53 protein-coding genes, 1 tRNA gene and 2 pseudogenes (1 of these 56 cut by a window edge) are annotated in these 56,533 nt (G+C 67.7%); 25 read left to right on the plus strand and 31 right to left on the minus strand.

Annotated features, from left to right (window positions below):
• Positions 1-158: 158 nt before the first annotated feature.
• Positions 159-299, plus strand: a pseudogene (locus QH270_RS23555) (sulfurtransferase); the annotation flags it as partial.
• A 20-nt stretch (positions 300-319) separates the two neighbouring features.
• On the opposite strand, the gene gndA reads toward QH270_RS23555, so the two are convergent.
• Entirely contained in the window at positions 320-1,765 is a 1,446-nt protein-coding gene (gene gndA / locus QH270_RS23560; protein ID WP_280346241.1) for an NADP-dependent phosphogluconate dehydrogenase, read from the minus strand.
• Positions 1,765-3,231, minus strand: a complete 1,467-nt coding sequence (locus QH270_RS23565) for an MFS transporter (RefSeq protein ID WP_280346242.1) — start codon at positions 3,229-3,231, stop codon at positions 1,765-1,767. The genes gndA and QH270_RS23565 overlap by 1 nt, the downstream gene beginning before the upstream one ends.
• A gap of 165 nt (positions 3,232-3,396) precedes the next feature.
• On the opposite strand from QH270_RS23565, the gene QH270_RS23570 reads away from it, so the two are divergent.
• A complete protein-coding gene (locus tag QH270_RS23570; protein ID WP_280346243.1) occupies positions 3,397-4,167 on the plus strand; it encodes a helix-turn-helix transcriptional regulator in 771 nt (256 codons plus the stop codon).
• A gap of 269 nt (positions 4,168-4,436) precedes the next feature.
• Here the strand turns inward: QH270_RS23570 and QH270_RS23575 are convergent, their stop codons facing one another.
• On the minus strand, positions 4,437-5,108 hold the full coding sequence (locus QH270_RS23575) for a TetR/AcrR family transcriptional regulator (protein ID WP_280346245.1): 672 nt from the start codon (positions 5,106-5,108) through the stop codon (positions 4,437-4,439).
• Between the two features lie 104 nt (positions 5,109-5,212).
• On the opposite strand from QH270_RS23575, the gene QH270_RS23580 reads away from it, so the two are divergent.
• Both QH270_RS23580 and QH270_RS23585 read left to right on the plus strand, forming a co-directional pair.
• The gene (locus QH270_RS23580; RefSeq protein ID WP_280346247.1) at positions 5,213-6,499 is read left to right on the plus strand and encodes a flavin monoamine oxidase family protein; all 1,287 of its coding nucleotides are present in this window, start codon (positions 5,213-5,215) and stop codon (positions 6,497-6,499) included.
• A gap of 75 nt (positions 6,500-6,574) precedes the next feature.
• On the plus strand, positions 6,575-7,498 hold the full coding sequence (locus tag QH270_RS23585) for an oxygenase MpaB family protein (protein ID WP_280346249.1): 924 nt from the start codon (positions 6,575-6,577) through the stop codon (positions 7,496-7,498).
• Positions 7,499-7,620: 122 nt separating this feature from the next.
• Here QH270_RS23585 and QH270_RS23590 read toward each other — a convergent pair whose 3' ends face one another.
• A complete protein-coding gene (locus QH270_RS23590) occupies positions 7,621-8,307 on the minus strand; it encodes an HAD family hydrolase (RefSeq protein WP_280346251.1) in 687 nt (228 codons plus the stop codon).
• Positions 8,304-9,029: a 3,4-dihydroxy-2-butanone-4-phosphate synthase gene (ribB, locus tag QH270_RS23595; protein WP_280346253.1), complete on the minus strand. Its 726-nt coding sequence runs from the start codon at positions 9,027-9,029 to the stop codon at positions 8,304-8,306. Before ribB ends, QH270_RS23590 begins: the two co-directional genes overlap by 4 nt.
• A gap of 413 nt (positions 9,030-9,442) precedes the next feature.
• Between ribB and QH270_RS23600 the strand changes: the two genes are divergently transcribed.
• Positions 9,443-9,823, plus strand: a complete 381-nt coding sequence (locus QH270_RS23600) for an HIT family protein (RefSeq protein WP_280346255.1) — start codon at positions 9,443-9,445, stop codon at positions 9,821-9,823.
• A 108-nt stretch (positions 9,824-9,931) separates the two neighbouring features.
• Here the strand turns inward: QH270_RS23600 and QH270_RS23605 are convergent, their stop codons facing one another.
• The 3 genes from QH270_RS23605 to QH270_RS23615 all read right to left on the minus strand — a co-directional run bounded on the left by QH270_RS23605 (position 9,932) and on the right by QH270_RS23615 (position 12,981).
• Positions 9,932-11,248, minus strand: coding sequence for an alpha/beta fold hydrolase (locus QH270_RS23605; protein ID WP_280346256.1), 1,317 nt, complete (start codon positions 11,246-11,248; stop codon positions 9,932-9,934).
• Positions 11,249-11,354: 106 nt separating this feature from the next.
• Positions 11,355-12,575 carry an RNA polymerase sigma factor gene (locus tag QH270_RS23610; RefSeq protein ID WP_280346257.1) on the minus strand — a complete coding sequence of 407 codons (1,221 nt, stop codon included), beginning with the start codon at positions 12,573-12,575 and terminating at the stop codon, positions 11,355-11,357.
• A 37-nt stretch (positions 12,576-12,612) separates the two neighbouring features.
• Entirely contained in the window at positions 12,613-12,981 is a 369-nt protein-coding gene (locus QH270_RS23615) for a YciI family protein (protein WP_280346259.1), read from the minus strand.
• A gap of 298 nt (positions 12,982-13,279) precedes the next feature.
• On the opposite strand from QH270_RS23615, the gene QH270_RS23620 reads away from it, so the two are divergent.
• Complete coding sequence (locus QH270_RS23620) at positions 13,280-13,699, plus strand: hypothetical protein (RefSeq protein WP_280346261.1); 420 nt, start codon at positions 13,280-13,282, stop codon at positions 13,697-13,699.
• A gap of 370 nt (positions 13,700-14,069) precedes the next feature.
• On the opposite strand, the gene QH270_RS23625 is transcribed toward QH270_RS23620, so the two are convergent.
• Positions 14,070-15,062, minus strand: coding sequence for a helix-turn-helix transcriptional regulator (locus QH270_RS23625; protein WP_280346262.1), 993 nt, complete (start codon positions 15,060-15,062; stop codon positions 14,070-14,072).
• Between the two features lie 155 nt (positions 15,063-15,217).
• On the opposite strand from QH270_RS23625, the gene QH270_RS23630 reads away from it, so the two are divergent.
• Complete coding sequence (locus tag QH270_RS23630) at positions 15,218-16,642, plus strand: amidase (RefSeq protein WP_280346263.1); 1,425 nt, start codon at positions 15,218-15,220, stop codon at positions 16,640-16,642.
• Between the two features lie 157 nt (positions 16,643-16,799).
• Here the strand turns inward: QH270_RS23630 and QH270_RS23635 are convergent, their stop codons facing one another.
• Positions 16,800-17,618, minus strand: a complete 819-nt coding sequence (locus QH270_RS23635; RefSeq protein WP_280346264.1) for an alpha/beta fold hydrolase — start codon at positions 17,616-17,618, stop codon at positions 16,800-16,802.
• Between the two features lie 156 nt (positions 17,619-17,774).
• Between QH270_RS23635 and QH270_RS23640 the strand changes: the two genes are divergently transcribed.
• A complete protein-coding gene (locus QH270_RS23640) occupies positions 17,775-18,524 on the plus strand; it encodes an AraC family transcriptional regulator (protein ID WP_280346265.1) in 750 nt (249 codons plus the stop codon).
• Between the two features lie 40 nt (positions 18,525-18,564).
• On the opposite strand, the gene QH270_RS23645 is transcribed toward QH270_RS23640, so the two are convergent.
• From QH270_RS23645 to QH270_RS23670, 6 genes are all read right to left on the minus strand, one after another.
• Positions 18,565-18,768 carry a hypothetical protein gene (locus tag QH270_RS23645; RefSeq protein WP_280346266.1) on the minus strand — a complete coding sequence of 68 codons (204 nt, stop codon included), beginning with the start codon at positions 18,766-18,768 and terminating at the stop codon, positions 18,565-18,567.
• Positions 18,769-19,734: 966 nt separating this feature from the next.
• Positions 19,735-20,523 (minus strand): MerR family transcriptional regulator, encoded by a 789-nt coding sequence (locus tag QH270_RS23650; protein ID WP_280346267.1) that lies wholly within the window; start codon positions 20,521-20,523, stop codon positions 19,735-19,737.
• Between the two features lie 103 nt (positions 20,524-20,626).
• Complete coding sequence (locus tag QH270_RS23655; RefSeq protein WP_280346269.1) at positions 20,627-22,144, minus strand: flavin-containing monooxygenase; 1,518 nt, start codon at positions 22,142-22,144, stop codon at positions 20,627-20,629.
• Entirely contained in the window at positions 22,141-23,061 is a 921-nt protein-coding gene (locus QH270_RS23660; RefSeq protein ID WP_280346270.1) for a ferritin-like domain-containing protein, read from the minus strand. The genes QH270_RS23655 and QH270_RS23660 overlap by 4 nt, the downstream gene beginning before the upstream one ends.
• Before the next feature lies 1 nt (position 23,062).
• Positions 23,063-23,962, minus strand: a complete 900-nt coding sequence (locus tag QH270_RS23665; RefSeq protein WP_280346273.1) for an SDR family NAD(P)-dependent oxidoreductase — start codon at positions 23,960-23,962, stop codon at positions 23,063-23,065.
• A 2-nt stretch (positions 23,963-23,964) separates the two neighbouring features.
• Positions 23,965-24,984: an alpha/beta hydrolase gene (locus QH270_RS23670; protein WP_348537684.1), complete on the minus strand. Its 1,020-nt coding sequence runs from the start codon at positions 24,982-24,984 to the stop codon at positions 23,965-23,967.
• A 95-nt stretch (positions 24,985-25,079) separates the two neighbouring features.
• On the opposite strand from QH270_RS23670, the gene QH270_RS23675 reads away from it, so the two are divergent.
• Entirely contained in the window at positions 25,080-26,123 is a 1,044-nt protein-coding gene (locus QH270_RS23675) for a ferredoxin--NADP reductase (RefSeq protein ID WP_280346276.1), read from the plus strand.
• A gap of 182 nt (positions 26,124-26,305) precedes the next feature.
• A complete protein-coding gene (locus QH270_RS23680; RefSeq protein WP_280346277.1) occupies positions 26,306-27,112 on the plus strand; it encodes an LLM class flavin-dependent oxidoreductase in 807 nt (268 codons plus the stop codon).
• Positions 27,113-27,301: 189 nt separating this feature from the next.
• On the opposite strand, the gene QH270_RS23685 is transcribed toward QH270_RS23680, so the two are convergent.
• Both QH270_RS23685 and QH270_RS23690 read right to left on the minus strand, forming a co-directional pair.
• Positions 27,302-28,216: an AraC family transcriptional regulator gene (locus tag QH270_RS23685; RefSeq protein WP_280346279.1), complete on the minus strand. Its 915-nt coding sequence runs from the start codon at positions 28,214-28,216 to the stop codon at positions 27,302-27,304.
• 585 nt (positions 28,217-28,801) lie between these two features.
• Complete coding sequence (locus QH270_RS23690) at positions 28,802-30,214, minus strand: aldehyde dehydrogenase family protein (protein WP_280346281.1); 1,413 nt, start codon at positions 30,212-30,214, stop codon at positions 28,802-28,804.
• Positions 30,215-30,271: 57 nt separating this feature from the next.
• On the opposite strand from QH270_RS23690, the gene QH270_RS23695 reads away from it, so the two are divergent.
• The 5 genes and pseudogenes from QH270_RS23695 to QH270_RS23710 form a co-directional block, all read left to right on the plus strand.
• Positions 30,272-30,922 carry a TetR-like C-terminal domain-containing protein gene (locus QH270_RS23695; RefSeq protein ID WP_280346282.1) on the plus strand — a complete coding sequence of 217 codons (651 nt, stop codon included), beginning with the start codon at positions 30,272-30,274 and terminating at the stop codon, positions 30,920-30,922.
• Between the two features lie 436 nt (positions 30,923-31,358).
• Positions 31,359-31,658: a hypothetical protein gene (locus QH270_RS23700; RefSeq protein WP_280346283.1), complete on the plus strand. Its 300-nt coding sequence runs from the start codon at positions 31,359-31,361 to the stop codon at positions 31,656-31,658.
• Positions 31,659-32,081: 423 nt separating this feature from the next.
• Positions 32,082-32,411: a helix-turn-helix domain-containing protein gene (locus tag QH270_RS34715; RefSeq protein WP_432420417.1), complete on the plus strand. Its 330-nt coding sequence runs from the start codon at positions 32,082-32,084 to the stop codon at positions 32,409-32,411.
• Positions 32,412-32,692: 281 nt separating this feature from the next.
• Complete coding sequence (locus QH270_RS23705) at positions 32,693-33,352, plus strand: integrase core domain-containing protein (RefSeq protein ID WP_280346284.1); 660 nt, start codon at positions 32,693-32,695, stop codon at positions 33,350-33,352.
• 485 nt (positions 33,353-33,837) lie between these two features.
• Positions 33,838-34,074, plus strand: a pseudogene (locus QH270_RS23710) (integrase core domain-containing protein); the annotation flags it as partial.
• Between the two features lie 84 nt (positions 34,075-34,158).
• Here QH270_RS23710 and QH270_RS23715 read toward each other — a convergent pair.
• The 3 genes from QH270_RS23715 to QH270_RS23725 form a co-directional block, all read right to left on the minus strand.
• Positions 34,159-35,265 carry a DUF6670 family protein gene (locus QH270_RS23715; protein ID WP_280346286.1) on the minus strand — a complete coding sequence of 369 codons (1,107 nt, stop codon included), beginning with the start codon at positions 35,263-35,265 and terminating at the stop codon, positions 34,159-34,161.
• Positions 35,262-35,756 carry an SRPBCC family protein gene (locus QH270_RS23720; RefSeq protein ID WP_280346288.1) on the minus strand — a complete coding sequence of 165 codons (495 nt, stop codon included), beginning with the start codon at positions 35,754-35,756 and terminating at the stop codon, positions 35,262-35,264. Before QH270_RS23720 ends, QH270_RS23715 begins: the two co-directional genes overlap by 4 nt.
• A gap of 164 nt (positions 35,757-35,920) precedes the next feature.
• Positions 35,921-36,307: a winged helix-turn-helix transcriptional regulator gene (locus QH270_RS23725; RefSeq protein WP_348537685.1), complete on the minus strand. Its 387-nt coding sequence runs from the start codon at positions 36,305-36,307 to the stop codon at positions 35,921-35,923.
• Positions 36,308-36,423: 116 nt separating this feature from the next.
• On the opposite strand from QH270_RS23725, the gene QH270_RS23730 reads away from it, so the two are divergent.
• The 4 genes from QH270_RS23730 to QH270_RS23745 all read left to right on the plus strand — a co-directional run bounded on the left by QH270_RS23730 (position 36,424) and on the right by QH270_RS23745 (position 39,645).
• Positions 36,424-36,705: a hypothetical protein gene (locus QH270_RS23730; protein ID WP_280346290.1), complete on the plus strand. Its 282-nt coding sequence runs from the start codon at positions 36,424-36,426 to the stop codon at positions 36,703-36,705.
• A gap of 92 nt (positions 36,706-36,797) precedes the next feature.
• Complete coding sequence (locus QH270_RS23735; protein WP_280346292.1) at positions 36,798-38,066, plus strand: DNA cytosine methyltransferase; 1,269 nt, start codon at positions 36,798-36,800, stop codon at positions 38,064-38,066.
• Positions 38,067-38,080: 14 nt separating this feature from the next.
• Entirely contained in the window at positions 38,081-38,347 is a 267-nt protein-coding gene (locus QH270_RS23740; protein ID WP_280346294.1) for a helix-turn-helix domain-containing protein, read from the plus strand.
• Entirely contained in the window at positions 38,347-39,645 is a 1,299-nt protein-coding gene (locus tag QH270_RS23745) for a site-specific integrase (RefSeq protein WP_280346327.1), read from the plus strand. The genes QH270_RS23740 and QH270_RS23745 overlap by 1 nt, the downstream gene beginning before the upstream one ends.
• Here the strand turns inward: QH270_RS23745 and QH270_RS23750 are convergent.
• Positions 39,608-39,684, minus strand: a tRNA-Pro gene (locus QH270_RS23750). The genes QH270_RS23745 and QH270_RS23750 overlap by 38 nt on opposite strands.
• 87 nt (positions 39,685-39,771) lie before the next feature.
• Complete coding sequence (locus tag QH270_RS23755) at positions 39,772-40,416, minus strand: dihydrofolate reductase family protein (RefSeq protein WP_280346295.1); 645 nt, start codon at positions 40,414-40,416, stop codon at positions 39,772-39,774.
• A 58-nt stretch (positions 40,417-40,474) separates the two neighbouring features.
• On the opposite strand from QH270_RS23755, the gene QH270_RS23760 reads away from it, so the two are divergent.
• Positions 40,475-40,990 carry a winged helix-turn-helix transcriptional regulator gene (locus tag QH270_RS23760; RefSeq protein ID WP_280346296.1) on the plus strand — a complete coding sequence of 172 codons (516 nt, stop codon included), beginning with the start codon at positions 40,475-40,477 and terminating at the stop codon, positions 40,988-40,990.
• Positions 40,991-40,996: 6 nt separating this feature from the next.
• Here QH270_RS23760 and QH270_RS23765 read toward each other — a convergent pair whose 3' ends face one another.
• The gene (locus tag QH270_RS23765; RefSeq protein WP_280346297.1) at positions 40,997-42,610 is read right to left on the minus strand and encodes a sigma-54-dependent Fis family transcriptional regulator; all 1,614 of its coding nucleotides are present in this window, start codon (positions 42,608-42,610) and stop codon (positions 40,997-40,999) included.
• A gap of 156 nt (positions 42,611-42,766) precedes the next feature.
• Between QH270_RS23765 and QH270_RS23770 the strand changes: the two genes are divergently transcribed.
• The gene (locus QH270_RS23770) at positions 42,767-43,882 is read left to right on the plus strand and encodes a Zn-dependent alcohol dehydrogenase (RefSeq protein WP_280346298.1); all 1,116 of its coding nucleotides are present in this window, start codon (positions 42,767-42,769) and stop codon (positions 43,880-43,882) included.
• 18 nt (positions 43,883-43,900) lie between these two features.
• Positions 43,901-45,409, plus strand: a complete 1,509-nt coding sequence (locus QH270_RS23775; protein WP_280346299.1) for an aldehyde dehydrogenase family protein — start codon at positions 43,901-43,903, stop codon at positions 45,407-45,409.
• Between the two features lie 85 nt (positions 45,410-45,494).
• On the opposite strand, the gene QH270_RS23780 is transcribed toward QH270_RS23775, so the two are convergent.
• Positions 45,495-46,622: an NADH:flavin oxidoreductase gene (locus QH270_RS23780; protein ID WP_280346300.1), complete on the minus strand. Its 1,128-nt coding sequence runs from the start codon at positions 46,620-46,622 to the stop codon at positions 45,495-45,497.
• Positions 46,623-46,732: 110 nt separating this feature from the next.
• On the opposite strand from QH270_RS23780, the gene QH270_RS23785 reads away from it, so the two are divergent.
• The gene (locus QH270_RS23785) at positions 46,733-47,176 is read left to right on the plus strand and encodes a MarR family winged helix-turn-helix transcriptional regulator (RefSeq protein ID WP_280346301.1); all 444 of its coding nucleotides are present in this window, start codon (positions 46,733-46,735) and stop codon (positions 47,174-47,176) included.
• 3 nt (positions 47,177-47,179) lie between these two features.
• Here QH270_RS23785 and car read toward each other — a convergent pair whose 3' ends face one another.
• The 6 genes from car to QH270_RS23815 form a co-directional block, all read right to left on the minus strand.
• The gene (gene car, locus QH270_RS23790; protein ID WP_280346302.1) at positions 47,180-50,665 is read right to left on the minus strand and encodes a carboxylic acid reductase; all 3,486 of its coding nucleotides are present in this window, start codon (positions 50,663-50,665) and stop codon (positions 47,180-47,182) included.
• A 195-nt stretch (positions 50,666-50,860) separates the two neighbouring features.
• Positions 50,861-51,454: a TetR/AcrR family transcriptional regulator gene (locus QH270_RS23795; protein ID WP_280346303.1), complete on the minus strand. Its 594-nt coding sequence runs from the start codon at positions 51,452-51,454 to the stop codon at positions 50,861-50,863.
• A 64-nt stretch (positions 51,455-51,518) separates the two neighbouring features.
• The gene (locus QH270_RS23800) at positions 51,519-51,899 is read right to left on the minus strand and encodes a carboxymuconolactone decarboxylase family protein (RefSeq protein WP_280346304.1); all 381 of its coding nucleotides are present in this window, start codon (positions 51,897-51,899) and stop codon (positions 51,519-51,521) included.
• Positions 51,896-52,774, minus strand: a complete 879-nt coding sequence (locus QH270_RS23805; protein WP_280346305.1) for an NAD(P)-dependent oxidoreductase — start codon at positions 52,772-52,774, stop codon at positions 51,896-51,898. Before QH270_RS23805 ends, QH270_RS23800 begins: the two co-directional genes overlap by 4 nt.
• On the minus strand, positions 52,771-53,520 hold the full coding sequence (locus QH270_RS23810; RefSeq protein ID WP_280346306.1) for an SDR family oxidoreductase: 750 nt from the start codon (positions 53,518-53,520) through the stop codon (positions 52,771-52,773). The genes QH270_RS23805 and QH270_RS23810 overlap by 4 nt, the downstream gene beginning before the upstream one ends.
• A 27-nt stretch (positions 53,521-53,547) precedes the next feature.
• Positions 53,548-55,017, minus strand: coding sequence for an aldehyde dehydrogenase (locus QH270_RS23815; RefSeq protein ID WP_280346307.1), 1,470 nt, complete (start codon positions 55,015-55,017; stop codon positions 53,548-53,550).
• A gap of 117 nt (positions 55,018-55,134) precedes the next feature.
• On the opposite strand from QH270_RS23815, the gene QH270_RS23820 reads away from it, so the two are divergent.
• Positions 55,135-55,728 carry a TetR/AcrR family transcriptional regulator gene (locus tag QH270_RS23820; RefSeq protein ID WP_280346308.1) on the plus strand — a complete coding sequence of 198 codons (594 nt, stop codon included), beginning with the start codon at positions 55,135-55,137 and terminating at the stop codon, positions 55,726-55,728.
• 103 nt (positions 55,729-55,831) lie between these two features.
• On the plus strand, positions 55,832-56,533 hold the 5' portion of the coding sequence (locus tag QH270_RS23825; protein ID WP_280346309.1) for a cytochrome P450. It continues 651 nt past the right edge of the window; the window shows 702 of its 1,353 coding nt (coding positions 1-702); the start codon lies at positions 55,832-55,834; its stop codon lies off the right edge, out of view.

Consider the following 56,533-nt stretch of genomic DNA (forward strand, 5'->3'; position numbering starts at 1 on the left):
GATCTGGTCGACCCCGCGGTGGACCCTGCCGGTCGGCGGGAACAAGTTGGACAGCGTGAGCCCGACCCAGAAATACACGACCCACGTTAACACCTACTCGGACACCTCCGCGAAACGGTAACCCAACCCCCCCCACCCCCCCGCGGCCCCCCACCGGGGGGGGCGGTGCCCCCGCGACCGCCCTCGCGCATGCCATGGCGGTGGTCGGCCGCGACGACGTCGCGGTCTACGACGGCTCCCTCACCGCCTGGGCTGCCGATCCCGCCCTCCCCCTCGCACTCGGCGACCACACGCGCTGACCGGCCCGACCCCCTCCGTGTCAGCCCGCCGGGATCTCGCTGCGGTCCCCGCTCCACAGGGTGTGGAACTTCCCCTCCGCATCGACCCGCTCGTAGGTGTGCGCGCCGAAGAAGTCGCGCTGGGCCTGGGTGAGAGCGGCAGGCAGGCGCTCCGAACGCAACGCGTCGTAATACGACAGCGAGGAACCGAACGCCGGCACCGGAATACCGAGCAGGGTCGCCGTGGCGACCACACGCCGCCAGCTGTCGATGCCCGCCTCGATCGCCTCCCGGAAATACGGGTCGAGGATCAGGCTCGGCAGCCGCGGATCGGTGTCGTAGGCCTCTTTGATGCGGTTGAGGAACCGGGCGCGAATGATGCAGCCGCCACGCCAGATCGTGGCCAACTCCCCCGGGCGCAGATTCCAGCCGTATTCCGCACTGCCCGCGGCGATCTGGTCGAAACCCTGCGCGTAGGCCACCACCTTCGACGCGTAGAGCGCGCGCCGGATGTCCTCGCTGAACTGCTCGACATCGTCCGGCTTGTCGGCCAGCTTGCCCGCGGCCAGCCCGACCGCCGCCCGACGTTGCGCACGCGAGCCCGACAGCGCCCGGGCGAACACCGCCTCGGCGATCCCGGTGACCGGCACTCCCAGATCGAGCGCCGATTTCACCGTCCAGCGACCGGTGCCCTTCTGCTCGGCGGCATCGACGATGACATCGACCAGCGGACGACCGGTTTTCGCGTCGACCTGCTTCAACACCTCCGCGGTGATCTCGACCAGGTAGCTCTCCAGATCGCCGCTGTTCCACTCGGTGAACACCTCGGCGATCTGCTCGGCGCCGAAGCCGAGGGCATCACGGAACAGGTGATACGCCTCCCCGATCAGCTGCATATCGGCGTACTCGATGCCGTTGTGCACCATCTTCACGAAATGCCCGGAGCCGTCGGGACCGATATGCGTGCAGCAGGGAACACCGTCGACCTTCGCGGCGACCGATTCCAGCAACGGGCCCAGAGATTCGTAGGACTCGGCCGGTCCACCGGGCATGATCGCGGGACCGTTGAGAGCACCCTCCTCCCCACCGGAGATACCGGCGCCGACGAAGTTCAGGCCCCGTGCACGCATCGCCGCCTCACGGCGGATGGTGTCGGTGTAGAGCGCGTTGCCCCCGTCGATGATGATGTCGCCGGGCTCCATCACCGCGGCCAGCTCCTCGATCACCGCGTCGGTCGGTTCACCGGCTTTGACCATGATCAACACCCGCCGCGGCCGCTCCAGCGCCGCCACGAATTCCTCGACCGTCTCGGTCCGGATGAACTCACCGTCCGCGCCGTGCTCGCGCAGCAGCGCATCGGTCTTGGCGACGGAACGATTGTGCAACGCGACGGTGTACCCGTGCCTGGCGAAGTTGCGGGCGATGTTGCTGCCCATGACAGCCAGCCCGGTCACCCCGATCTGCGCACGCGCGGTAGGCAGTGTCATCAGCTGTTCTCCTTCTCGTTCGGGTTCGACGTGCACTCTCGCAGTCTCGACGCGACATCGCCGGCAGACTGCGCGGGAACGCCTCTGATCATGCCCCGCGATCCCGAGTCCGGGACACCGACCTCCGCGCGCTCGGTGTCCCGGAGCATCGTGGCGACCAGCATTGCGCTGAGCCCGACCAGAGCCGCGGCGATCGTGAGCGCGTAGGCGAAGCCTTCGGTCGCGGCCTGCTCCGCGGGGACCGAGTCGGCGGCGTCACGGCGAAGTTCCGCGAACGTCACGAGAACGGCCAAACCTACTGCGCCACCGAGCTGTTGGACCGAACTGAGGACGGCAGAGCCGAGGCCGGCGTCCTCCTCGGTGGTGCCGGTGAGTGCGACGACCGTCAGCGCGGGCAGGGTCATTCCGCAGCCGAGGCTGGTGATGAGCAGTGCGGGCAATATTCCCGCACTGTAGCTGTCGAACTGGTCGATGCCCGACATCAGGACCAGCCCGGTAGCACTGATCAGCAAGGACATCACCAGCGCCCAGCGTTCACCGAGCCGGCGCACAGCTCGCGCCGAGACCGCCATTCCCACCAGAATTCCCGCGCCGAACGGCAGATAGCTGAGACCGGCGACGAAGGGGCTGTAACCGAGGACGGTTTGAATGTGCAGCATCAGCAGGAAGGCCATGGCGTAGAAGCCGGCAGAGAACAACAGGATGGCCGTGTTGGCCACGGCCCGCGGGCGGACGGCGAGGAACGACAGCGGGACCAATGGTTCGGCGGCACGGAGCTCGACCGCGACGAAAACCATCGCCAACAGCGCCGCGGCAGCGAGCGGAAGCACGGAACCTGTTCGTCGCCAACCTATTTCGGATGCCTGCAGGAGACCGTAGACCAGGAGTCCGGGAACGGTGACAGCCAGTACGGCACCCGGCATGTCCACGCGACCAGAGGCTTCATCGCGGCTTTCGGTGACCAGACGGGGCAGGATCAGAAGAGTTGCCACGGCCACCGGCAGGTTGATGAAGAAGACCCAGCGCCAGGAGGCGAAATCGGTCAGCATGCCGGAGATGACCAGTCCCAGCGTCGCCCCCAGCGCGGCGACTCCGCCCCAGATGCCGATCGCCTTGGCACGCTCCTTGCCACTGGGATACAGCAGGGCGAGCATGGCCAGGGCCGCAGGACTCGCCAGCGCTGCCCCACTCCCTTGAACGAACCGCCCGACGATCAACTGCCACGGCTCCTGAGCCGCTCCGCAGAACAAGCTCGCTGTGCCGAAAAGAGCTACGCCGCAGGGGAATACCCGGCGTCGCCCGAAGATGTCGGCCATCCGGCCGGAGAGCAACAGGAACCCACCGAAGGCCAGAATGTACCCGTTGACCACCCAGGCCAGCCCTGCGAAGCCGAAACCGAGTTCCGCGCGGACGGTGGGGAGCGCGACGCTGACCACGTTGTCGTCCAGGTTGAGCATGAACTGCACAGAGCACAGCACGACCAGCGCCGTGGTTCGGCGCCTGGCCGCCGGTGCCGTGTCGGGTGCCCGGGTGGAGATCGGAGTCATGAGAAGACGCTAGGCAACGATGGGCGATGGCCGATACACATCACCGGGCCAGATCATGTCGCGTTCGGGACATAGAGTGGTGGCGTGCCCGCACCTGCCTTCGAACCCGCACCAGCCGGGATCGGCGCCATCGTCGTCGGGAGCTTTCCCCTCCTGGCTGGTCAGTGGACCCACACGCACTATCACCCACAGCACCAACTCGCCTGGACCAGGTCCGGAGTGCTCGGTGTCGCTGCCGGAGGAGCGAATTGGGTGTTACCGCCGACCTTGGCGCTGTGGCTCCCGGCAGGGGTCGTGCATCGCACCGGCGCGACCCGCAACGCGGTCCTGCACAGCCTGTACTTCGAGCCGGACCGATGTGATGTGACGTGGACCGAGCCCACAGCCGTGCGTGTCGACGGGTTGCTGGCGCACCTGATCGCCCATCTGGGACGGGACGACCTGGCCGACGCTCCGCGCCGACACGCCGAAGCGGTGGTACTGGATCTCTTGCAACCACTGCCCGTGACCCCGATCGACGTGCCCCGACCCACCGATGAGCGAGTGCGGGCAGTCGCCGACGCACTCCTGGCGGACCCCGCCGACCCGCGCGGGCTGGAAGCGCACGCACGCGCGATCGGCGTGAGCCGACGCACGCTGACCCGCCTCTTCGTCCAGGACACGGGCATGAGCTTCGACCGCTGGCGCACCCACGCCCGGCTGCAGGCGGCACTGGCGATGCTCGCCGAGGGTCAACCGGTATCGCGGGTGGCACACACTGTCGGATACGCCACGGCCAGTGCCTTTCTCGCGGCTTTCCGGCGAACGGTCGGCACGACACCCGGTCGATATCTCAGCGGCGACGCCACGCACTGACCGCATGGATTGCGGCCCAGCGCCCAGACTCGGAGGAGCCCACCATGACGAGCGCGGGCCCGCGCCGCCGCGCACTCGCGGTCCTCACCATCCGTTTCAGGTGTCATCGCGGCGAGACTGACTCACATGCTCAGTGATGCGGATCTTGACGCGATCGAAGCCCGCTGCGCCGCAGCCTCACCCGGGCCGTGGACGTCGCCGGACATGCATGTCTCCCGCGCCGAGGCTTGAATGACACGACCCGCCACGGCTGCCGACGGGCCACCGCCTCAATGCCCCGCGTCTGCGGGTTCGGCGAGTTCGCGTTCGAGAATGCCGGTGATCTCGCTGCTGGTGAGGATCATGGCGGTGACGAACTCGGCAAGTTCGTCACGGTCGGTGTCGAGCTTCCCGGCGAGCCAGGTCGAGGTGAGATCGATGACACCGGCGGTGACGGTGTGTGCGGCGAACTGCACCTTTCGATCCTCGGCGAGGTCGGCACCCAGGACGTCGCGGGTCTGCCCGATGAGCATGTGCGACAACAGCTGGATCAGTTCGGCGCGTTTGTCGCGAAGCGGTTGAGTGGCTTGTGATTCGACGAGGAATCGGCCCCGTCGTGGATCGCCGAGGATGTGATCCAGACACGCGTTGACGATCCACGCGACTCGCGGACGCGCCGCGACGGGCGCATGCAGGATCGCGTCCAGGACCGCGGTGACCGCGGCGGCGGCCTGGTCTTCGAACACGACGACCAACAACTCGTCGACAGTGCGGAAGTGCTCGTAGAAATAGCGATCGTTGAGCCCGGCGTGTTCACACAGTGCGCGGACTTTCACCGCTGCGACACCCTCACGGCCTGCGATGTCGAATGCGGCGTCGATCAAGCGTCGACGCCGGTCCGCGCGGCGTTGTTCGACCGTTCGTCCGGCGTACGCGCCGTGCGTTTCCATCCGCCTGCCCATCTGCTTGCCATCTCACCTTGTTTGGTGAAGACTATCACCACTTGGTTTGGTGAAGGTGTTCACCAATTGACTTCGGATTGAGAGACGCAATGTCGCGTACTGCTGTGAACAGACACCAGGTGGTGGTCGTCGGGGCGGGCCTCGCCGGCCTGATCGCCGCCCGCGACCTCACGCGGGCCGGGATCGACTGTGTCGTGCTCGAGACAGCGGGCCGATGTGGTGGCCGCATCGAGACCGCGACCTGGGAGGGCGCGAGGATCGAACTCGGCGCGCACTTCCTCGGCGGCAGGTTCCGGCGCGTGGCCGCCGTTGTCGATGACCTCGGACTGTCCGACGAACTGTGCCCGTATCCGTGGCGACCGGCGATGACGTACCGAACGCACGACGGCCGAACCGCCGTGGATCCGCGAAAGCCGTTCGGCGCGTTCACCGGTGGCCTGGTCCGAGGGCGTGACCTGGCCGGCGCCGCGCCCTACCTACCCCACCTCGTCGCGGGCATGCTGCGCGCCGACGGCGGCGATCTCACGACCCTGCGACACCTGGATTCGCCCGCCACAGCGCGGCTGCTCGGCAACCGCCTGGTCAGCGCGCTGTCGGGTCCGATGTTCGACGTCTTCTTCGGATACCCACATCGAACGGCGTCGTTCCCGGCGCTGATGGCCAACGCGGTTCAGCTGACCCACCTCGACACCCTGGCGGGGGGCATGGAACAGATCGTCACCAAGATCGCGACATCGCTGCCGGACGTACGCACCGAGCACACCGCAACCAGTGTCGCCCGCGAGGGTGCCACGATCCGGATCGTCGCCGAATCGGCAGGCGGGCCGGTCGAATTCCTCGCCGACGCGGCCGTTCTCGCGACTCCCGCCGACGTCACCGCGGAGATCTGGCCCGGCGGCGATCCGGCCGTCCGCGCACACCTCGAGTCGATCCGATACAGCCGCCTGAACCTCGCCTACCTGCGCACCGACACCAGAACCGACCCGGGCGCGGAGATGATGCCGGTCGAGTTCGCGCCGGGGTCCGCCTCGCTGCGCGGTTTCCTCGTCCTCGACGACTGGTGCGAAGACGGTGGCCTACTCGTCGCCGGCGCGGGCGCCGATTCCCCCGCGGCGGCGGCGGACGACACCGAACTCGCCGAAATCCTCACCCGTGAGGTCGAGCGAGCACGCCCTGAGTTGGCCGGACACATCGTCGCCGCCCGAACCGTGCGCGGGCCGCGGTTCATGCCGGTCTTCGATCCCGGCTCCGCCCGGCGGCTGCACCGGTTCCGCCTGAGCATCTCCGATGGCGCGATCGCCATCGCGGGCGACCACGCGGCCGCACCGGGCCTCGAGGGCGCCGTCGCGTCCGGACACCGTGCAGCACAACAGATTCAGACCTTTTTCTGAGAACGGCTCGATGAAGCCAGGGCGCGATGGCACTGGTCGCCGCCGCGCAAACTCGATATGAGAAGGAGGGCAACGATGCCCGGGTACTTTTCGGATGATTCGATCGCCGTGCAGGTCATGAGCAAGCGGGCGGTCGGGCTGACCTACGGGCAGCGCGCGCTGGTGATCGGAGCCACGAATCCGCCGCTCTACGTCGGCACCGCCACCCACACCACCCACCGCGAAACGCCGTGGAACCGGCTCGCCCTGACCGCCCGGCTGTTCGAAACGGTCTTCTTGGGAACCAAGGAAGAAGCCGACCGCGCGCTCGCGTTCACCCAGAAGAAGCACGCGACCGTCCACGGCACACTCCCCCAGGACGCGGGGCCGCACGCTCCCGCGGGAACCCGCTACGACGCCCACGATCCGCACCTGATGTTCATGACCATGGCTTTCACCTTCGATTCCGCGGAGGCGATGCACGACCTTCTCGTCCGGCCACTGACCGCCGACGAACGCGAAGGCCTGTGGCAGGACTACGTCAGGTGGGCAGAGCTGTTCGGAATGCCGCGCGATGCGGCACCGGCGACGTACTCGGAGTTCCGCTCGTTCTTCGATGCCTACCTGAACTCCGATGAACTGTTCCTCACCGCCGAGGCCGCACTCGTGGGAACCTTCATCGCCGGATTGGGACCCGGCTATCCGTTCCCGTTCATGCTCGAGCCCGCCGCGGCGGGGCTCGGACTGATCGTGCGGGGCAGCCTTCCCCCGCATATCCGAGACCTCTACGGCATCACCTGGAACCGGAAACAGCAGGCAGCCTTCGACATCGCGGTGAAGGCGATCCGCGGTGCCCACTACCGGCCTCACCGCGCTGTCCCGCGACCACTACGCCCCGTACTGCGCGGTTCGAGCGTCCCGGGCTTCAAACTGGTGCAAGACACAGAACGCCGAAACTTCCGGCGCGGCAAGTTGAGCATGCCAGGGGTGGAAACATCGCCGCAGAACCCATCGAACTGAGTACCCACCACCGCGGCTCGGCGAGGTGGCTTCCCCGCTGCGCGACCGCCGCACTGCGAGGACTGCCAGTCAAGCCTTCGCTCGGGACCGTCAGCGGCAAGCTGTTCCGTTCTCGCCGCTGTCTATATCCTTGCCACAGCCGAGGGCCGCGTCGTTTCGGTGATGACCCCGTGTAGCCAGGAGTGTGCGTGGTCGGCATCGATTGCGAGGTGCTCGGCGAGGTCGGCTTCGGGTGGACGCTGGGTGGGCATCCAGCTGGGAATGGCCAGCACGCGCATGCCCGCAGCGTGGGCAGAGCGAATTCCGGCGGCCGAATCTTCCACCGCTACACACGATCCCGTGTCGATGCCGAGAAGGTCGGCGGCGTGCAACCATGGACCGGGCTGCGGTTTCGTTGTCGGGTGATCCTCCCGGGCGACAATCACTCGCATCGATCGCCGCAGATCGAAATGGTCGATGGCGGCGTCCACGAACCGGCGTGGCGACGCCGACACCACCCCGGTCACGACGGCATCGGCGGTGGCGAGCAGTCGCGGGATCCCAGGCAGCAACTCGATGCGACCGGATCGGATCTGGGCCACCATCAGCTCCAGACAGTCGTCCACGACCCGCTCGACCACATCGACGCCACACACTGCGGCCACATGTTCTGCCCAGTCGCCGTGACCGTGAGTGCTGCGCCGATCGGCCTCACTCCAGGTGTGCCCGTGGCGGGCGGCGTAGTCGGACCAACAGCAGTCCCAGTGCCGCATGGTCGCGGCGAGGGTGCCGTCCAGATCGAACAGCACCGCCTCGATGCTCCCGCTCATACCGGGACCGACGCCGCCGGCGCGCCGGCGGCCATGAGCTGATTGATCGAAATGAGTTTCAGCCCATGGATATCGGCGAAGGCGCGCAATGCGGGCAGCCGCATGACCGATCCGTCGTCGTGGCATACCTCGCTGATCACCGCGACCGGAGCGAGCCCGGCCAGCCGCATCAATTCCACGCTCGCCTCGGTATGACCTTGCCGCGCGTCCAGACCCTGCGGGTGCGCACGCAGCGGGAAGATGTGGCCCGGGCGCTGCAGGTCGGCGGCAATGGTAGCTGGATCCGCTAGAGCGCGCAGCGTCGCGGCGCGGTCCGCGGCGCTGATGCCGGAGACCACCCCTGCCAGCGCGTCGACGGTCACAGTGAACGCGGTCTGCTTGTCATCTTCGTTCGCGCTGGTCATCAAGGGCAAACCGAGCTGATCAGCACGCTCGCCGGGCATCGGCGCGCACACCACGCCGCCGGTGTAGCGGATGAAGAATCCGAGCATCTCCGCGTTCGCGAGCTCCGCGGCCATGATGAGGTCGCCCTCGTTCTCGCGGTGTTCGTCGTCGACCACGATCACCGCCCGGCCCTCGGCGATATCGCGCACCGCCTCGCCCAGGTCATCGAAGATATTCGCTTGGTTCCGCGCATCGGTTGGAACAGTCATCGGTGGCCTCCGCCCTATCGGGGATGGGATCACACGCAGCTCGACACAGCAGACGGCAAACAAGATCATTTTGCCCGTAGACACATTACAGCCGGGCCCGGCCGCCGATGGACCGGACACCGACGAGCCGCGAGGTCGGCGTGTCACGCATCGAACACCAGCGGCCAGAGGAGACCCAAGTCAGCGACCGCGATCACCACCCCCAGAGCCCGCCGCCGTGTGGTCTCGACGGCGGCGCGCAGGCCGCAGGGCTACGTGCCGGCCTCGAGGCCCATCTACAACGCCGACCGGGTCCGATGTGTAGCCCGGCGCCTCAGAAGCGGTTTGGCCGTGAGGCCGCTACAACTGACACGGAGTCGGCAGAATCTGTTGACATGCAACGTATTCCATTCGACGTAGAAGCCTACTCACAACGAGTTCGGTCGAGTGCTTGCTTCATCTGCGAGGTGGTGGCAGGCCCGCGCAGTGATGGATGGCACGAAGTGGTCGCCGAGACCGAGGACGACATCGCCTTCCTCTGCAAGTACCCGACCATGCTCGGACATGTGCTGGTGGCACCGAAGGTCCATCACGAGCACGTGGTGAAGGACCTCACCGAGGACGTCTACCTCCAGCTGCTGGCACTGGTGTACCGGGTGGCGAGGGCGGTGGAGGCAACAGTCGAGGTCGAACGCACCTATCTGCTGAGTTTGGGCAGTCAGCAAGGCAATTCCCATGTGCACTGGCATATCTCCCCGCTGCCGCCAGGAGTCCCGTATCACGAACAACAGTTCCATGCGCTGATGGCCGAGAACGGGGTATTGCCGTGGACCCCGGAGCAGGCGAGTGCGCTAGCCCGGCAGCTGCGCGCTGCCCTGGACTGATTCCATGGTGGGCGACGACCCGCTTCTGTTCGGTGTCGCACGGGGTATCGCCAGCGAGGCTGGGTGGCGGGGCCCCCGAGGCGCGGTCCCCGTCGCCCACCACGCGGATCAGCGACGCGTCATCGTCGAGGCGTAGCCCCCGCCGCCGGGGTATACCCAGGCTCCGTCGAGCACGTGGTCACCGTCGGTGAACTCCCCGCGGAAGTACGCGGGGCTCCCCTTGGGCCCGCCCCAGATGGTGAGCACGTCGCCCTCCAGCTCGTAGGTGTAGTCGAGGGTGTTGCCCAGCGAGTCGTAGAAGCGCGACGCGAGGTCCGTGCCCGCAGGCCGCCCGAAGGGCCGGAGATGGCCGATCACCTCGAGCCCGGTGATCTGTTCGCCGAACTGCTCGAGCTCGACGTGCTGGAGCAGGAAGTGCCGGCCCGGCATCCACTCGTACCGGACGACGCCCTCGGCGCCGCCTGTCACCGTCCACTCGCCGACGAGCCGGTCGAGCGCGGCGACAGCGGCACTGGGCTCGGGGCTCTCCGCTGCGGCGGTGCTGTTCGCATCCGCCGCCGCCGGGAGCGTGCGGACGAAGTCGCGCAGTTGCTCGGCCACCGGTTCCGGTGCGATCCAGAACGCGGAGTGGTCCTGCCCCTCCAGCGTGAGGACGGTGACGTTCGGCAGAAGCGCGGCGAGGGCAGCGGCGCCCCGCCGGATGAACTCCTCGCCCTCGCTGCCGACCGCGACCGCGATCGGGACGTCGATCCGCCACCGATCCGCGGGGAGGGGCGTGCCGTCCTGCAGGTCGGCGAGGATGCGGCCGTCGTAGGCGTAGGTATGGGCGTAGCGCACCATCTCCTGCCACGACGGGTCCTCCTTCATTATCGGAAGGTACTCGGCGGGCACGCGGATCATCTCGCTCATGAAGAACTCGACCGCCTCGTCGCGACGACCTGCCGCGACCAGGCCTTCCTGGTGCGCCACGTAGTCGGCCGGCGCGGGGGAACGGGAATCGTCGACGATGAAAGGGGGCTCGTACAGGTACAGGCCCGCGACACGGTCGCCGAGCGCACTCGCGGCGTCGAGGGCAAGCCCGCAGCCGCCGGATCCGCTGGCGAGGAAGACGGGATCGCCCACGGAATCGACGAGGGCGGCGAGGTCGTCGATCTCGCGGGCGGGGTCGTAGGGCTGCGGGTCGCCGCTGGCGCCGCGTCCCCGGCGGTCGTAGGTGATCACCGTGAAGTCCTCGGCGAGCGCGGCGGCGATCCCGGCCACGCCGGTACGGTCCTCGGCGACGTTGCTGATCACGATGATCGCGGGGCCGGCACCGGCGCGCTGGTAGGCGATCGTGGTGCCGTCGGCGGATGTCACGGTGCCGACGATCGTGTGGGTCGCGGAGTACGCGGCCTGCTGCGTGGCGGGGTTCGAGGTGGTGTTCATGACGTACTCCTTGGGGTGTCGTCGGCCGCCCCGGTGGCAGCCTTCACCGATACCTCGGAGCCGCTTCCGCGTTCTTGACATCACTGCCGAAAAGAATCTTCGGCGGTCAGTCCGTGGGGTCCTCGGCCTTGCCCTGCAGGTAGCGAGCCTCGACATCGTTCGCGGTGAGCTCCGCTGCGGCGAGGAACTCGGTGCGCGCCGTCGCGCTCGATCCCGACCGCGCCAGCAGGTGCGCCCTGACGGCGTGCGCCCGGTGCGCCGTGAGCGGATGCTGCGACAGCCCGTGCTCGCGGTCCAGAGTCTCGAGGAGGTCCAGGGCGGGCTGCGCGCCGTAGGCATGGGCGACGGCGACCACCCGGGCCAGCATCACCGGCCCGCCGGGCTCGAGATGCTCGAGCGCGAGGTACAGGGCCGCGATCTGGGGCCAGTCCGTCTCCGCGTCCGAGGGTGCCTCCGCGTGGATCGCGGCGATCGCGGCCTGCAGCTGGTACGCGCCGACGGCGCCCCTCGGCCACGCCTCTTCGACGAGGGCGGTGCCCTCGGCGATCATCGCCCGGTCCCACCGGCTCCGGTCCTGCTCGGCGAGGGGGACGAGCGCGCCGTCGGCCCCGGCACGTGCGGCGCGGCGAGCGTGGGTGAGCAGCATGAGGGCCAGCAGGCCGGCGGACTCCGCGTCGTCGGGGAACTGGCCGTGCAGCAGCCGCGCGAGGCGGATGGCCTCCGCCGCCAGGTCCGCGCGCACCAGTTCCGCCCCGGCGGAGGCGGTGTAGCCCTCGTTGAAAACGAGGTAGAGGACCTTGCGCACGGTGAGCACGCGGGCCGTCAGGTCGTCGGCCGCGGCGAACTCGAATCGGGCCCCCGCCTTGCGGAGCTGCTGTTTGGCGCGGCTGATCCGCACGGCCATCGTCTGTTCGGAGACCCCGTACGCACGGGCGATCTCGGCGGTCGTGAGCCCGCCGACGGCGCGCAGCGTCAGCGCGACCCGGGAGGCAGGCGAGAGCACCGGGTGGCAGCACAGGAGCAGGACGTGCAGGCTGTCGTCGACGGCGAGGGCCTGCCCTGCGGACGCCCGGGAGGCCTCGTACTCCTCCTGGCGCCGACGGTCCGCCTCCTGGGCGCGGATGAGGTCGACCATGCGGCGGTAGCCGACGCGGATGAGCCAGGAGCGCGGGTCGTCCGGGATCCCTTCGTCGGGCCACTGCCTGGCCGCGGCGAGCATCGCGTCCTGGGCCGCGTCTTCCGCGGCGTCGAACCTGCCGAACCTGCGGGCCAGCGCGCCGACGACATGCGGTGCCTCCGCTCGCAGGGCACTCTCCAGCGCACTCATGCGGCGTGCGGGCGCGGGGTAGGCGAACATCCCGACATCAGGCGAAGTCGTCGCCCATGATCGGGCGGATCTCCATCGGCTCGCCGAGGACGTCGACCATCCGCGCGACGATGTCCTTGGCCCGGTCGAGCCCGGAGACGTCGATGATCGCGAAGGAGGCGAGCACCTCCTTCAGCTCCGCGTACGGACCGTCCGTGACGACGACCTTCCCGTCGTTCTTCTGGACGGTCGTCGACATCACCGGGTGGCCCAGTCCTTCGGCGCTGACGAACTCCCCGGTCGCGCGAAGCTCGGCCTCGAACTTCTGGTACTCCGCGAACGCGGCGAGCGCGTCCTCCGACGGGACGTCCGCCGTCGCTCCGTCCCACGCCTCCGCTGGGGTGTACCCCAGGAGCAGAAACTTCACCTCTGGCCTCCGAATCCCGACGAATCCGCGCGCTGTCGACGACACCCATGATAAGGCCGGGATGATCTTGGTGGTCTACATCCATCGTGCACAGCACTTCGAAAACGTGGTCAGTCAACCGCCGTGGCGATGTTCGGAACACAACCGTTTCCCCGAACACAGTGGGCAGCCGGGCCGCCCGGCCTCATCAAGGGAATGGGCCGACGAGGTCGCGGCCTCTGGTCGACTGTGATAGCTCTGCCGCGCCCAAGTGCCTACTCCGTCGCGAGCGTTCGCTGGGTTGGCTACCTTCAGCAGCGTGATCTATCCGGGCAGGGAATCGGCGACTCGAGTGGCGCAGCTGGCCGGCATCCCGCGAGAAAACTGGATGCAGGACTGGCCAACCGAGGTATCTGATCCGGCCCGGCTCGATGAATTCGTTCATCTGCTGTTCGCGAACAAGACCGACTGGGAACTGAGTTTCTGGTTGCTGGATCTGGTCCTCGAGTCGGCTCGAGATCATCTGGCCATCGCGCCGACACAGGATCACTTGCCAGAACGAACTGAGCAATTGATCGACACCCTGGTCGCAGTCTTCGAGGCCACGCGCGCACCCGCGCTCGCACAGAGCCTGCAGTACTGGGCGTGCCTGGATGCCTCTGGCCCCGACGAGATGTTCGGTGTGAGCCCGCTGGTACGTGAAGCCCGTCGCCGGATCGGCGACAGCGCAAGGACGTAGAGCCACTGGTATCGCGGTTCGCTTCGCTCTCGGGCGGAGCCGCAGGAGCGGTGAGCCATGGGCGACCACATCCAGACACAACCCCCTGACTACCACCGGTGTATCGACACCGTGTTCGCCTCGCCAGTCGCCTGCCGGGAGCCGCTGCAACGCCTGTCGGAAATGACCGAGCACGACATCCACGCGCGATGGTCGACGTGGAAAGGGCAGGAGCCCCCGCCCCACGGCCCTCGAGTCGGCCAACAGATTCCGATCGAGATGCGGCCGGCGATGCCGCAAGCCGATTGCGACTCCTACCGCCAAATCGTCAACAGTCGAGTTCGCGAGCTCGCTGCGGTAGGAGGAGTGCACCCGATGCAGCCGCCGAATCTCACCGTTTATTCAGGTTGGCGACGGAGTTCACCGTCAGCCCCCAGCGCACAGCGGTCGCGGCGGCGACGGTTCGGTTGGGGGCGTGGAGTTTTCGCAAGATGCGTTCGATGTGGGTGGCGATGGTGGAGGGTTCGACTCGCAGGTCGGCGGCGATGCGCGCGTTGGAGCTTCCTTGGGGCAGCAGTGCGAGCACGTGGAGTTCGCGGGGTGTGAGGCCGTGGGGTGGATCGATGCGGCGGTAGGCGACCAGTGTCCCGCCGGAGTGGACCGGCTGCATCCGAGTCCGGTATACGACATCGCCGTCGAGCAGCAGATGGCCGCCGGCTTGGCCGGACGCCGCGACCGCCCGCGCGAGTTCCACACCGGCGCCGCCGGATACGAACGGGTGCGCTGCGGCGGGCGCCGTCACCGGGTGCACGCTCCCGCTCCCGGTGACGATCACCACCGACTCCTCGTGGTCGACCGGCACTGCGATGCCGCGGCAGGGATCGATGGCGGCGCCGACCACGTCGGCCAGCAGCGCGAGCGCGGTCACCGACATGGTGGGGAACGGCGCGTGCACGGTGGTGCTCATGTTCAGCATGCCGAGGTAGCGGCCGTCGGCGGCGAAGAGTGGTTGGGTCAGGCCCTCGCGATAGCCGAGCGGGAGGATGACGCGATCGAAGATCGGACCGTATCGCACGTCGGCCGGTACCTCGCACAGACGAATCGGTAGCTGGTCGTGCTGGAGTCGGGTGAACAGCGGATGAGTGTGCAGGCAAGAGTTGGTGACCTCGAGCGCGACCTGCGAGTAGCCGATGCTGGTCGCGGTGTGGTGCACCCGGGCGACCGGGTCCCACCGTGACAACGCGGCGTGCTGATAGGCGACGACCCGCGACAGCTCGAACAGCACCCGGCCCAGGCCCGACCGGTCCGGTGTCGCCGCTCTGATCGCGGCTCGCACGCGGACCGCGACAGCGGGGTCCAGATCTCGATCGGGTGCGGCAACCACCCGGACAGTATGACTCCGGTCACTCCGCCCGGATCCGGCGGTCGCGCACCCCGAGCACACTCGCCGTCTCGCCGCGTCCGTCGATCGACGGACGCCGCGCCGCGCGCACGGTCCTAGGTTCTCCCGCACCAGCACAACGAACCGGGAGGTTACCGATGGATGTCGCCGATTACGCCGAACGAGACGCCACAGAGCTCGCCGAGCTCATCCGGCAAGGCCAGGTCAGCGCGGCCGAGGTGCAGGAGGCGGCCGCCGCCGCGATCGCGCAGGTCGACCCCGAGCTCGGTGCGGTCGCGGGCGAGGTGTTCGAGCGCCCGCTGGCCTACGACGCGGCAGGCCCGTTCGCGGGGGTGCCTTTCGCGATCAAGGACCTCATCCTCCACGCGGCGGGCGTGCCGCAGCGCAACGGCAGCCGGTTGTTCGGCCCCGGCCTGATCCACGACGACGACACGGCATTGATGACCCGCTTCCGGCGGGCAGGTCTGGCGACAATGGCGGTGACCACCTCCCCCGAGCTCGGTTTCAACGCCACCACCGAAGCAGTGGCCTATGGCGCACCGACGCGCAACCCGTGGGACCCGACCCGCGCCGCGGGCGGATCCAGCGGCGGCGCAGCGGCATTGGTCGCCGCCGGAGCGCTGCCGCTGGCCCATGCCAACGACGGCGGCGGCTCGATCCGCATCCCGGCCGCGGCATGCGGGCTGGTCGGACTCAAACCGAGCCGCGGCCGCATCTCCGCCGGACCTGACCACTCTGATCCGCTGCTCGGCATGGGCGCGGAGTTCGCCGTCACCCGGACGGTCCGCGACTGTGCGGCGTTGCTCGACGCCGTACACGGCAGCGAACCCGGCGACAAGTACCTGTTCCCCGCCGAGACGGCGAGCTACCGCGCACTGATCTCGCGCCCGGTGCGCGCACTGCGCATCGCCGTCGCGGCCGACATCTCCCAGGCCGATCCCGCCTGCACCGACGCAGTCCGCCGCGTCGCCGAACAATTGACCGCCCTGGGGCATCACGTCGAGGAAGCCGCGCCCCGCATCGACGCCGAGGCCTTCCATCGGGCCAACCTCGACGCCTGGTGCAGCTTCCTCGCCCACACAGTCGCCAGCGCGGCGAAGGCGCTCGGCATCGACCCTGGAACCGACTATCTCGAGGCCACCACCCTCGCCTGCGTCGCCTACGGCGTCACCAGGACCGCGGCGGACCTGTACGTCGTCGAGGAGACCTTCAATCTCGCGCGCCGTGAAGCCGCCCGGCTCCTCACCGACTACGACCTCTACCTCACCCCTACCACTGCCAGCCCGAATCTGCCGCTCGGTCACCTCGACGCCGACGACCCGACTCTGACCCCGCACGAGTGGTACCGCAAGATCTTCGACTTCGCGCCCTTCACCGCTCTGTTCAATGCCACTGGCAATCCGGCGATCTCGCTGCCGTTGGCTCGCTCGGCCGAGGGCTGGCCGATCGGTGTGCAATTCGTCGCCCCCTACGGCGACGAGGCCACCCTGCTCACCCTCGCCGCCGACCTCGAACGGCGATTCCCCTGGCACCAGCACCGCCCGGCGATCCACGCGCACTGACCACGGGCCGATCGCTCGAGATGCAACGTTCCGGCATCGTGCTGTTCATCGCCGGAACTCGAGTATGAGGAGGATGCAGCTCGTGTCGGGATCGAGCTCACACGTTGGACCAGGTCACCAGCAACGAGGTCGAACCGAAGGCTGCGGCGGCGCAGGCCTAGAGTGTGTAGTCGAGTATCGAGCGGGCGAGGGCGTCGCAGTCCTCGAGCATCGCCATATGCCCCACTCCACCAAGGTATTCGAGCTCGGCACCCGGCACCGCCTCGTACTGGTGTGCCGAGGCAGGGTCCCATCGCGGGTCGGAATCCCCGAAGATCACGAGGAGGGGCTTGCGGGCTGCGATGAGGCGCTCGGGAACAGTCTTCGCGACGAGGTAGTCCATGTTGGCGGCGAGAATCGCGCGGAACGCTCGATAGGTCGTCCTTCGCAGATCGGCTACAACTGTGTCAGGCACCGTGATCGGGGCCGCCGCAGTGGCTGCCAGTCCGCGGCGGATCATCGAATCGGTACGTATCGCCCACACGAGCGGGCCGAAAGGTGGCGAAGCGAGCGCCTTGATGATCGCCGGCTCGGGCAAGAGCGCTGTGTGGCTCGGCCCTGTGCTGACCAGGACCAACTCACCGACCAGGTCCGGACGACGCTCTACGAGGGCGGTAGCGACATATCCCCCGCTGGAGTGACCGACCACCTTCAGGTTCCGGAACCCGAGCTCGTCCAACACTGCCGCCGTCCGATCCGCCTGCTGTGGAACGGCATACGTGGACGCCGGCTCCGATCGGCCGCATCCCGGAAGGTCGATCGTGATCACCCGATACGCCGTGGTGAGCGTTGGCACCACCGGCGACCACGTCGAACCGGTTGCGCCCGAACCGTGGATGAGCAACAAGGGCGGTGCCGCCGGGTCTCCGTCGATGACAACGTGCAACCCGTGGACTGTCGTTTCATTGCGTGTCCGGGTGAGACTCGATTCGTTCATACCGACAGCTTCGTCGCAGGCTCGTCGCACCGTCTTGTACGAATGTCACGTTGTCCCGATCCGGCTAGCCTGGCATACATGAGCGCAACTGGCCTCCTGGACTGGAGCCGGGTCGAGGTCGCTGTCCCGGCCGGTCTCCCGACTCCGGGAGTCCGGATGGCGGGTTTCCGTTACCACGACATCGGGCCCGTAGACCTCACGATGATCCCGCACCCCTCGGTCACGCTCCTGCTCGATCTCACCGAGCGCGGAGTCGTCCACAACGGTCCCGGAGGCCCCGTCGTGGGAAACGCGATAATCGGCCTCCGTGCCGGCGCCTTGCACATCACCAGCGCGGGGGTCGGCGAAGTTTTGCAGATCCGCCTGTCCCCCATCGTCGCCGCAGCGATTCTCCGAGACACCGAGATGATCGGCGGTACCGTGACACCGTTGCCGCAACTGTGGGGCGGCAGCGCTGCCAGCTTGACCGACCGGCTCCGTTCGACACCGTCGTGGGACGACCGTTTCGCCCTCGCAGGCGCGTTCCTTCGAAGCCGGGTGCCTGGAACATTCTCTGTAGCACCCGAATTCGCCTACGCCTGGGACCAGACTGTCCGGACCGGAGGACGGCTCCGGATCGAGACCATCGCCACCGAGACGGGCTGGACCCGCCAGCGGCTCTGGTCTCACTTCCGGACTCAGATCGGAGTCTCGCCCAAACGTGCGTCCGAACTCGTCCGCTTCGACCATGCCGCCCATCTCCTGGTGGCAGGTCTCTCGCCCGCCGACGCCGCGATCGAGGCAGGCTATACCGACCAATCCCATCTTCATCGTCGAACCAAGGCGATCACCGATATGACCCCGACCGTCGTCGCGAACGCACCGTGGCTCGCGATCGACGAAACCGCATGGCCGACCGGCACATGAGACCGAGGGAACCGCGAGGTCGGCGTGCGGACCGCTTCGTTCAGACCGCGCTTCGTGTCAGCGATGTCCCGAGTGCGCGTATGGCCTCCGCGGTCGCCCACTGGGCTTCCGCCTGCGCGAGGGCAGCATGTGCTTGTGCCTGAGCGATCACGTTGCGCCGCTCTGCGCCGCTGACCGTGTCGCCGGCGGTGATGCCATCGAGCAGCGCCTCGGCGCGCTGCTTGTGAGTGGTGTAGTCCTCCATCGCTCAATTCTCGCACCCCTGCAACGAACGGATTCCCGGACGGCTGCGAGAGGTAGATCGGATTCGGCTCTCGTCGTGATCCGGTATTGCGAATTTCGGCAACCACTCGCGGAACGTGATGCGCGCCGGAAGAATCGAGGCATATCGTGGTGCGAGCCGAGGATCGGTGCATGGCGTCTTCGACCATCACCACGCTGAGTCAGGTCGAACACAGGGGCAGGCGACCTGGACATCGCATCCCGTGCACCGCATCGCGAATCGGGGAGGTGGCCGGTGTCCGGGTGAAGGACATCGACACCGACCAATGGATCTGGAACCTGCGTCGCCAAACCTCCCCTCCCCCTGGCCCCGGCGGCATGCTGGACAAGGCACGAAAGGCAAACGGTCTCGGCGAGTTCCGATCATCGAGGAACTCCGGCCGATGCTGGCCAACCCAATTCGGGCACGGCAGGACAAACCCGATGCGCGCCTGTGTCGCTGCGCAACGGGCCGGGCGCGTTTACGCCCAAGCGTTCCTGACAGAGACCGGCGAGTCGCGGCCGAATCGCTCGATGAAGTTGTCCCGACCCCTGAATGAGGATGTACTCGATGACTAGTGCCGCGGCCCCACAGCGAGCCAGATGAGGCGATTACAGCTCGGAATGAAGGTCCTCGTTGCGGCGATGGCCGTGTTATTCGGAGCAGCCGCAATCGGCCTTCTACTCGATGTAGATCCACTCCTCGCCGAGGATTCCGGAACGATGCTGAGCCGATCGACTTACCAAGCGATGAAGACATCTCCGATCAGCGTCAGAGTCACATACACCGATTGAGCGGTCTACATCCGAGACGAAGACTTCGACAGAAATCCGGAAAACTCCGCCGATGTGCCCGGCGACGCTGCTGCGGTATTTCTCCTACGGCATCGCTTGGGCTGTCGGACACTCACGCCAGGTCGCGATCTCGGCGTGGATGGGATCGGCCGCGCTACTGACGGCTGGTCTCGCCGTCTGTCGTCTGATCCCGACGTGGCTGCGAATCTTTCTCTGCGGTCTCGGCGAGGTATTCACCCAGATCCTGGGTGAGGGCACGGTCGAGGGCTTGGACGAGGGTGTGCTGGACGGCCGCGACAGCGACGTCACGCAGATGGTGAATCATCGTCGTGGTCTCAGCGATCTCGTCGTCGGTGGTCGGCAGCCATCCTTCACCGTGCAGTTCGACGAGATGGTCTTTGGTGAGGGTGAACATCTGGTGCGCGATGTCGTCGAGATGGTGCTTGACCACCGCCTGCAGGTCGGCGAGGCGACCGAGGTCGAACTGGTACCCGTGGAGGTCGGCGAAAGTCTCCAACAGCCGCGGATCGGTGAATTCCACAGTGTCACCGCGAACTCGGAGCAGCCCGAGTTCGCTCAGGCGAGCCAGCAGGGCTGGGTCGATCGCCTCGGCGCCGAGGAAAGATCCGACCAGTTCGAGCGGAACCTCCAGCGACGCGGTCTCACGGTCGGTCGTAGCGCTGCGCGGCAGCCCGAGGACTTCGATGAGATCCTTACCGGTTTCCCAGCTGGTGATGAAGTCGGAGATGTGCGCGGTGGTGAATCCACGCTGGAGCAAGGCATCGATGAGTTTGAGCCGCTCGAGATGGGAATCGTCGTAGATCAACGCGCGCCCGGACCGAGTGGTAGGCACCGGCAACAACCCGCGTTCCTGATAGGAGCGCACATTGCGGGTGGTGGTGCCGGCGGCGCGCGCGAGATCGTCGATGCGGTATTCCGCCACCTCGTCTCGCTCCTGTTCGTTTCGCAACCACGGTTCGAGCCAGATCCTTGCCCACGAGGTCGTGTCGACTTCGTGGGCAAGGATCCGGCGGTCTGCGTCGAGACTAGCCGAGCGGGACCACGGCATGGTCGCCGGTACCGATCGCCGCTGTGGTGTCCGCCGGGGTGAGCAGGTAGTCGTCGGTCTCGACGGCGGCCAGCTGCCGAACGTACTGGGAACCGAACCCGGGGAACATCGTGGCGTTGAACCCGTCGTCGGTGAGATACCAGCTGCGGCAGCCCGAATTCCACGTCGTGGCGGCAAGCCGCCGCTGCAGTCTCTCGTTGTACCGGTCCTGCTTGTCGCGGCGCACCTCGAGGGTGCGCAGGTTCTGGTGCAGGATCATGCGGATGGCGTCGGTCAGGTAGTCGATCTGCGCTTCCATGTACACCAGCGCCGAGTTGTGGCCCGGCCCCGAATTGGGTCCGAATGTCAGGAACAGGTTGGGGTAGCCCGCCACCGCGACGCTCTTGTAGGCAAAGGCCCCCGCGCTCCATTCCTCGGCGAGCACCCTGCCGTCGCGGCCGATCACCGGGATGGGGCTGCCGGTCTTGGACACGTCGAACCCGGTGGCGAAGACGATGCAATCGAAGCGGTGCTCGATGCCCTCGGCGGTACGTATGCCCTGTTCGCTGAGGCGCGCGATCGGCCAGGTGACAAGGGTGCAGTTGTCACGCTGCAACGCCGGGTAGTAGTCGCTGGTCATCAGCAGGCGCTTGCAGCCCGCCCGGAACCCGGGTGTGAGCTGACGACGCAACCACGGGTCTTGCACCTGGTTGCGCAGGTGCAGCTTGGCCACCGATTCCACGACCCTGGTCAGCGGAGTGTTCCAGACAACGCCGAGCGCCACCGATTCGTGCCCCCAGAACCAGGCTCGCCGTGCGAGGGATTGGGTGGCGGGCAACTTTCGGTAGACCTGCTTGGCGAGCGGACTGGTGGGCCGGTTCAACCTCGGCAGCACCCACCCGGGTGTCCGCTGGAATACCTTGACCGCCTCGGCCCGCCGCACGAGCTCGGGCACGATCTGCACGGCGCTGGCCCCGGTGCCGACCACGGCGACCCGCTTGCCGGTGAAATCGTAGTCGTGGTCCCACCGCGCACTGTGGATCTTGTGGCCCTGATAGTCGTCGATCCCGGGAATCCTGGGGAAACTGGCATTGGCCAGCGGCCCGGAGGCGACGACGACGGCCCGCGCCCGCACCGGGTCGCGTCCGGTCACGGCGATGTCCCACACGCTGTTCGCCTCGTCGAACGTCACACCGGAGATGTTGTGCCCGAACCTGATCCGATCCCGCAGACCGAAATCGTCGACCATCGATTCGATGTAGTCCAGGATCTCCCGGCTTCCGGAGTAGGTGTGCGACCAGTCCGGGTTCGGCGCGAAACTGTAGGAGTACAACCGCGACGGGATGTCGCAAGCCGCGCCGGGATAGGTGTTGTCGCGCCAGGTACCGCCTACCCGGGTGCCACGTTCGAAGACCGCGAAATCTTCGATCCCCTTCTGCCGCAACCTGATCGCTGTTCCGATGCCCGCGAACCCCGCGCCGATGATCGCCACGTCCAGTGGCTCGGCGGCGCTCATGCGACCGGCTCGTAGGTGAGTTCTTCGGACCAGGTCGGCCGCGGTCCGAGGAAACGATCGGGAACACGTGCGGTGATCTTGACCAGGGCGTCGGCGAACAGGTGGTACGGGTGGTCACGGTTGATCACCCAGCCCGCGTGCATCTTGACGATCCGGTACATGGGAACGCGATTGGCGATCGGATTGCGCTCCCCCACCGCCTTGAACCGCCGCATGGCCGCGTACAGGCGCTCCTCGTCCACACCCATGTCGACGACGTTGTCCCGCATCTTGTTCAGCAACGGTACGTAGCTGAGGACGCCGATCAGCAGCGACGGCTTGATCCAGCCGCCGACCAGATCGATGAGGAGTTTGCGGGCGGTAGAGTGACCGAGCAGTTCCATCACCGCGTAGTCCGTGGCGAGGTGGCGCGATTCGTCGGCATTGATCTTCTTGAACGCCTCCTGCGCAACGGGGTCGGTGATCTCGTCGGTGATGAATTTGATCAGCGCGCCGTCCAGGGCAACCTCGAGCATCGGGATCACGGTGCCGAGGAAAGAAAGCGACATGCCGTCGGCGTACTTGTCCAGGAAGTCGATCACCAGTTTGACATTGATGTTGGGTTCCGGGATCTCGTCGCCGTCGAGCATGCCCCACCGGCGCATGAGCGCCAGTTCAGCATTGGCGTGGCGCTGTTCCTCGGCGTGGAAGTAGCGGTAGATCTCGCTCAGGGTCTCGGTGGGCGCCTTCTTCGCCATGGCGGCGAAGCCACGGGCGCCGACGTTCTCGATCCACATCAGATCGGCCATGAACGGCTTGAGCTTGGCGTGCAGGTCGGGATCGATGAGGTCGGCGCCCGGCGCGTCCCAGTCGATGTCGGCCAGCGCCCACTGGCGGGCCTTGATCTTGGCCAGCATGTCGTCGAAGTCGAAGGACATCTCAGACTCCTGTCTTCTCGGTGTCGGCGGTCACGGTGACGGGCGAGCTCGAATCGCTCTGTGGGAGCAGGCGGTTGAGGGCGCCCAGGCCGCGGGTGTAGAGGGTCGGGAACTGCCGCTTGAGCAGCCAGATCAGCTGCGCGTCGAGCTGGGGCAGCACGTAGAGTCGGTCTCGGTCGTTGGCATCGAGAGTCATTCGGACGACACGCTCGGGCGAATAGCCGGTCCAACGCATCAGGGTTTCGGCCAGGTTCATCGCGCCGGGTTCGATCCGGCCGTCGCGCGCGACATTGGTCTTGACGAAGGTCGGGCACAGCACGGTGACCGCGACGCCGCTGCCGGACAGCTCGGCGGCCATCGTTTCCGACAGCGACAAAACCGCCGCCTTGGAGACGTTGTAGGGGCCCATGGTCGGCGCGGCTGTGAAGGCCGCCGCCGAGGCGACATTGATGATGCCGCCGCGTCCCGCGGCGCGCAGTTGCGGGGTGAACAGTTCGCAGCCGTGGACGACACCCCACAGGTTGATACCCAGGGCCCACTTCCAGTCGTCGAGGCCGACGGCGCCCACGGAATGACCACCGATGCCCACGCCCGCGTTGTTGACGACCAGGGTGGGCGGGCCGCCGAGGAGAAGTTCGCTGTGCAATGCCAGGCTCTCCATGTCACTGCGGTCGGATACATCGCAGAACAGCGCGTGCGCGGTGGCGCCGTAGATGCGGGAGATCAGCCGCACCGTCTCGTCGGCGCGTTCCTTGTCCACGTCGGCGCACACGACTTGTCCGCCTCGGGCGGCCAGCTCGAGCGCGAAGGCCCGCCCGATACCGCTGCCGGCGCCCGTGACGACGGCCTTCGCGCCGTAGGACCGGCGTTGGTTGCCCAATAGATTGTCCAGAATTCCCATGGTCAGCTCACTCGCTCTCGGGTATCGGCGTCGGATGTCGCCAGTGCGTCGGCGATGAAGCGAGCCGCGCGGCGCAGCGCCGGCGCGGCTTCGGGCACCAGCACGGGCAGCGCTTGGAAGACGTGCACCTGGCCCGGCCACAGCTCGAGTTCGCAGGAACCGCCAGCGGCCACCACCATGTCGCGCAGGTGCAGTGCGTCGCCTACCAGCATCTCGGCGTCGCTGGCCTGGACGAACAGGGGCGGCAGTACCGTCCCCGGGGGCACGGTCAACTGCAGTCGCGGCGAGTCGGCCGGTGCCTGGTCGATGTAGAGCGCGGCCGCGCTGCGTCCGACGCGAGCCGAGGCCATCGCTTCGCGGCCGTCACGTTCGTGGTGCTCGGCCAAGGCGAACGATAGGTCGATGAGCGGCGAGAACAACACGACACCGGCGGGTTGCGCGGTCCCGGTCCTGGCGTTCTCCAGCAGGAGGTCCATGGCCAGATGACCACCGGCGGAGTCGCCCCCGATCACCACATCCTCGGCGCGGTATCCGTTACGGAGCAGCCATCGATAACCGGCCACGACATCGTCGGCCGCGGCAGGGAACAGGTGTTCGGGCGCGAGCCGGTAGTCGACGACGAACACGGGCAGACCCGTGTCGCGGGACAACCGAGCGGCAAGGCCGCGATGTGTGCGAGCGGAGCAGAGCACATAGCCACTCCCGTGAACGAAATACATTGCGCGGTCACCGAATTCGACACCATCGGCCCGAACCCACTCCCCACGCACCGCCCCGGAGTGCACCGGTGTCACCCGCGTCCCCGACGGGACGGGGCCACCGGCGGCCATGATCGCGGCGACCATCCCCCGCGCGGCCGCGATCCCGAGGCGATTGTGTGGCAGTGCGCAATTGATCGGACGGAGTACAGCACGACCCGCTGTCAGCGAGAGCCGTGATCGCCAAGCGGGTGCCATCGGCACCCTGTTCGCCAACCGTGAGGTCGCCGTTGACCTAGTTGTTGTCATAGCGCGAAGTGTCATCTATTTATGTGCCATTTGTCAATGGCACATTACTGGTCCACACTCTACGGAGAGAGGAGCGCCGCCGGGCGCCACCACGACGAGGGAGTTGCACGATGTCGACCACCGATCTCCACCGACGCGTCCACCAGGTGAAAGTCCGCGATGTCATGCGGGAGACGGCCGATGCGGTGTCGTTGACCCTGGACGCCGCGACCGGCCCGACGGCTTCACTCGACTATCGGCCTGGGCAATTTCTCACGCTGCGGGTGCCGTGCCAGGATGGGCCACTGGCCCGCTGCTACTCGTTGTCCAGCTCACCGCACTCGGATGCGCCACCGACCATCACGGTCAAACGCGTTCTCGGCGGACGCGCATCCAACTGGATCTGCGACCATGCCACTTCCGGAACAGTTTTCGACGTCCTGCCGCCCTCTGGCGGCTTCGTGCCGCGCGACTGGAGCGTGCCGTTCCTTCTGGTGGCTGGGGGCAGCGGAATCACCCCGATCATGTCCATTCTGCGGACAGCCCTGGCCATCCACGACAATCCGATCACCCTGGCCTACGCCAACCGCGACGCCGAGTCCGTCATTTTCGCCGGAGAACTCGAGGCATTGGCCCGGAGCCACCCCGATCGGCTGAACGTCACGCACTGGCTGGAGTCCGAATCCGGGCGCCCCACCGCGGCCGCCCTTCGATCCTGGCTCGCCGCCGCACCGCGCGCACACGCTTATCTTTGTGGACCGACGCCATTCATGGCGGCGGCCCGTACCGCCTTGGACGCCAACGGTCTCGACGCCGACCATATTCACACCGAGGCCTTCACCTCGCTGACCATCGACGCGTTCAGCGCCCCCGAAGCGGAGATCGCCATCAGCACCGCGACCACCACGGTGACAGTGGAACTCGACGACGAAACCCATTCCCTCGCCTGGCCGGACGGCTCCGTGCTCCTCGACGTCCTGCTCACCAACGGGTTGGACGCGCCCTACGTGTGTCGCGAAGGCACCTGCGGCGGATGTGCGTACACCCTGCGCCGAGGTGAAGTCCACATGCGCGCGAACCACACCCTCGATCACCACGATCTCGCCCGCGGTACCCGACTCGCCTGCCAATCCGAACCTCGCAGCGAGACCCTGGACATCGTCTTCGACCAGTAGTCGGCAGCCACCCGAGGCGCCGGGGCGATACTCGCCGACACGTAACGGAGTCAGATCTCCGCAGGGTGCCGTCACGTGCGCTTTTCAGGCATGGTGCTGAGTGAATCGCGCATTGGAACTCCTGCTCGAGCGCCTTAGTGTTGGTCGTGCATCAATCGCTAGTGGAATCGGAGGCAAGACCGGTGGCTGTTCAGATCGGCGTATTTCTTCCCACATCCCGACCCGACATCGCGACCTCCGGAGCCGGAGAGGTACGGGCGAGTGCGCGGGCGGCGGAGGCCGGCGGACTCGAATCCGTATGGGCGAACGACCATCTCGTTGCCGGTCAGCCCATGCTCGACAGCACGGTCGCGCTCACCACCGCCGCGGCGGTAACCGATCGCATACGGGTCGGATTCGGCGCCATGCTGCTGGCGCTGCGGCCGACCGCGTGGGCGGCCAAGGAGATCAGCACTCTGCAGCTCCTGTCGGACGGGCGGCTGCTACTGGGGGTCGGCACCGGAAACCCCGCACACGGTGAGATCGGCTGGCTCGCCGCGGGTATGCCGTTCGCGGAGCGCGGGGTGCGCACCGACCGCGCACTTGCCGTACTGCCGGAACTGGTCGCCGGTAAACCGGCGAGGCTGGCGGACGGTCTCGAGGTCACGCTGTCGCCGGGTGCGGCGGTTCCACCGGTCCTCATCGCGGGCAACGGCGCTCGGGCACGGCAGCGGGCCGCCGCACAGGGCGATGCCTGGATGCCGATCGACCCCGGACTCGACCGTCTGCCCGGCTTGTTGCGCGAGTTGGGCGAACTCGCGCAACGACATGAACGTCCGACGCCCGCGATCACTGTCGTCGCACCGACGCTGTCGGCGGAACCCCGCCGGGCAGCGGAGGAATTGGCTGCCTACGAGGCCGCCGGGGTCGAACGGGTGGTGTTGGCCCCGACCGGCCCGGATTGGCGGCGCGACTACGCGTTCGCCGCCGAGGTTCGCGCCGCTCAGTAATACCGGCGACGGGCTCGCCTCGCTCACGCACGCTCTGCCTTTCCCGCGTTCACCGACCCGCCCCGGCCCGCAACGCCTGACCGCGGCCTACTCCGGTAACCACGGCTGAGCACAGCGCCCCACCACAGATCTCACCGCTCGATCTCGGACCGCCCGGGTCCGGGAGTCATGCGGTGGGGTGCTGATGGTTCACACGGCGACGACGGCGAGGGCGTCATCGCCGCGCCGGTATTGCCCAGGCGCGAGCCCGTATTCGCGCTTGAAAGCCTTCGCGAAAGCGAATTCGCTCTGATAGCCGACCTTTCGTGCCACGCCCGCCAGCGGGGTGTCGGTGTCGCGGAGCAGCCGGGCCGCGGTGAGCATCCGCCAGCGGGTGAGATAGGACAGCGGTGGCTCACCGACCGTGGCGGCGAATCGCCGTGTCAGCGTTGCCCGGCTCACTCCGGCGACGGCGCTGAGGTCTTGCACCGTCCATGGTTGTTCGGGTGCATCGTGCATGGCGCGCAGCGCGGCCAGGACGCCGGGATCGGTGAAGGCTCCCGCCCAGCCGGTCGAGGTCGGGGCCTGGTTCTCGAACCAGGCGCGCAGCGCGAACAACAGCAGGCTCTCCAGCAGTGCCGGAACGGCGGCATCTCTTCCCGCGCGCGGCTCTGCCATTTCCCCGGCCAGTACTTGCACGATCGCGCGCAACGCCGCATTGCCGCCCGGACGCGCGGGGATGTGCACGAATTCGGGCAGCTCGTCGAGCAGTGGATGGCTGCGCTGCCGCCCCAATGCGTATGCGCCGCAGATCAACTCGCTGCGGGCGCCGGGTCCGGGGATTTCGCGGGGTTCGCCGATGTGAGCCTGCTCGGTCACGGCGCTGTCGAGGCTGTCCACGAGGACGTGGTCGGCCCCTCGTGGCATCAGGACCACATCCCCGGCGGCCAGTGCGATCGGCGTACCGGCGGGCGAAACGAGCCAGCACGAGCCGGCGAGCACCACGTGGAATCCGGTGCCAGGCACCACGGGATAGCCTCGCCCCCACGGGGCATGCCGGATGAACTTGCCGCAGGTCGGAGCACCGGTCCGGATGGCAGTAATCGTTTCACTGAGCACGTCCACGCCGCCAATCTACTGATCAATCGACCAGTGAGTCAGTCGGGCGTCCGGGTGAGCCGGTGAACCATTCGATCGCCGATCGAGCCCCCACCACTTCGTCGTCGACGCGGTGCTGGCCGGCGTCATCGTCGCAGCGACGCCGCTTGGCGAAAGGCCCGGCCAGGCAGCGCTGTGGGTGTGCGTCAGTATCGCGATCACGGCGATATTCCGTCGCTACGGACAGCACGTCTCCACCCACGGCGCCGATTCGGCGAGGCGGCATACGGCCACGGTAGACCCGCACCCCGGCTGTCAGACCAGCCGATCGGCGGGGCGGAAACCGGAACTTGCCGGATGTTCCGGCAACCCGGCGGCCGCGACATCGGTGGTATGACCTCGATACAGCACCCGGAGAAGACCTCGTCTCCGCCTGCCGGATCACCGGTCCGGATGCGGGAAGTCGCCGAGCCGGATAACTGCGATAGGCGTAGGTGACGAAGACCAGGCCGGGCCGCTAGCCCGCAATCCGTCCACTGTCACCGGCCGGGTCGTCAGTGATACGGCCTGGTCGGTGCGACCCGCCCCAGCCGGCCGGGACTTCGAGCATCGTCAGAGGAATCGGCGCAGGAGGCGAGACTTGCCGGTGGTGAAGGGTGGGTAGGCCAGGCGGAAGGAATCAGCGCGGAGGGGCTTGTCGAGGACTGCCTTGTTGTGACTGAAAGTGTCGATGGAGTGTTCGCCGTGGTAGCCGCCGATTCCGCTTTCGCCCACGCCACCGAAGGGCAGGCCGGGGACGGCGAGATGGGCGTTGGGGGCGCCGAAGGACAGGGCACCTGAGGAGGTTTCGGTGGTAAGGCGTCGCTTGGCGCGGGCGGTGGCGGTGAAGGCGTAGAGGGCCAGGGGCTTGTCGCGGGCGGTGATGAAGGCGATGGCTGCGTCGAGGTCGGGAACACCGACGATCGGCAGGACGGGCCCGAAGATCTCGGCTCTCATCACCGGGGCGTCCGGATCGACGTCGGCGAGGACGGTCGGAGCGAGATAGCGGGTGGGGCGGTCGTGGTCGCCGCCGATGACGATCCGTCCGTCGGCGAGGAGGCCGGTCAGACGATCGTGGTGGCGTTCGTTGACGATCCGGCCGTAGTCGGGGCTCTCAGCGGGGTCGGTGCCATACATCTCGCGGATCGCGGTGATCAAGTGCGATTCGATCTCGGTGGCGGTCTCGCCGATGGCCAGGACGTAGTCGGGGGCGACACAGGTCTGACCGGCGTTCATGAACTTGCCCCAGGCGATGCGGCGCGCGGCGCGCGCGAGGTCGGTGCCGGGCTCGACGACAGCTGGGCTCTTGCCGCCCAGTTCCAGGGCGACCGGGGTCAGGTGGCGGGCCGCGGCGGTCATCACGATGCGGCCGACCGTGCCGTTGCCGGTGTAAAAGATGTGGTCGAAGCGCTGTTCCAGCAGAGCGGTGGTCTCCGGGACGCCGCCCTCGACGACGGCCACGGCCTGCGGATCGAGCGTGCGAGGTAGCCAATAGGCGAGTGCGGCGGAGGTTGCGGGAGAGACCTCGCTGGGTTTGACGACCACGGTGTTGCCGGCGGCGATTGCGCCGATGAGCGGGGTGAGGGCCAGTTGTAGGGGATAGTTCCAGGGGGCGATGATCAGGACCGTGCCGAGGGGCTCGCGCACGGTGCGGGCCCGGGCCGGCTGCAGCGCCAGCGGCACCGGCACCCGCCGCGGGCGTAGCCAGCGTTCCAGGTGGCGCAGGGTGTGGTCGATCTCGTTGATGGTGAAGCCGATCTCGGTGGCGTAGGACTCGGTGGCGCTCTTGCCGAGGTCGGCGTGGAGTGCGGCAGCGAAGGTGTCCTCCTGCTCGACCAGCATGCGACGCAAGGCGCGCAGCTGGGCCTTGCGCCAGGTGACCGGCTTGGTATGGCCCGTAGTGAAGGTGGCGTTCAGGCGGGTGACGGTGGCCGATGCGTCGCCCGTCATGGAGGGCGCGGTCTGGAGGGTGGCGGAAGCGCTCATACGACCCAGTATAAACGAAACGAAATACTTTCGTTTTGTTAGTGGTATGGTGATCACGTGACGCGCACCACGCACCACACACCAGACCCCGGCGACACCCCGTCCACCTCCGGCCGGGGCCGTCCCCGGGATGCCGCACGGGACCGGGCGCTGCTCGATGCCACGTTGGCACTGCTGGTCGAGAACGGGTACGCCGCCTTGACCACCGCCGCCGTGGCCGCACGTGCAGGGGTTTCCACCGCGACTCTGTACCGCCGCTGGTCTTCCAAGGAAGACCTGGTGATCGCCGCCGCCGCCACATTCGCCGAGGCCTACGGGCCGCCTGCGACCGGCAGCCTCGAGGGCGACCTGCGTGTGGTGCTGCGGGACAAGGCCGCCGCCGTCACCGGCGAGGGCGGCCGGCTGATGCGGGCCCTGCTCGGCGAGGCCGCGCACAACCCCGCGCTCGCGCAGGCGCTCACGGTCGCCTTCCTGCAGCCGGTGTACCAGCGAGTGGCCGAGGTCGTGCGCAGCGCCGTCGAGCGAGGCGAGATCCCGCCGGTCGAGGACGCTGAGCTGCTCGGAGAAGTGGTCGTCGGCCCTGTGATGAGCAGGTTCTTCCTCACACCCCGGCTGCCGGAGCAAGTCGACGCGACAACCGCGCTGGAAATGGCAGACCGTTTCCTGCCATTTGCCCTGCGCGCTGTGGGCGGCACGCGGAACGCCTGAGGCTCGGTCGAAGGTGCCAGATCGACCGCGACGGCAGCTGCGGTGAGCACATCTTCCTTGCGTGGCCGGGCAACAAGTCCGACGCGACCCTGTCGCCCGCACGCCAGCGCCGGACCAGCGCTTACACCTGGCGATGAGTGACACAGAGCTCCTCGGCAGCCTGGTCGACAGCCGCGACGCTCACCCCGTCCGACTGCGCGAGCGGGCCGATGACCTTCGCGCGGGCCATCGCGACTGCGACCGCGCTTCGTCAGCGGTCAGAACCCCGCGCTCGGGGAAACCCCCTGTGCTCAAGACGAGTACGAGCTGAAGCACGGTACTGCCGACGAGTACGGGACACGTCGATGATCGCTAGTCCTCTTCAATCGCAACGGAATCCGCAGGTCAGCACTGAACAGGACTTCGACAATCGACAACTGCCCCGGCGCCGGAGTGGGTGTTCGGCAAACGAACCTTTCCGAACGGTGTTCAGAAAGCTCAGCCGACGTCGAGCACACCGACCGACCGCTCCATCAAGCGGCCCTCGGCCGGACTACGGCAAGATCGACGAGTAGAGAAAGCCTATGGTGCTGCACGCAGTTCGCCGGTGAAGGACCTGATCGACCAAACCGATCGTGAGTTCTTCGCGTCGTTCGCCTCGAGGCCAGGGATGTACACCGGCTTCACCGATCTGCGTGGAGTCGTCACATACATCGAGGGCTACGTGGTTCTGATCGCGAACCTCGAAGTCGCCTGATCGCGAATCTCGACACCACCACCCGAGGGCCAGGCGCTGGGGACTGCTGCACTAGGAGGTGACATCTGATCTGTGGTGTCGTGTGGCACTGCTGGAAGGATGGACACCGTGCCCAACTACCTGCTGCCTCCGACACCGAAACGGACCCTCAGCGCCGATGGAAAGTGACCACGCCCGCACAGAACCGGAATCTCGCACACGGGCAAATCAGCTTTCATAGCTGCTCAGCCTTCACATCTCCGGCCTTCTGCGTTCCCCGGAACTACGCACCAGCAGAACGGCATTGTCAGATCGAATACGAATCCGCGATGACCAGGCATTTTCCGGTTGCCCATGTTCTGCGTGTCCTGCCGAGTGTCCAATTTCAGGACATAGGAAACTCATGTCTCGGGTCATAGGAAACACCGGGCAAGGTCACCGACCATGTCGAAGGCCCGCCTGGTCATCATCGCCGTCGTCGTCGAAGGCCGCAGCCAAGCCGACATCGCCCGCGCCTACGGCGTCTCACCGAGCTGGGTCAGCAAACCGATCACCCGCTACCGAACCGAAGGCGACGCCGCCCTCGAGCCCCGCTCCAGACGCCCGCACACCAGCCCCCAACGCCACCCCACCACAGGTCGTGGACCTGATCGTGAGCCTGCGCCACGACCTGACCGGACAAGGCATGGACGCGGGCCCCCACACCATCGCCTGGCACCTACGCCACCACCACAACGTCACCGTGTTCCCCGGCTACGATCTCCCGCCACTTGACCCGCAACAGCCTGATACAACCCGAGCCGCGGAGAAGACCGCAAATCCTCCAACATCCGATTCCAGGCCGAGCTCCCCAACGAAACCTGGCAACCGGACTTCACCCTCTACCGGCTACCCGGCGGCCGCGACATCGAGATCATCACCTTCCTCGACGACCACTCCCGCTACGCCCTCTTCGTCACCGCCCACCCCGCATCACCGGCCTCGCCGTCGTCGAACAATTCGGTAAAACGACTGCCGCCCAAGGTGTTCCAGCATCAACGCTGACAGACAACGGTTTGGTCTACACCACCCGCTTCGTCGGCGGCGGCACCGGCGGCCGCAACGGCTTCGAAACCGAACTCACAGCCCTGGGCGTCACCCAGAAGAACTCCCGACCCAACCACCCCACCACCTGCGGCAAGGTCGAACGCTTCCAACAGACCATGCAACGATGGCTGAAATCCCAAACCCCGCAACCACGTTCAATTCCCGAACTACAGCAACTCCTCGAGGAGTTCACCGGCCACCACAACCACAACCGACCACATCGATCACTGCCACACCACGCCACCCCCGCCTACAACGCCCGCCCCAAAGCCGAGCCGAGCACCACCCACGGCACTGACGGCCATTACCGGGTCAGGCACGACACCGTCGACGCCGTCGACGCCGCCGGCGTCGTCACCCTCCGCCACAACGGCCGCCTACACCACATCGGTATCGGCCGAACCGACACCGGCACCCCGGTCCTGCTCCTCGTCCAGAACCTCGACATCCGCATCGCCCACGCCGCTACCGGCGAACTCCTGCGCGAACTCGTCCTCGACTCGGCCCACGACTACCAGACCACCGGCGCCCCGAAAGGCCCCGAAACGACAAACTCCCCGAACCTGAAAGTAGGTTCGGGGAGTTTCCGATGTCCTCAGACATCACACTGTCGGGCTGACAGGATTTGAACCTGCGACCACCTGGCGAGTGTTTTAGTTTTCTGAAGCATGTTCGACGTTGCCCAATACTACCCAGCATCAACATCTTTCGCGATGCCGTTGCGCTCGGCAGTTCTCGTGGATTCGCGTTGATTCCGGCAAAAAACTGTGGGGTTTCTGCGGGGCCCCGGAGCTCAGGCTTGTCGCCAACTTCGATGATGCATGCCAGTTCATGGCCCAGGTCTCAAACCACCGCAGGCCGACAGTGTCATCGGCGTGGCTTCAAGCTCATCCCTGCTCGCGCGGGGAGCACCAACCGCCGACCAGGCGGATACCCTCTGCGTAAGACATTTCAGTGACCAAAACCGGGATCCACTGTGCACCAGGAGATGTCGCCGCCCTGCGGGTCCAGCACGAACCGGGCGGTCACGTTATGCGCGAGCACCGCACCGTGGAGGTGGAGTGGCCTTTGGGTCGTCCCGCAGTGCCACTGGTGAAGCGCAAGAGTGCGGGTCGGTTCCATCGGCAGTGTCGGCGCGGCCGGCGACAATGCCGCGATGGAGCGCTTCTTCAGCCTGCTTCAACGCAACGTCTTGGACCGGCAGCGATTGAACACCCGCGAGCAGCTCCGGATCGCGATCGTCACCTGGATCGAACGCACCTACCACCGGCGGCGACAGGCCAGGCTTGGCCGGTCGACCCCAATCGAATTCGAAACCATCGTGTCCCCAGCAGCCCGACAGGCTGTTTAACCGCTTTCACCCGATCCTGCAGCAGCCCCGAACGACCGACGGCGGCCTGATGAGGCAGGTCCTTCGTCTGCCGCTGCGTCGGCGCTATCGGTTGAGACGGCTCGTGCCTTCGTCGGTGACGTCGACGTATTCAGCGTAGCCGCGGGTGTTGATGCTGCGTCCATCGATTTCGATATCGGCCTGGTATCCGGCGATGTATCCGCGGCCGACACCGAAACATGCTGGGGTGTCATATGTTCCGACGACTTCGACACGGTCGCGTACACCGAACCGGAAGCGGTGGGGCAGCAGCATTTCATGGTTGCCGGCGCTGTCGGTCGATGGTGCGTCCTGGTATTCGAGGACTTCGTAGAAGGTGCGGTCAGTAGCGATCTCGTTGACGCGCCAGTCGCCGTCGCCGGAGAGAGTGCGGAATTGCACCACGTCGCCGACGCGGTCGCCTAGCATGCCTACCCGGCAGAACAACAGCTGAGCGTCGGTGGACAGTTCGACCACGTGATAGGTGAAGAAGTCGACCGGCGCCTTGTAGCGCCAAGGGAGCAGGCGATCACGCAGGGCGTAAGGGCCCACGCAGCGTGCGTATTCGATGTTTCCCACACCCGACACCTCGACGCGGGCATCGGGTGTCTGGATCCAGCCGGTGTATTGCCCGAGCAAGCTCAGGTGATCGTAGGGCTGTCCCTGCACGAACCACGTTGCGCGTTCAGCGAGTGCGAACTGCAAGCGTGCGGTCAGGCCGGGAATGCCGATATCGACGACGAATTCCGGATAGCGTCCACTGATGGTCAGCTCCGCACCGAAATGCAGTCCTTCCCCGATGGGTCCGAAGACGCAGTCATCGCGCAGGGACACGATGCCGTAGTACGCCGCGTCCGCGGTGGAGATCGACACGGTGGCGGTGTCGCGTGGCGTCGTTGTGACGACATCGTCGACGTCGAACGCTCGCTGTCCCGGCATTCCTGCCATCACCATGACACTCAAATACTGGTGCGGGGCAGCAAGCTTGGGGATCATCACCCCGTAGTGTGTCCAGCCGTAGAAACGATGTCCGGGCATCGGCAACAGTGGGTAGGAGCTGTCGAACGCGCGCGTGGACAACTTGGCGCCGCGTTCGGCGAAACCGAGGACCGTATGGCGGGTTCCGGCGAGAATGAACCGGGTTGCCGCATTTTGGAGCGCAAGTGCTTTCATCGTGCATCACCGTCGCGCAGCTGCGTCAAATGGGTTCTCGTGTCCCGGGCAAGGCGATCGATCGTGGTCTGTGCCGCTGGGCGTGCCAGCTTCTGCAACGGCCGCGGTAGCCGGGGCTCGATCAGAAAGTCCCAGTCCAGCCGGCTGCCCGACTCTGTCGGTATCACGCGATACCGCTCACCGAAGCGGCGGAACACCGGGACTGTGCACGCTTGCACCGCGAAAGCGTTCTCCAGCCGGTCACCCCGCTCCTCCCACAGGAAGTAGCGCTCATGCACCGACAGCCCAGGCGCCACTGTCACAGTGCGCCGCGAGTCCACGCCACACGGTGAACCGGCTTCCCATCGGCACTCGCGCAACACCGAACACCAGTACAACGGACGCTCACCGTGCGACTCTCGCCACACCGTCTGCGCCGAAGCCGGCGACGTCACCGAGAATCCGTATCGACTCTCCTGCCAGCGGGGATCGTCGAAAAACGACTCCTCCACCCTCTGTAAACGGAACCTTCGCACGTCGAAATCTCCCTTCCAGGGTTTGAGGTCACCTCCCCCGAACTGTGACGACAGTACCCCACAATCGGTTCGAAATTCGAACCGACGTGAGCAGAAGTGCATCGCAAAACATCGCCGTGCGGGTCAGCGGCGTTCGAATTTCAGGGCAGGCGGTCCAGATCGTCGATGGGGTTGCGCTGGAAGCTCTGAACGCCCAGGTGCTGGGCCCAGCTGCGCGACCACGCCTTGAGCGGGGCGAGCGCATAGAGCAGCTCGATCCCGATCGGGGTCAGCCGGTACTTCCCGTCAGTCACGGTTTCGGCAACACCGACCGACACCAGCTCACGTAACCGGGTTGACAGCACACTCGAGGAAATCCCCGCAAGACTACGCCGAAGCTCTCGAAATCCGACCGGATCTCCGCGTAGCTCCCACAGCACAGTGATCGCCCAACGGCGACCCAACAGATCGAAAGCCGCCATCAGAGGCTGACCAGAACTCGATCCTCGGACCGGAACCCCCGGCCTGGGAGGCATTGCTTCACTCATCGACCCACCCTATAAGCGGTTCGGAATTGCGAGCGGCATAGGTCGGCGACATTCTGTCTTGCGCGGGCCGAGACCCAGTCCGAGCACACCGACCAGATTCAGTCGTGGACTGCGGCGTGTTCCTCCATGAGCGCGGTCAGCTCCGCCTGGTGCGCTACCTGCAGGGAAGACTTGTCGAATCCCTGCATCACCACAACGCCGACCTTCTTACCCAGATCGATCGGATCTGGAGTGAGCCCGATCGGGCAGCCGCAGCGACGACGACCAGCATCGAGCGGCTCGAAGCTGACCTCACCGAGGCCCGGACCGCCATTCAGCCCGAACGCATCCGTGCGGACTCAGTCCAAGACGAACTCGCCGCCGCCAGGCTCGGCCCCGGCCGCCCGCGAGCGAGCTGACGAGCTACGCACCGAGCTCGCCGACGTCCGGCACCTCGGTACTGCCGGTCAATGACGATTCACTCACCTCTACCGTTGCGACGCATCGGGCGATGCCGCCGAGGAGTGAGCTGGCCGACCCCTTTCCGCCCACCGATGTGCTGTGGGCATCCCCGAAATGCACCAACCACTCCGTGGCCCGCGGCCGGCGCCGCAACATCGACTCCACCCACGACCTGTTCGGCGAGGTCCTGCCCGACGCCGCCGCCGAGCGGTCGCGGGCGACGATGTGGGACGTCGTGCGCTTCGCCGAGCACCACCGCTACCGCTCCGTTGTGGTCGAAAACGTCGTCGACGCAGCCAAATGGGTGCTGTTCGACGCGTGGCTGACCGCCATGGACGCCCTCGGCTACCGCCACCGCATCGTCTACCTCAACAGCATGCACGCCGCCGCGGCCGGCGACCCCGCCCCGCAGAGCCGCGACCGCATGTACGTCGTGTTCTGGCGCACCGGAAACCCCGCGCCGGACCTGGACCGCTGGACCCGCCCGCGCACCTGGTGCACCCACTGCGACCACGAGGTCACCGCCGTGCAGGCGTGGAAGAACCCGGCGCGACCCTGGGGTCGCTACCGCGCCCAGTATGTGTGGCGGTGCCCGTCGACCAGCTGCCGCAACGCCGTCGTCGAACCGCGCTGGTTGCCCGCGGCGTCGGTGATCGACTGGAACCTGCGCGGCCAGCGCATCGGCGACCGGTCGAAGCCCTTGGCCGCCAAGACGATCGCCCGCATCCAGGCCGGTCTGGCGAAGTACACGAACGAGGCGTGCCTGGTCCCCGCAGGCGGGACCTGGCGCACCGACCCGACACCGGTCCGGGACCCGTTCGCGGCCCGGACAACCCGCGAGACCGATGCACTGCTGGTGCCCGTCGAAGGCCGCGACGGCAAGCACGCAATGCCGGTCACCGCGCCGGTACGAACGATGACCACAAGGTCGGAAACCGCGGTGCTGGTGCCCTACTACGGCAACGGCACCGCCCGCACCGCCGAGGCGCCGCACGGCACCGTGACCACGAAAGACCGGTGGGCCATGGTCGTCCCGCTGCGCAACCACAACACCGCCAAGCCGCTGACCGAGCCGCTCGACACGGTCGCCGCCGCGGGCAACCACCACGGCCTGACAACGGTCGCCGCCGACCTCGACGACTGCGAGTTCCGGATGCTCGAACCCTACGAAATCAAGCGCGCCATGGCATTCGGCGCCGATTACATCATGCGGGGTAGCCGGCGCGAGCAAGTTCGCCTCGCCGGAAACGCCGTCACACCACCCGCAGCACGAGACCTGATCAGCGCTGTCGCTGAATCGCTCATTCCGAATTCGTGAAAGGAGACCAGACGATGGAGGAGAGGACCACGATTGGCGGGGGCGCGCTCGCCGATGTCGGAACGGTCGGCGCACTGGCGTTGTCCGCTGACGGTTGGTACACCACGGAGGAGGTCGCGGCGCTGCTCAAGGTCGACCCGTCGAGCTTGCGACGCTGGAGGACCGCGGTTCCACCGCAGGGACCGCCGTTTGTTCACCTTTCCGGCAGGGTGACCCGGTACCTGGGCACGGATCTGTTCGCGTACCTGCGCCGCAACCGGACCGATCCGGCGGCGGCGTGATGGACTCGAAGGCAGTTCACGCCATTCCGCTCGGTGTCGATATTCGCGCCGACATCGAGGAACGGAACCGCGCGAAGCCATTCCGGGCGCGGGTGCGCTGGACCGATCCCACAACGAAGGCGCGGCCGTCGAAATCCGAGTCTTTCGATACGCGTGAGGAAGCCGAATCGTGGGTCGAGCGGATCAAGAGTGCCGCGGCCCGCGGCGTCGACCCGAAGATGGCGACCGCCACGCTCGCCGACTACGGCAAGGCGAGCTGGGAAACCGCGATGCGTGGCATCGAGGCCAAGACCGTCGGTGATGCCTACAAACCGGCGTGGGCGCGTCGAGTAGTTCCGGCGCTGGGCCACCTGCCGGTCACGATGGTCAGCGCAGGCATCGTCGACCGGGCAGTGATGAACTGGATCGCGACCGGCGTCAGCAAGTCGGCGGTGAAGAACAGCCTCGCCGCGTTGGCGCGCGTGCTGGATCAAGCCGTCCGTGACGAGGTGATCGACCAGAACCGCGTGAAGATCACGGGCTGGCAGGGACAGTACGAACGGATCGAAGACGAGCTGGACGACCCGCGGGCGCTGGCCCTGCCGGACTGGTCGACGCTGACGACGCTTGCCGACGCCCTCGTCGCCGCGTCCTCGGACGAGTTTCGCGGCTGGGGTGATGTCGTTCTGTTCGCGGCCTGCACTGCGTCGCGAATCGGTGAGGTGTCCGGAGTCAGAGTGAAGGACATCGACACCGAGCAGTGGATCTGGAACCTGCGTCGGCAAACCTCCCCCGGCCCCGGCGGCATGGTGGACAAGGGCACGAAAGGCAAACGGTCTCGCCGAGTTCCGATCATCGACGAACTCCGGCCGATGCTGGCCAACCGAATTCGGGCACGGCAGGACAAGCCCGACGCGCGCCTGTTCATCGGCCCCCGCGGCGGACGCATCCAAACCGGAGTCCTGCAGAAGGCAACGCACTGGGACGAAGTGGTAACCCGCCTGGGCTACGACCACCTACGGCGACACGATCTGCGCCATACCGGACTCACCTGGTTCGCCGACGCCGGCGTGCCCCTGCACAGGCTCCAGCAGATCGCCGGGCACACCGACCCGCGGATCACCCAGCGATACCTGCACCCGGACATCGTCGCGCTGCAGAAGGACGGCGACATGCTCTCCGCGCACCTGAAAACACCCAGACGGTCCCCAAATGGTCCCCAACTTCGACTGGTCCGACCAAGAAAAATCCCCTCCGACCCAGGTCGGAGGGGATTTTTCTTGGTCGGGCTGACAGGATTTGAACCTGCGACCACCTGACCCCCAGTCAGGTGCGCTACCAAGCTGCGCCACAGCCCGTCTTGCCCCCGTTGCCGGGTGCTCGAAAAGATTACCGCACGACTCTCCGTAGGTACTAATCGGCTGGTAGAGGGGCTGTTTTGGGTGTCAGGGGCGCCAGAAGAAGTGGTGGGTGACGCCGCTGGGGCTGAGGACGTGTTCGTGGTGGAAACGGTCGGTGAGTTCGTCGGGGGTGGTCCAGAGGCGTTCGCCGCGGCCGAGGGTGATGGGGGCGACGGCGACGTGCATGGTGTCGATCAGGTCGGCGTCGAGGAAGGCGCGGACGGTGGCGACGCCGCCGCCGATGCGGACGTCCTTGCCGTCGGCGGCCTCGAGGGCGCGGGCGAGGGCGTCCTTTGGGGTGGCGTCGAGGAAGTGGAAGGTGGTGTCGGAGAGGGTGAAGGAGGGGCGGGGGTGGTGAGTGAGGACGAAGACCGGGGTATGGAAGGGCGGGTTGTCACCCCACCAGCCCTGCCAGTCGTGGTTCTCCCACGGGCCGCGCTGAGGTCCGAACTTGTTGCGTCCCATGATCTCCGCGCCGATGTTCACCGCGTAGTCGCGGATGATGTAGTCGTCGAGGCCGTAGGTGCCGCCGGGGTCGGTGCGGTTGGGCCAGTGGGCGGTGGCGCCCGCCCAGGACATGAAGTCGGCGGGGTCGGCGTGGCCGAACGGACGGTCGAGGCTCTGGCCCTCGCCTGCGCCGTAGCCGTCGGTGGAGACCGCGAAGTTCTGGACGCGTACCTGAGGTGACATCGGAGACCCTTCTGATTGCGTTCTGCAAGTAGTTGCGAACGTACTCTAGACTGATCTCGTGACGCAACCAGTTTCACCGAAAAAGTTGCCGGTGCCGCCGGGGAAGTCAGGATGCCCGATCAACCGGACGGTCGAGCTGCTCGGTGATCGGTGGAGCCTGATCGTGGTGCGCGACATCATGTTCGGCGGCCACACGCACTTCCGCGAGTTGCTCACGGGATCGATCGAGGGCATCGCGTCCAACATCCTGGCCGCACGGCTGGCGAAACTGGTCGCGGCGGGGCTGCTGACCCGCGATGACGATCCGAGCCATCGGCAGAAGGTCGAATACCACCTGACGGAGGCGGCGATTCAGCTCGTTCCGGTGCTGGCACAGCTCGGCGCGTGGGGTGCGGCCTGGCTGGAGACGACGCCGGAGCTGACCGTGCGGGCCGAACTCCTGGCCGCGGGCGGGCCGCCGCTGTGGGAACGGTTCATGGACGAATTGCGCGCCGTTCATCTCCACGGTGCGCCGGCCCCGGCCGACGGCGTCCTCGCGGAATTGACCGCCGCCTACCTGGCGACGAAGGGGTAGTGCCGATCAGTACGCGGTGATCCGGAGCGCGCGCATCTTGGCGTACAGCGTGGTGCGCGAGATTCCCAGGTCCGCAGCGGCTTTGACCTTGTTGCCATTGTTCCTGCGCAGGCTGTCGACGATCACGTCGCGTTCGGCACGATCGATCGGCGCGAGCGGGCGGGCTGGTTGCTGGGTTCGGTAGGCCTCCGGGAGGTCGCTGATCACCACAGCTCCGGTCCGCCGGTTCCGTACGACGTGGGCGACCACGGCGTGCAGCTCGCGCAGATTCCCCGGCCAGTCGTGGGCGGACATCGCCGCGAGCGCGCCGGGGGTGAAGTGCAAGGACGCATCCGCGCCCGCTTCGCGCAGCATCGTCGCGACGAGCTCGGGGATCTCGCCGCGCCGCCGGGTCAGTGGAGCGAGCACCACCCGGTCGGTGCATTCGCCCGCCAGTGCGGCGGCGGGACCGGACAGCGTCTCGGTGGGGCCGCTGACGAGCACGATGCGCGGCAAGCGCCGCTTCGCGACCTGGGTTTTCACCACCTCGATGAGCTCGTTCGGCAGCAGCTCGAGCCCGTCGACGCAGACCGACCCCTGCCGGGTGCGGACCAGGGCCGCGAAGTCGCGCGCCCAGGCATCCACGCCGTCGAGTAGTGCGTCCGCGGCGGTGAGCACGGCCACCGGCTGGTCGGTGGCGTGGGTACGGGCCGCCCTCGACCGGCCGGAACCCGGCGGGCCGGTGATCAGCAGGGGCGCACCGGTTTCCGGCACCCGGCTGGCGTGTTTCGGCGCTTGCCGCTCGTGCGCCTCGACGTTGAGCAGGGTTCCGCCCGCCGCCCCGCCGACTCGGGTGGCCTCGACCCGCACGGCGATCCCCGACTCGAGCGTCAGGTCGACCACGGCGGTTCGCCGCACCTCCGTGGCGAGAATCCGCAGGAGGGTGAGGTCGGTCGGCCCGAGCAGGTCGGTCGCGAGCTGGTTGGACATCAGCAGATCGCGTCCGATCGCCACCACCGCGCGCCGCCGGACCTTGGCGACCTGGAACGCCGCGAGCAGTTCCCGGTCGGAGACGCGGCTGCTGTCGAGCAGACGCTGTTCGATATCGGCGACCGTCCGGCCGACCAGTGGCGCCAGCAGCGGGCTCGCCGCCTCGGCGGCGGTCGCGATGTTCAGGACCCCTTCGATCCGCCGGGTCGTCGGGTGGAAGATCGGATGACCGAAGCAGCTCAGCTGACGCAGCGGAAGCGCGAAGTGCTCGCCCCCGTTGACCGCGACGCTGGTGCGCGTCTCGAGGACCACGCCCGGCGCGGTGGTCCCGATGGCTTCCTCCAGCAGCGAGGCGCCGACGTCGACGCCCATGTGGTCCAGCGTCTGCCGCGCGTGGCTGCTGCCACAGCCGCGGTGCGCGATGCGACCGTCGCGATCGACCACCATCGTCGTGAAATCGGTACCTTCCAGACGCTGGTTGAGATCGGCGAGCACAGGCAGGGCGGCGGCCATCAACGGACTCGTCTCGTCCACCTCGCCGTAGGTGAGCCGATCGAGCGCGGAGGACGGCTCCAGACCCGCCAGTGCGGCCCGGCGCCAGGACGCCGCGATCGGATCACGGGTGGCACCGGTGGTGTCGAACTCGCCCATCGCACCTCGCTCCGCCCGATCCGGTCATGCACAACCGTAGCAAGAGTGTCCCGGGTCACGACTGTTCAGTTCTTGAACACTCGTGACCTCGGGAAATTGCGACTGTGGTCTCCATCACGTCCAGTTCGCGACGTCGACACGATCAGGAGAGCAGTCATGAAGACCAAGGCCGCAGTCGTCTATCAGGTTGGCAAGCCGATCGAGATCGAGGAGCTCGAGCTCGACAAACCTCGCGAGGGCGAGGTGCTCATCCGGTATCTCTACGGCGGCCTGTGCCATTCCGATGTGCACATCGCCCGCGGTGACCTGGAGGCGCGGCTGCCGATGGTCCTCGGCCACGAAGGGGCGGGCATCATCGAAGACGTCGGCCCCGGCGTCACCCGGGTCAAGCCCGGCGACCACGTCGTCTGCTCGTTCATCCCCAGCTGCGGCACCTGTCGGTACTGCGCCACCGGCAGGCAGTCGATCTGCGACATGGGCGCGACGATCCTCGACGGCTACCTCCCCGGTGGCCGATTCCCGCTGACCGGCCCGTCCGGTGAATACGGCGCGATGTGCATGCTCGGCACCTTCAGCCAGTACGGCGTGATCCATCAGAACTCGTGCGTCAAGGTCGACGACGACCTTCCGCTGGACAAGGCGGTCCTGGTCGGCTGCGGTGTTCCCAGTGGTTGGGGGTCGGCGGTCAACACCGCCGAAGTGAGGCCCGGCGACGTGGTCGTGGTGTTCGGTATCGGTGGCCTCGGCATCAACGCGGTGCAGGGCGCGCGATACGCGGGCGCGAAATACGTCGTCGCGGTCGACCCGCTGCGGAACAAGCGCGAGCGCGCGCTCGAACTCGGCGCGACCCACGCCTTCGCCGATGCCGCCGCGGCACAGGAGAAGATCGTCGAGCTGACCCGAGGCCAGGGCGCGGACGCCGTGATCCTGATCCCCGACCTGCTGACCGCGGAGATCGTGCAGGCGGGTTTCGACGCCGTCGGCAAGGGCGGGAAGGTCGTGCTGACCGGCCTGAACAAGCTCGACGAGATCAACATCCAGTTGCCCGGATCGATCATGACCCTGTTCCGGAAGGAACTGCGCGGCAGCCTGTTCGGCGACTGCAACCCGACCGTCGACATCCCGAAGATCCTCGGCCTGTATCAGAGCGGCGACCTCGCCCTCGACGAGCTCGTCACCCGCACCTACACCCTCGACGAGATCAACCAGGGCTACGACGACCTGCTCAACGGCCACAACATCCGCGGCGTGCTCGTGCACAGCCATTCCTGACACCCACCGGAGGCAGTGATGACCGAAGTACTGAACTCGACGGATACGCCCGTCTTGCCCCACGTCCGCGACTGGCTGACGACACCGAAGAAGTTGTTCATCGGCGGACAGTGGGTCGACGCGCTGTCCGGCCGCACCTTCGAAACCCGCGATCCCGCCACCGGTCAGGTCCTGACCGAGGTCGCACACGCCGAGGCGGCCGATGTCGACCTGGCGGTTCGCGCGGCACGCAGGGCCTTCGAGGGCGAATGGTCCCTCTGGACTCCCGCGCAGCGCCAGCGCCTGCTGTTCCGGGCGGGTGAGGCGATCTTCGCCAACGCCGAAGAACTCGCGCAGCTCGAATCCCTGGACAACGGCAAGTCCGCCGCGGTCGCGCAGGCCGTCGACATCACCTGGGTCGCCGAATTGTTCCAGTACTACGCCGGCTGGGCGACGAAGATCGAGGGCCGCACCATCCCGGTGTCGGTGCCGTGGGCGCCGGGAACGCAGTGGCACGCCTACACGCTGCGCGAACCGGTCGGGGTGTGCGGCGCGATCACCCCCTGGAACTTCCCGCTGCTGATGGCCGCGTTCAAGATTCCCGTCGCGCTGGCCACCGGCAACACCGTCGTGCTCAAACCCGCCGAGGACACGCCGCTCACCGCGCTGCGTCTCGCGGAGATCCTCGCCGAGGTGGGCCTGCCCGACGGAGTGTTCAATGTCGTCACCGGATACGGCGACGCGGGTGCGGCGCTGGCCGCGCACGACGACGTCGACAAGATCGCGTTCACCGGGTCGACCGAGGTCGGCAGACTGATCGTGGACGCGGCCAAGGGAAATCTGAAGAAGGTCAGCCTCGAACTCGGCGGCAAGAGCCCCCAGGTGGTGTACGCCGACGCCGATCTGGACCTGGCGATTCCCGGAACCGCGTCCGGCTTCCTGTTCAATCAGGGCCAGACCTGCACCAGCGGGACCCGGCTGCTGGTGGAGGACAAGATCTTCGAGGAATTCACCCAGGGCGTCGCCGAGGTCGCGGCGGCGAGCAGGCTCGGACCCGGTTTGAACCCGTCGACCGATGTGGGTCCGCTGGTGTCGCAGACGCAGCTCGATCGGGTGCTGGGCTACGTCGACCAGGGCCTGCGCGACGGAGCCCGCGCGCTGACCGGCGGCAGACGCCACGGCGACCGCGGCTACTTCGTCGAGCCGACGGTGCTCGTCGACGTCGACTCGACGTTCAGCGTCTACCGCGAGGAGATCTTCGGACCGGTGGTGGTGGCGACACCGTTCTCCGCCGACCGCGGTGTCGCCGCTGCGGCCAACGACACCCCTTACGGGCTGGCCGCGTCGGTCTGGACGCGTGATGTGTCGAAGGCGCACCGTACCGCGCGCCAGATCAAGGCGGGCACGGTGTGGATCAACGCGCACAACGCCTTCGACGCGGCGTTGCCCTTCGGCGGCTACAAACAGTCCGGGTGGGGCCGTGAACTCGGGGCGTCCGCGATCGACGCCTACACCGAGCAGAAGTCGGTGAACGCCTTCCTGGGCTGATCGGTCACAGCTCCGGTACCGGACTCGGTGCGCGGTACCGGAGCTCGATCGGCCCTCGCGCCCGTGACGGCGGCCGAAAACGCGGCTAACTCAGGGTCTTCAGCGCCGAGGCGTCGTACGGCTTCAGCTCGTCGACGCGGCCCGCGAGGACCTTCGCCGCCCACTCGGGGTCCTGCAGCAGGGCACGACCGATCGCGACCATGTCGAACTCGTCGCGCTCCATCCGGTCGAGCAGGTTGTCGATGCTGCCCAGTTCGGCGCCCTCGCCGGTGAACGCGCGCAGGAAGTCGCCGTCGAGGCCGACGGAGCCGACGGTGATGGTGGGCAGGCCGGTGAGCTTCTTGGTCCAGCCGGCCAGATTCAGGTCCGAACCGTCGAATTCGGGAAGCCAGTAGCGGCGGGTGGACGCGTGGAAGGCGTCGACGCCCGCGGCGGCGAGCGGAGCGAGGATCGCCTCGAGCTCCTGCGGGGTCTCGGCCAGGCGCGCACGGTAGTCCTGCTGCTTCCACTGCGAGTAGCGGAAGATCACCGGGAACTCCGGCGACACGACAGCGCGGACCGCGCCCACGATCTCGGCCGCGAACCTGGTGCGCGCCACGGGATCTCCGCCGTAGGCGTCGTCGCGCCGGTTGGACCCGGCCCACAGGAACTGGTCGAGGAGATAGCCGTGGGCGCCGTGCAGTTCGACGCCGTCGAAGCCGATGCGCTCGGCCGCGGCGGCGGCGTCGGCGAACGCGCCGATGACGTCGTCGAGGTCGGCCTGGGTCATCGCCTTGCCCGCGCCCTCGGTGCCGTCGATGCCGATGCCGGAGGGGCCGACGGCGGGAGCGTCGGCGAAGGGCGGCTCACCCTGATTGCGGACCATGCCGATGTGCCACAGCTGCGGCACGATCGTGCCGCCGGCGGCGTGCACGTCGGCGGCGACCTTCGCCCAGCCCGCGAGTTGTTCCTCGCCGTGGAAGCGCGGCACCCGAGCGCTGTTGCCCGCCGACTCGTGGCCGACATAGGTGCCCTCGGTGACGATCAGCCCGACACCCGCAGCGGCACGGCGGGCGTAGTAGGAACGCACGTCCTCGCCGGGGACTCCGTTCGGCGAGAACATGCGCGTCATCGGCGCCATCGCGATGCGGTTCGGGACGATCAGGCCGTTCAGCGCGACGGGCCGGGACAGGATCTCGGCCGTGCGGGCGACCTCGGAGGTGGTGACGGTCACAAAGCGCTCCTGTAGCTACTTGACAAAGTCGATGGTTGAGAACTTCAAGCAATGCACACCGTAGGGGGAACTATTTGAGATAGTCAAGTATTTGTGGATAGAGTGATCTCATGGCAGACGCTCTCCGCACCGACACGGCCCAGCTCATGGAGCTGCTCTTGGTGTCGCTCGGCGCCTACTACGGCGATTTCACGGTCGCGGCCGCGAGCGAGAACCTGACGGCGAGCCAGGGCAAGACGCTGACGGTGCTGCGCAGGCGACCGGCCTCGATGCGCGCCCTGGCCGAGATCCTGACCTGCGACGCGTCCAATGTCACCGGGATCATCAACCGGCTGGAGAAGCGCGGTCTGGTGCGCCGCGAAACCTGCGCGTCCGATCGCCGGGTGACCAATTTGGTCCTCACGCCCGAGGGCGAGCAGGTCACCGACGCGATCCGCGCGAAGATGAGCGCCACCAGGGCCGGGCTGGACCGGCTCGATGAGCAGGAGCGAGAGGTGCTGGCCACGCTGTTGAAGCGGGTCTTCGTCCCGCCACGTGACGCTCGCCCCGAGTGACCGTCAGCCGAGCAGGCCCGATCCGGCGAGATCGCTGACGTATTTCCCGATCAGCTCCGGTCCCAGGTGCGGAATGTCGTGCTCGGCGCCGATCCGGGCCGCGCGCACCGCTGCCCGGAAACCGTCGGCGGGCAACGCCGACCCCGCGAGCGGCCGACCAGGGCGGCGGTAGGCGTGCAGCAGCGGGAGCAGTGTGTGCCTGCGCCGGTCCTCGGGCAGCGCGCGCAGAGCGGTTTCGAAACGGGTGAACCACTCGTCGTAGTCGGCGATCCGGTCCACGGGATGGCCCGCCTCGATCAGCCAATCGACGAACACGTCGAGGGAGATGCCGTCGTCGTGCGGGTTGACGACGTCGTAGGTGCGGTAGCCCGCGGTCGCCGCCGCGCCGAGCCCGGTGACCGCGGCGGCGACGAAATCGGCGGGCAGTCCGTCGTAGTGCGCGCGCTGCCGCTGCCCCCGGGAATCGGTGCGGTAGAACGACATCGGCGCGAGACCGGTCACCAGGACGCTCAGCAGCAGCCGGGTGAACACGTCGGGGACGTTCAGCTGGCCGGGGTGGTCGCTGTGCGCCAGGATCATGTCCGAGCGGAACACCGCCACCGGCAGGCCGAAGCTGTCCGACGCCGCCCGCAGCAATACCTCGCCCGCCCATTTGCTGTTGCCGTAGCCGTTGGCGTAGGTCTCGTCGAGGCGGCGCACGGGACTCATGGTCCGCACGTCACCGTCTTCGGCGAACGACTCCCCCTGCGCCGCGACCGCCACCGTCGACAGATAGTTCACCGGTTTCCGCGTCGCGGTCAGCGCCAGCCGGATGACCTCGGCGGTGCCGACGACGTTCGGGCCGAACAGCTGCGCGTAGGGCAGCACGTGGTTCACCAGCGCCGCCGAATGCACGATCAGGTCGACCTCCTCGGCCAGGCGTTGCCAGGTGGCCGCGGCCAGGCCGAGATTCGGCTCGCCGATGTCGCCGGGTACCACCTCCAGCGTTTCCGCGGCCAGGGAGCGGTAATGCCGGCTCAGGACGCTGTCGGTCTCGAAGACCGCGTCGAGGCGGGCGCGAGCGGAGGTGGCGTCGCCGCCGCGCACCACGCAGATCACCCGGCCGCCGAGGGGGGCGAGGCGTTCGAGCCAGGTCAGTAGCAGGAAGCGACCGAGGTAGCCGTTCGCGCCGGTGATCAGGACCGTCGTCGCGGGCGCGGTCGCAGGCGAAAGGTGGTGTGCCGCGCGCAGAGTGGCGGTGTCCAGGAACGCGGCCAGGGTCAGGTCGTCGGCGCGGATGGTCCTCGCGCCGGCTCCGTGCACCGTGTCGGCGTCGACGCGGCGGGTGCCCGGTTCGCGTTCGCGGCGGATGTAGCCGGCGAGCCGGGCCAGGTCGGTGTCGGGCGCGAGCAGCACGTGCACGGGGACGTCGACGTGGAGCAGCTCTCGCAGCAGGGTCGAATACGACAGTGCCGCCAGTGAATCCCCACCCAGATCACCGAACCGCGCCTCCGGGCGCAGGTCGGTGGCGGCGCAGCCGAGTACCGCCCTGGCCGCACGAGCGACCACGTCGTCCACCGGGAGCCCGGCGGCGTCGCGGCGCAGACTCGCCAGCTCCGCCTCCTGATCTCGCGCCACCTCGTCGTACAGCGCGTCCAGTCGCGCACCGTAACGCTGTTTCAGCATGGGCCGCAGCAGTTTTCCGACGCCGGAGAGCAGTCCGTTCGCGATCGTGAACGGTTCCGGCTCGATCAGGAATTCGCGCGGGATCTCGTAGGGCTCCAGGTCGGCCACCGCGGCGGCGCGGTGCAGGGACGCGGCCACCGCCGCCCGCAGCTCGTCGGGCGGTCCGGCGAGGGCGGCCTCGGTCGGCACGACGACGGCGAGCAGGTACGCGCGTTCACTGCTGCCGTAGACGTAGATCTGGCGCACCAGGTCGGCGCCGGCGAAGATCGCCTCCAGCCGCGAGATCGTGACGAACTCGCCCTGCGACAGCTTGAGCACGTTGTTGCGGCGGTCGACGTAGGCCAGCCGATCGGGGGCCAGCTCGGCGACCACGTCCCCGGTGCGGCAGAAGCCGTCCTCGTCGAAGACCTCGGCCGTCACCTCGGGGCGCCGATAGTAGCCCGCGATCATGGTGGTCGACTTCAGTAGCAGCTCACCGCGCGGATACGGTTTGTCGGTGCGGAAATAGCCGAGTTCCGGGACGTCGACGAGTTTGTAGTCCAGGACCGGCGGCCGCATCACCTTGGTGTCGAAGATGACGCCGCCGCCGGTCTCGGTGGAGCCGTACCCGTCGTGCAGACGTAACCGCAGCACCGACTCCACGAAACTCCGCAGCTCCGGCGCGATCGGCGCGCTCCCGCACAGCACGGTCATCAGCCTGCCACCCAGGAATTGTTCGCGCAGTTCGGCTTTCACCTGGTTTTCCAGCGCCTCCAGGTCCACCCCTGGCCGCGTGCGGCGTTCGACCTCGGTCCGGAACCGCTGCAGGATCATGTCGCAGACCCGGGGCACCAGGAAGATCTCCGTGGGCCGCACCAGGGCGATGTCGTCGAACAGGGTCGACATGTCCGGTGCCGCCGCGAAGTACGCGCTACCGCCGCGCGCGAGGGTGGCGTCGAGCGTGAGTCTGGCCGCGATGTGGCTCATCGGCAGGAAGTTGACGTTGATGACGGCGATCGGTCGTGTCGGCTGCCAGCCCGCGGCGACCAGCCGCTGGGTGTACATCGCGCCCTTGGGCGTGCCGGTGCTGCCGGAGGTGTAGATCAGCATGGCGAGGGGGTCCTCCCCCGCCGCCGGCACGGTCAGCGGCGCGGGGTCCAGCGACCGGCCACGGGTGACCGTTTCGTCCACGGTGTGTACCGCGACCGTCGACCCCGCGGCGGTGAGCCGGGCACGTGCGGCGGCGAGGGCGTCGCGATGGTCGTCGTCGTCCGGACGATGGTCGAACACCAGCAGCGTGTGTGGCGCCGAGCCCGCGAGGACGACCTCGACCGCGATCGCCAGCTGGGCGGTGTCCACCGCGAACACCCGGGGCGCCGTTTCGTCCAGGATCGACCGGAGTTGCGCTGGTCCGGCCCCCGATTGCAGGGGCACCGCGACCGCGCCGAGGTGGATCGTCGCCAGGCCGAGCACGGTGTAGTCGGCGCCGGTGAATCCCAGGGTGGCAATGAAGTCGCCCGCCACGACACCGTCGGCGTGCCAGGCCGAGGCGAGGGCTCTGGCCCGATCCCAGATCGCGCCGTAGGTCAGCAGCTCGAACTCCGGCACCAGGTGGCGGGTGCGGCGGCCCTGCGCCACCACCGGTTCGGTGCGCCGGACGCCCAGCGCCGGCCGGTCGCGGTAGGCGGTCATGACGGTCGAGACGAGCTGTGCCAGTGGCAGACCCGGGGTGGTGACGACCCTGTGCACCTCCGCGTCCGGTGTCGCCGCGCGGATCTGCGCGTCCTCGGCGTAGAGCGACTTGATGCGATCGGCCAACCGGCCCGCGTCGAGGTCGACGGTCATGCCACACCCCTCCGGCGAGCCGGCACGCAGGCGAGGCGAGCCGCTGTGGAAAGGGAACGTCCGTGGACGACGGGAGCGCGCACGACTCCGTCGGCGGTCGCGATCTCGGTGGTCACCATGGGCCCACAGTACGTGGTACCAGCGGTACCGCGCAGGGTGTTCGATCGACGGTCCGTGCTCGCGCCCGGGCGGAGGTCAGTCGGTGGCCGGCTCCTGGAGGACGCGCAGCGCGGCCCGCTCGATGCGGTCGGCGATCTGTTCGTAGGACCCGTAGCCCATGCCCGCCCGCACCAGGGCGCCCGCGTAGATCAGCTCGAGCCATTCGATGACCTCGTCGTCGGCGTCGGGACCGAGCGCCCGCGCGATCCGGCCGCGGATCTCGATGCCGATCCGGGTGCGCAGGTGTTCGACGTCGGGGTCGCCGCCGAGCAGCGCACTGGTGACGGCTCCCGAGAGCTCTTGTTCGTCGGCGACCAGCAGCGCGATGGTGCGCAGCTCGGCGAGCACGCGCACGGTCGGGTCCGGGTCCTCGCTGGCCGGTGACGGCGAGGCGAGCAGCCGCCGCCAGAAGATCTCGGCCACCAGGTGTTCCTTGGACGAGAAATAGGTGTAGGCGGTCGCCGTGCCGACGCCCGCCTCCGCCGCGACCAACCGGATCGTCATGCCGGAGAAGCCATCGCGGGCCAGCACGCGCAGGGCGGCCTTGGTGAGCCGGTCGACGGTGTCGGCCTGCTTGTCGGTCAAACGCCGCCGCGTCGCTTCGAGGCTGATGGAATCGCTTTCGGACATGCGTCTGGATGCTACTCGCCGGTTCGGCGCGCCCGTCCGACCGCACCGCGTGCGCGCGTGCCCGCTACTTCTTGCGGCGTTCCTGCGCGATCACCTTGCCGACGGCACCGTCCAGCTTGGTGCCGGCGGGCCAGCCGACGTAATGGCAGAGGAACAGGGCGATCTCGCGCAACTGATCCTCGGTCAGCTCCTCGTTGCGCAGCGCGGCGCCGATCTGGATCTCGGCGATGTCGAGATGGCCCTGCGCGGTGACGGCACCGAGCAGCAACAGCCTGCGGTCCCGCACCGACAGCCCTGGGCGCGACCAGATGTCGGCGAAGAGGTGGTCGGCGGTGACGGCGAAGTGCTCGCCGGGACCGTCGGCGAAGTCCCAGCCGTAGACCTCGCTCATCTTCGCCAGGCCGCGCTGCCTGACCTCGCCGGGGGTGGTGCCGTCGGTGGTCATGAGGTCTCCTTGTCGAGAACGGATCCGGCCACGCCGAGGCCTTCGGCCAGCCGGGCGATGGCCAGGTGTGTGAGGGGCAGATCGACGCCGAGCCGCTCGCCGAGGTCGACGGCCAGGGACAGGTCCTTCTCGCCGAGGTCGCGTACGTGGCTGAGGATCGGGAACCAGAAATCGTCGGGGTCCAGCTGGGCGGTGGTGTCGCGCAGCATGATCGCGCCCGGCCCACCGGTCACCGCGTCGGAGTGCCGGACCACCTTGCCCAGCGCGGTCAGGCTGAGTCCCGCGGCCTCGGCCAGGCGCTGGGCCTCGGTGGCGGCGGTGAAGGAGATGAAATGCAGCAGATTGCGCGCCAGTTTCATCCGCGTGCCCGCCCCGACTCCCCCGGCGTGCACGATCAGGTCGGCGAACAGGCCGAAGGGCTCCCTGATCCGCGCGACCGCGGTGTCGGTGCCGCCGACCATCACGGCCAGTGTGCCGCCGGTCGCGCCGGGCGCACCGCCGCTCACCGGCGCGTCGACGAATTCGACACCCTGTTCGGCGCAACGCGCGGCGAGTGTTTCCGCGGTTCGGTCGCTGATCGTCGAATGAACCGCTACGACGGTGCCGGGCTCCGCGACCCCAAGGAGGCCGGTGACGACATCGGTCACCTGGGCGTCGTCGACGACGGTCACGCAGATGACCCGCGCGTGCGCCGCCAACGCGGCCGGATCGGCGACCGCCCGCGCCCCCGCCTCGACGAACGGCGCGGTCGCCTCGGCGCGCACATCGCAGACGGTGAGCCCGCCCGGCCAGGCCAGCAGGCGGCGCGCCATCGGCGTGCCCATGTTGCCCAGGCCGATGAAACCGACCGGGAGATAGCCGCTCTCGGTCGTCATCGGATGATCTGCCCGCCGTCGACATTCAGGATCTGGCCGGTGACCCAGCTCGCCTCGTCGGACAGCAGGTACAGGCAGGCGCCGACGAGGTCCTGCGGCGTGCCCATCCGCTTGATCGGGATGCGGGACACCATGTCCTTCACCAGGTTTCCCGGCGTGACGGTCTGGGTGGCCTCGGTGTCGATGGGGCCCGGGGCGATGGCGTTGATCCGGATCTTGGAGCCGCCGAGCTCGGTCGCCAGCTGCTGGGTGAGGCCGTTGATCCCTACCTTGGCCAGACCGTAGAACCCGGAGTACAGCCAGGCCGCCGTGGAGGACTGGTTGACGATGGAGCCACCACCCGCCGCCATCATCGGCTTCCACACCGCGCGCGTCATATTGAGCGCGCCGTCGAGGTTCACGCTCATGAACTTCTTGTAGTAGTCCCACGGCACGGTGAGCAGCAGGTCGAGCTTCATCTCGCCGTAGATCGCGGCGTTGTTGACCAGGTGATCGATGGCGCCGAACTCGGCGACGGCGGATTCGGCCAGTGCGACAGCGGATTCGGGGTCGGCCACGTCGACGTGCCGGAACACGGCGGTGCCGCCGTCGGCGACGATCCCCGCCGCCACCTCGGCGCCGCGCTCGGCATTGAGATCGGCGACGACGACATTGGCCCCCTCCGCGGCGAGCGCCGTGGCGTAGGCCGCGCCGATGCCTTGGGCCGCGCCGGTGACGATCGCGGTGCGACCGGTGAAACGTGCCATGGTGGTTCAGCTCCTATGGGTTGTGGGTCAGGCGGGCGTGGCGACGAGCTTGGTCTCGAGGTATTCCTCGAACCCGGCGACACCCATCTCCCGGCCGATGCCGGAGTGCTTGTAGCCGCCGAACGGCGCGTCGGCGTGGTACCAGAGGCCGCCGTTGACGCTCAACGTCCCCGTCCGCACGCCGGCGACCACGCGCTCGACGCGCTCGGGATCGGTGCCCCACACCGAACCGGACAGCCCGTAGGGCGAGTCGTTGGCCAGCCGGATGGCGTCGTCGTCACCGTCGTGCGGGATCACGACGAGCACCGGTCCGAAGATCTCCTCCTGCGCCACGGTCGCGGTGTTGGGGAGTCCACTGATGACGGTGGGCTCGACGAAGAACCCGCGCTCCCGATCGGCGGGCCTGCCGCCACCGGTCTCGATGCGCCCGCCCTCGGCCCTGGCGAGCTCGAGGTAGCGCTCTACCCGCGCGCGTTGCTGCGCGGAAATGACCGGCCCGCAGACAGTTCCGGCGTTCGTCGGATCACCCGCGGCGAGCCCGGACAGTGTCGAGGCCGCGGCGGCGACGGCCGCGTCGTAGGCGGCCCGCGGCACCAGCAGCCGGGTGGTGAGCGCGCAGCCCTGGCCCGCGTGCACCGCCACCGTGAACGCGGTGTAGCTCGCGGCCGCCGCGATATCGGCGTCGTCGAGTACCACCGCCGCCGACTTGCCGCCGAGCTCGAGGAAGGTTCGTTTGAGGGTGGCCGAGGCGCCGGCCATGACCGCGCGGCCGGTCTTGGTCGACCCGGTGAAGGTGATCATGTCGACGCGGGGGTCCTCGACCAGGCGCGCGCCGATGCCGTGGTCGGAGGAGGTGACGATATTGAGCACGCCGGCGGGGATGTCGGTGTGTTCGGCGATCAGCGGACCGAGCACGGCGGCGCACCACGGGGTGTCCGGCGCGGGCTTGAGCACGACGGTGTTGCCCGCCGCGAGCGCGGGCCCGATCTTGGCCAGGTTGATCTGGTGCGGGAAATTCCACGGCGTGATCGCGCCGACGACCCCGACGGCCTCGCGCCGGATCACCCGGCGGCTGGCGACGCCCATCAGCTCCCTGGTTCCGAGATCCGTTTCCCACGTGTAGTTCTCGGCGAGATCGGCGGCGTAGGACAGGTCGGCGATCGGGCCTTCCAGCTGCGGTCCGCTGGTGAGCATCACCGGGGTGCCGACCTCGGCGATCGTGAGCTCGCGCAGTTCTTCGAGGTGTTCGCCCATGACGTCGCGCAGCTGACGCAGGCAGCGGGCGCGGAAAGCCGGGTCGCGCGACCAGCTGGTCTCGTCGAAGGCCGTGCGGGCCGCGCCGATCGCGGCGTCCAGGTCCGCGGCGGAGGCGTCGGCGGCGTAACCGAGGACCTCCTCGGTCGCCGGGTTGATGGTCGCGAAGACGCCGGAACCGCCGGGGATCAGCTTGCCGCCGATCAGCAGTGGCGTGCCTTCGGCGGGGACGAGGCCGTTCATAGCAAGGCTCCGATACTTGTCTGGACAGGTGTACGGAATATAGTTCGGATTCCGGAACGGGCGCAAGGAAATCGGCGCCATTTGTCCGAACATCAGTCTGTAGTAGCATCCAGACACATGTCCGAAATCGCGCCTACCGGCATCGAAGCAACTCGACGACGCTTGACCGAGAAACAGGCCGATACCGTGGACCGCCTGACCGCGGCGGCGATCGAGGTGCTGTCCAGGGAGGGCTATTCCGGGACGACGATCCGGCTCGTCGCCGCCGCGGCGAGCGTGGGTACCGCCACCGCGTACACCTATTTCTCCTCCAAGGAACACCTGATCTCCGAGGTGTTCTGGCGCCGCCTGGTCGCCATGCCGCCGCTGGACGACAGCGCGGCCGACCCCACCACGCGGGTGGTCGCCGTGCTGCGGCAGGTGTCGATGCTGGTGGCCGACGAACCCGCGCTGGCGGGCGCGGTCAGCAGCGCGCTGCTCGGCGACGATCCGGACGTGCGGCACCTGCGCTTGCGCATCGGCACCGAGATCCGTCACCGGCTCGCCGGCGCGCTCGGCACGCGTGACCCCGAACAGCTCGCGGCGCTGGAGCTCCTGTACTCCGGCGCGCTGCTCCAGGGCGGCATGGGCTTGCTGTCCTATGCCGAGGTGGCCGATCTGCTCGAGGCCTGCGCGCGCCGCCTGCTGACGGATCCCGCCACCGGCGCCTAGCCGCTCCGAATCCACGGAAACCTTGTCGGGCGGCGCACGGCCGTAGTACTGTCCAGACACATGTCCATCAATTGTCTGGACATCATTCCGGGAAGGATTCCCCATGACGCTGGCCATTCCGCGGCGCGTGTCCGGAGGCGAGGAAGACCACGGGCATCTGACAGAGTTCCGCACCGACCCGATCGCTCTGATGCGCCGCGTGCGCGCCGAGTGCGGCGATGTCGGAACCTTCGAACTCGCCGGGCGCACCGTCGTGCTGCTCTCCGGCGCCGAAGCCAACGAATTCTTCTTCCGGGCGGGAGACGACGACCTCGACCAGGGCGCCGCCTACCCGTTCATGAAGCCCATCTTCGGTGAGGGCGTGGTATTCGACGCGCCACCGGAACGCCGCAAGGAGATGCTGCACAACCAGGCCCTGCGCGCCGACCACATGCGCGGGCACGCGAGCACCATCGCCCGCGAGGTCGACCGGATGATCGCGAGCTGGGACGACGAGGGCGAGATCGATCTGCTCGAGTTCTTCGCCGAGCTGACCATCTACACCTCCTCGGCCTGCCTCATCGGCGTGAAGTTCCGCGATCAGCTGGACTCCCGGTTCGCGCACCTCTATCACGAACTCGAGCAGGGCACCGACGCGCTGGCCTACGTCGATCCGTACGCGCCGATCGAGAGTTTCGCCCGCCGCGACGCCGCGCGCGCCGCGCTGGTGGAGCTGGTGCAGGCGATCATGGATCAGCGCGCGGCCGCGCCGCCGCCGGGCAAGGGCGAGCGCGACATGCTCGACGTGCTCATGTCGGTGCCCGAC

This window comes from Nocardia neocaledoniensis (assembly GCF_029868625.1).
Classification (GTDB): domain Bacteria; phylum Actinomycetota; class Actinomycetes; order Mycobacteriales; family Mycobacteriaceae; genus Nocardia; species Nocardia neocaledoniensis_A.

Excerpts from the sequence above, each read along its gene's own strand:
- gndA (WP_280346241.1), bottom strand. The coding sequence starts at position 1,765 with ATGACACTGCCTACCGCGCGTGCGCAGATCGGGGTGACCGGGCTGGCT.
- QH270_RS23575 (WP_280346245.1), bottom strand. The coding sequence starts at position 5,108 with ATGGGCAGGCGGATGGAAACGCACGGCGCGTACGCCGGACGAACGGTC.
- QH270_RS23585 (WP_280346249.1), top strand. The coding sequence starts at position 6,575 with ATGCCCGGGTACTTTTCGGATGATTCGATCGCCGTGCAGGTCATGAGC.
- QH270_RS23590 (WP_280346251.1), bottom strand. The coding sequence starts at position 8,307 with ATGAGCGGGAGCATCGAGGCGGTGCTGTTCGATCTGGACGGCACCCTC.
- ribB (WP_280346253.1), bottom strand. The coding sequence starts at position 9,029 with ATGATCTTGTTTGCCGTCTGCTGTGTCGAGCTGCGTGTGATCCCATCC.
- QH270_RS23605 (WP_280346256.1), bottom strand. The coding sequence starts at position 11,248 with ATGAACACCACCTCGAACCCCGCCACGCAGCAGGCCGCGTACTCCGCG.
- QH270_RS23610 (WP_280346257.1), bottom strand. The coding sequence starts at position 12,575 with ATGAGTGCGCTGGAGAGTGCCCTGCGAGCGGAGGCACCGCATGTCGTC.
- QH270_RS23630 (WP_280346263.1), top strand. The coding sequence starts at position 15,218 with ATGGATGTCGCCGATTACGCCGAACGAGACGCCACAGAGCTCGCCGAG.
- QH270_RS23635 (WP_280346264.1), bottom strand. The coding sequence starts at position 17,618 with ATGAACGAATCGAGTCTCACCCGGACACGCAATGAAACGACAGTCCAC.
- QH270_RS23640 (WP_280346265.1), top strand. The coding sequence starts at position 17,775 with ATGGCGGGTTTCCGTTACCACGACATCGGGCCCGTAGACCTCACGATG.
- QH270_RS23645 (WP_280346266.1), bottom strand. The coding sequence starts at position 18,768 with ATGGAGGACTACACCACTCACAAGCAGCGCGCCGAGGCGCTGCTCGAT.
- QH270_RS23655 (WP_280346269.1), bottom strand. The coding sequence starts at position 22,144 with ATGAGCGCCGCCGAGCCACTGGACGTGGCGATCATCGGCGCGGGGTTC.
- QH270_RS23660 (WP_280346270.1), bottom strand. The coding sequence starts at position 23,061 with ATGTCCTTCGACTTCGACGACATGCTGGCCAAGATCAAGGCCCGCCAG.
- QH270_RS23665 (WP_280346273.1), bottom strand. The coding sequence starts at position 23,962 with ATGGGAATTCTGGACAATCTATTGGGCAACCAACGCCGGTCCTACGGC.
- QH270_RS23670 (WP_348537684.1), bottom strand. The coding sequence starts at position 24,984 with ATGACACTTCGCGCTATGACAACAACTAGGTCAACGGCGACCTCACGG.
- QH270_RS23675 (WP_280346276.1), top strand. The coding sequence starts at position 25,080 with ATGTCGACCACCGATCTCCACCGACGCGTCCACCAGGTGAAAGTCCGC.
- QH270_RS23690 (WP_280346281.1), bottom strand. The coding sequence starts at position 30,214 with ATGAGCGCTTCCGCCACCCTCCAGACCGCGCCCTCCATGACGGGCGAC.
- QH270_RS34715 (WP_432420417.1), top strand. The coding sequence starts at position 32,082 with ATGTCGAAGGCCCGCCTGGTCATCATCGCCGTCGTCGTCGAAGGCCGC.
- QH270_RS23715 (WP_280346286.1), bottom strand. The coding sequence starts at position 35,265 with ATGAAAGCACTTGCGCTCCAAAATGCGGCAACCCGGTTCATTCTCGCC.
- QH270_RS23725 (WP_348537685.1), bottom strand. The coding sequence starts at position 36,307 with ATGAGTGAAGCAATGCCTCCCAGGCCGGGGGTTCCGGTCCGAGGATCG.
- QH270_RS23735 (WP_280346292.1), top strand. The coding sequence starts at position 36,798 with ATGCCGCCGAGGAGTGAGCTGGCCGACCCCTTTCCGCCCACCGATGTG.
- QH270_RS23740 (WP_280346294.1), top strand. The coding sequence starts at position 38,081 with ATGGAGGAGAGGACCACGATTGGCGGGGGCGCGCTCGCCGATGTCGGA.
- QH270_RS23745 (WP_280346327.1), top strand. The coding sequence starts at position 38,347 with ATGGACTCGAAGGCAGTTCACGCCATTCCGCTCGGTGTCGATATTCGC.
- QH270_RS23755 (WP_280346295.1), bottom strand. The coding sequence starts at position 40,416 with ATGTCACCTCAGGTACGCGTCCAGAACTTCGCGGTCTCCACCGACGGC.
- QH270_RS23765 (WP_280346297.1), bottom strand. The coding sequence starts at position 42,610 with ATGGGCGAGTTCGACACCACCGGTGCCACCCGTGATCCGATCGCGGCG.
- QH270_RS23770 (WP_280346298.1), top strand. The coding sequence starts at position 42,767 with ATGAAGACCAAGGCCGCAGTCGTCTATCAGGTTGGCAAGCCGATCGAG.
- QH270_RS23775 (WP_280346299.1), top strand. The coding sequence starts at position 43,901 with ATGACCGAAGTACTGAACTCGACGGATACGCCCGTCTTGCCCCACGTC.
- QH270_RS23785 (WP_280346301.1), top strand. The coding sequence starts at position 46,733 with ATGGCAGACGCTCTCCGCACCGACACGGCCCAGCTCATGGAGCTGCTC.
- car (WP_280346302.1), bottom strand. The coding sequence starts at position 50,665 with ATGACCGTCGACCTCGACGCGGGCCGGTTGGCCGATCGCATCAAGTCG.
- QH270_RS23795 (WP_280346303.1), bottom strand. The coding sequence starts at position 51,454 with ATGTCCGAAAGCGATTCCATCAGCCTCGAAGCGACGCGGCGGCGTTTG.
- QH270_RS23800 (WP_280346304.1), bottom strand. The coding sequence starts at position 51,899 with ATGACCACCGACGGCACCACCCCCGGCGAGGTCAGGCAGCGCGGCCTG.
- QH270_RS23805 (WP_280346305.1), bottom strand. The coding sequence starts at position 52,774 with ATGACGACCGAGAGCGGCTATCTCCCGGTCGGTTTCATCGGCCTGGGC.
- QH270_RS23810 (WP_280346306.1), bottom strand. The coding sequence starts at position 53,520 with ATGGCACGTTTCACCGGTCGCACCGCGATCGTCACCGGCGCGGCCCAA.
- QH270_RS23815 (WP_280346307.1), bottom strand. The coding sequence starts at position 55,017 with ATGAACGGCCTCGTCCCCGCCGAAGGCACGCCACTGCTGATCGGCGGC.
- QH270_RS23820 (WP_280346308.1), top strand. The coding sequence starts at position 55,135 with ATGTCCGAAATCGCGCCTACCGGCATCGAAGCAACTCGACGACGCTTG.